We start from the raw sequence: 57671 nt of genomic DNA, 5'->3' as shown, positions 1-57671 counted from the left end.
GTTAACCCTTAAACGTGAAGGCGCTGAGAATACAGTTTCAACAGTCGTAACTCCGGTGACTACGTCACAAGATTTCCGTTTACGCTATCAAGATTGGGTTGTCGGCAATGCCACCAAAGTTGCCCAGGCTGATGACAACATCGGGTATTTTCACCTATACGCGATGGGTGAAAACGACATTTCTACCTTTGCACGTGAGTTTTATGCTCAATACCAAAAACACGGCTTGATCATCGACGTACGTCGTAACCGAGGTGGTAATGTCGATGCTTGGATATTAGAAAAACTCCTCAAACGCAGTTGGTCATTTTGGCAAACCCCTAACGGTGAAAAAAATACCAACATGCAACAAGACTTCCGTGGCCACATTGTAGTGTTAGCTGACGAATTCACCTACTCAGATGGAGAAACATTCACAGCGGGTATCAAAGCGTTAGACCTAGGTACCGTTATCGGTAAACAAACCGCAGGTGCTGGGGTTTGGTTATCGGGTCGCAATCGAGTGGTCGACAACGGTATTGCTCGTGTTGCAGAGTTCCCGGTTTATGCGATGGACGGCCGTTGGATCACCGAAGGTACAGGTATCAAACCGGATATTCGGGTCGATAACTTACCATTCGAAACATTCCAAGGTCGAGACGCACAATTAGAGCGTGCCATCAAATACTTGCAAGAAAAGCTCAAAGACGAGCCGATCCCAAGTTATCAAGGTTTGCCATTGCCGAACGACACGTCAGTGGCCGATGACATTATTAGAGACTAAAAACTACGACCAAAGGCTAAACGAACTTAGTCTTTGCGTTCTAAAATTTACGTTCTAAAACTAAAAGCCAGCCTCGCGCTGGCTTTTCTATTTTATCGAACGGTTTTGTATATTTATTGCGATTTTCTTTCGACTTCTCTTGCCTATAATCATTAACAAATCAGTGTCATTTGGCACACACAAATCCAGTTTGGAGAAGATTATGATCACAGTAAGAAGATCCCAAGAGCGCGGTGTCGCCAATTTCGGTTGGCTAAACAGCCGCCACACCTTTTCATTCGGCAGTTATTATGACCCTGAGCACATGGGCGTCTCAACTTTACGAGTCATAAATGATGACATCGTTGATCCCGGTGCCGGCTTTGCCACACACGGCCATCGAGATATGGAGATCATCAGTTTGGTCCTAGAGGGCGCGATTGAGCACAAAGACAGCGAAGGAAACATTCAAACCTTACCAGCTGGCGAGTTTCAATTAATGTCAGCCGGCAGCGGCATCATGCACAGCGAGTACAATGCGTCTCAACAAGACCCACTGCGCTTTTTGCAAATTTGGGTTCTGCCTAATGTCAAAGGCCAAAAACCGGGTTATCAGCAAAAAGACTTTGGTCAGCAATCTGGCATCACTCCAATTGCAACACCTGATGGCACTGACGGCACCTTACACATAAAGTCTGACACACGATTGTCTCAGCTTATTTTAGAGCCAGGCACTGAGGTAGACTTTAATCTTGATAAAGGACGCAAGGGTTATGTTCACAATGTCTCTAGTGAGTTGCAGGTAACGACAAAGGGCGACCTTCAAAGCCTGTCAGCTGGTGACGGTGCAACTATTGATGCAAAAACCAATGAACTTACCGATAAAAACACGATTAACTTCAAGAACACTGGCTTTGAAAAAGTGATGGCCCTAATATTTGATTTGCCAGCTTAGCCAACCGAATTGAGTGCTAGGGTGATGATCCAATACCCTAGCGCTGTCGATGCGATTGACAACACCATCCCCACCAGTGCCATCACACCATCTCGCTCCAAAAAGCCAAGGGCAAATGCCAACATACTCAGCACAGGCAACAAGCCCGTAAAAGGCAGAGGCACCAGCAGTATCAAGGCTTGAACCACGATAAACAAGCCCAAAACAAACGTCATCGGAGCCGCTGTCATAAAGGCCCAGCGCGGTCTGACAAACGCCTCTAACTTCCGTATGGTCGGTATGGTTTTGTTCACGACCTTGGTTAACTTATCAACGTCTAGTTTTAGCTCGTTAACACGCCCGATAAACTTGGGAGTTTTAAACCCTAAGGCCAACTGAGTACCAAGTACAATGATCACAAGTCCCGCCACAATGGCAATACCAGGGATCAAGCTTAACAAAGCCAAAAAGAACAAAACGCCCCCAAAAGAACGGCGGCGCAATCGATACAACAAAATCCCAACAGCGACCTTTTCACTACTTAGCCCGGCAACAATCCGAGCTAGTAGCTTTGAGGTTTTTTCGTGAGGCTGTGCAGGTGAAAGATCGGGTACTACTTGATTCATCGAGTCCGTCACTAAATCCGCATATCGCGCAAAACTTCAATACGCTTTTCTAAAGGCGGATGGCTCGCAAATAAGGCATGAATGCGACCGGCATTAATGGCAAGAGCAGCCATTTCATCAGGCATTTTTGGCGACTCGTGACTGTTTTGTAAACGCTGTAGCGCCGCGATCATTTTGTGTTTACCAACCAACTGTGCGGCGCCAGCATCGGCTCTAAACTCGCGATAACGAGAAAAGCCCATAACTAGCATCATCGCCAAGAAACCCAAGATGATCTCAGCAACCATAGACACGATCCAAAATGCCGGGCCATGTCCACGCTCTACTTTAAATACGGCACGGTCGACTATGTGACCGATAACGCGTGACAAAAACACCACAAAGGTATTCACCACACCTTGCATTAGCGCCATCGTGATCATGTCGCCGTTAGCAACGTGACTGACTTCGTGGGCAAGAACGGCTTCAACTTCGTCATCAGTCATCTGTTGCATCAAGCCAGTACTCACAGCCACTAATGCGCTATTTCGGTTCATCCCTGTAGCAAACGCATTAGGTGCAGCCGAATCAAAAATTCCCACTTCTGGCATACCTATGCCGACTTGGCGTGCTTGACGTTCGACGGTTTGCAGTAACCAGCGCTCAGTTTGATTGCGCGGTGAATCGATGACATACACGCCCATGGTTTTTTTGGCCAAAAACTTCGACATCGCTAACGAAATAAACGACCCCGTAAAACCAATGACCAGTGAATACACCAACAGAGCTTGCAGGTCCAAATCGACGCCATTTTGCGCCAACAAACCATCAATACCCAACAAACTAAATGTGATACCCAACAGTGCAACAATGGCAATGTTGGTTCCTAAAAACAACGCTATTCGCAACATTTTGACTCTCCTAACAACCCAAATAAACTTGCAGATTAACGATCCTAAACCGGATCATGCGTGCGAGTTAGCGACTTTCAAGGGCTTGGCAAAATATAAAATCGCCGCCCCTAATACCGCGCTCGATAACGAGCCAACCAACATACCTAAACGATCAATTCGCGCATAACCTATGCCCACTTCCGCAAAGGCCAAACCGCCAATAAACAAACTCATGGTAAAACCAATACCACACAAACAAGCCACGCCCAGCATTTGTGTCCAAGTAACCCCCGCCAGTGGCTGACACAACTTAGCTTTGATTGCCAACCAAGTACAAAGCATTACACCAACGGGTTTACCGACTAATAAACCAAGGGCGATACCCAAAGGAATCGGCTCTAAAATTCGAGTGACGTTTAAGCCTTCAAAAGATATACCGCCGTTAACAAAGGCAAATAAAGGCACAATGGCCAAGGTCACCCAAGGATGTACTGAGTGTAATACTTCATCTGAAGGCGATGGCGCATTAGGGGTCTTACCAACCGCAGGGATCAAAAGCGCCGTGATGACGCCCGCTAATGTCGCGTGAACACCAGATTTGAGTACACAAACCCACATAGCGATACCGAGTAGCACGTAAATACCAAGGTTTTTGATACCAATTCGATTGCACACCACCATAATGGTGACAAACAAACCACCTAACAACAAAGACATCATCGACAAATTAGAAGTGTAAAAAAGCGCAATAATGATGATCGCCATCAAATCATCCAAGATAGCCAAAGTCATCAAAAACACTTTTAACACCACAGGCACACGACTGCCTAAAATCGTCAATACACCCAACGCAAAAGCAATGTCCGTTGCCGTCGGAATAGCCCAGCCCGCAACAGCATCGGCAGTCGCGCCGTTAAAATACAAATAAATCGCCGCAGGAACCGCAACGCCGCCAAGTGCCCCCGCTAGAGGCAACACGACTCGCTTGCGATCTTTAAACTCACCAAATAGCCATTCCTTTTTTAGCTCCAAACCAATCATGAAGAAAAAGATCGCCATCAAGCCATCGTTGACCCACAAAAATAGCGGTTTTTCGACGCCTATCTCACCCACTTTGACGACACCTTTAATATTCAAAAATGCGTCGTACCAAGCAGCTAGCCCAGAGTTTTTAATGATCATTGCGGCAACAACCGCCACGACTAACAGCAAGCCACCTATGGCCGCTAGGTTTATATTATTGTCACCATGTGCTTCTAAATTTGAAGGTGTGTGTTGAGTTGCCAAATCTTTCTCCAAGAAATCGTTCTCCCATGTTGTCGCTAAACCATTGTTAAAGGCACAACATAAAGAGCTATTTGTAGTCTGCAACAGGCCTATTCGTCAATAAAATTGTTATCTTTTAAAACAATTGTTTGGCCTATTTTCATCGTTATAAAATCCGAACTCGACACCTGTTTTTGATGTAAGGCTTCAGCCAAATCTTCAATCGGTCTAATCGGTGTTTCCGCGGTCAAGGGGAAGGTCCCCCAGTGCATGCCAATTGCTTTTTTAGCACCTATGTCTTGATAAATTTGAACCGCTTCATTGGGATTGACGTGTTGAGGTCCCATAAAGTCACGCGGTTCGTACGCTCCGATCGGAATTAATGCCAAATTTATGGGTTGTGCCAAGCGTGCACCTATTTGATTAAAGTCGAATTGGTTGTAACCCGTATCGCCAGCAAACCAAATCGTTTGGTCGTTCACAGTGATGGCCCAGCTTGCCCACAAGGTTTTATTGCGGTCAAACAAGCCTCGAGCAGACCAATGTTGAGAAGGCAGCGCCTGCACTTTTATTCCATTAATGGTTTGCTCCTGCCACCAATCAAACTCAGTTATTTTGTTAGCGTCAATTCCAACATCCTCAAACCAAGCCCCCAATTTTAATGGCACTAGGTAGCGAGTTTTGTTTCCCAGTAAAGCAATACTCGCCTCGTCTAAATGATCATAGTGGTTGTGAGAAATCACCACCGCGTCAATTTGCGGTAATGCAGTATGCAAAACCGAATAATCCATCGCGTGTGGCACGTAACGCTCAGGTCCAGCAAAACTTACTGGGGAAGCGCGATCAGAAAACATAGGGTCAGTCAAAATCACCTTATCTTCAATGCGAATAACAAAGGTCGAGTGGCCCAGCCATGTCACTTCTATTGAATCGGTTATAGGCCCTTCTACAAACGTTTTAAATGGTTGAACTGGCACTGTATCTGCCAGTGAAGCATGATCGGCCCAAACCATATCGCCAAAAAAGCGAACCTTCAAAAACTTAAAAAAGCTCTTATCTATGGCACCTAAATGCGGATTTTTAAAACCATCTCCGTCGTAATGCGCCGGCTGTAATTCACTGTTCTGCCCGTTCGTTGTACACGCTGTCATAGCAAGTGCACCGAGGATCACAACCAAACACGCCACTGCTAAGCCTATTTTTATCGCTTTCAAGCGCTACTCCTTATTGTGATTGGGGCCCAAAAGTTTAACTATCCACACTAAAAGCATGATGATAACCGCCACCAAAGGTGACGCGAGGATCGCCAACATCAACCAAAAACGACGATTTAACCCTAAGTAGCGGGCTAAGTGATAAACCACAAAAACGCCCAACACATACAATAAAATAATCAGCGGCATACTCATCTCCTGCTCGATGAACTCAATGGTTAATATACAGCATGCCATTGACTTAGCGAGCCAAATAGTAAAAAGTAAACACTGCAGTTAAAAAAGGAATGAACATGGAAAAATTTAGAGAATACAAAGTCATCCACGTTGTTGAAGGTGGTTGCGGCACATTATTGCTAGGTTCTAGTGGTCTACCACTTAAAAAGCTTGAGTCGGTACTAAACCGCGAAGCGGCAGACGGTTGGAACGTTGTGTTTCAGGTTATCGAAAACAAACGTTTTTGGTTATTCTGGACCCGCGAGTCTGTCATTGTCACTCTTGGTAGATAGTAAACGACCTTGGTCAAATCACCTATCTTAGCCGCCATTCGCTGGTATCAGCGTCGAGGCGGCTCACGTCACTTTTTTAATTTAGAATGTAACTTTGAGCCCACATGCTCCGAATACACCCATCAAGCCATAAGCCAATATGGCACGATCAAAGGCATTAAACTCGGGCTTAATCGAATCAAACGATGTAATGATCCTGATTGCGTCGACAAAATTCACGATCCGCTGCTCTAGGAGACTAATATGTTATCTATGGACGAGTTAAAACAAGAAGAAGACGCAATTCGCAAAGAGATCACCGCCCTTCCCGATGCCAAGCGCAAAGAGTACTACCGCTTGGAAGACAAGCGGATCAAAGACCCTGACACTTATGCCGTACTCAACTACTTCTTTTTAGCAGGGCTACACCATTTTTATTTGGGCAACGAGCTTAAAGGCATTTTAAATGCCATGGCGATGTTAATCGGAATTATATTATTTGGCATGTTTGGCTGGGTGCTGATTTTGATTGTACTGATCATTGAATTGCCGCAATTATTCCGCAGTCAGACGATTGTCCAAGCTCATAACAACAAAGTCATGCGCGAAACCCTCAACGAAGTAAAATTTGGTCGATCTCAGTAACGGCCAAAAAGATTTAGCTTATTAAAATAGAGTGCTCATAAATGCTGTCTCGACTCACCGAAAAACAACGCCAATGGGCTCTCATTATTTTCTTTTCTGTAGTGACGTTAGCCGTTTTGGGTTATCGCCTGTATCACAGTTTTTTACCAACAGCCTCGACCTATATCGCCGACAAAATCCCTAAAGAAATTTATCAATCGATAGGTCAATCAGCCCTAGAACAACTCGACGAAACCGAGTTTAGTGACAGCGAACTTGACGTCACGACGCAAGACGCCATCCGTACGGACTTTAATCAGCTAATTAACGAGCTTAACCTAGATCCTGACCGCTTCACCTTGCACATGCGACACTGGGAAGGTCAAATGAACGCCTTTGCGTTAATGGATGGCTCCATTGTTATTACCGATGCATTGGTAAACAATCTAAACGCCGTACTTGACTCAAACGCACCGCACGATTCAGAGCAAGCCCTGAACACACAAGCAATACGCGCTGTTCTCCTTCACGAAATTGGCCATATCGAACACAACCACCTTATGGAGCACACGATTCGAGTGTCGTTGTTTTATATCAGTGCATCCTTGATATTTGGCGATATTAGCGTTGTAAGCCAAATCTTGCTGGAAGGTTCTACCATGGGGCTTAACATTGCCTATTCGCGTGATCTCGAAGTAGAAGCAGACCAATACGCCGCCGACCAACTCACCAAGCTTTATGGTAGTCCAGCCGCGCTGATCCAGGCATTAACCGTGTTGTATCAAGAATCAGAACAAGAAAATAAATCTGAGCCAGACTTGCACTGGCTCAGTACCCATCCAAACCTAGAAGCAAGGTTGGAAGGCATTAAGTAACTACTACTCAGCGTAATTAATGCCTAAGCGTAATCAATCCTCAGCCGCAGCAGGGGAAGCTGTACTTCCGGCTAAAATACCGCCATCGACATTAAGCTCTATGCCTGTCACATATTTCGCCTCATCCGATGCCAAATACAAGGCCGCATAGGCCACATCTTCAGGGCTACCCATATGGCCAATGGGAATACCACTTTCGATATTTTTAATCGCGGCCTCTGGCGAATCCCCTAACATTGCATCCCAAAGCGGCGTCATAATCGCGCCCGGATGAATAGAGTTACAACGGATAGGATAGCGGTTTTGGGCACAGTATAAGGCCACGCTTTTGCTGTGATTGCGAATAGCCGCTTTGCTCGACGCGTAGGCTGCAGCACCAGGAATACCGACAATTCCAGAACGTGATGACAAATTAACTATGCTCGCAGAGGCTGACGCCTTCATCAATTTAATCCCCATACGACAACCAAAGGCCACCCCATCCAAATTGACATGATGCACAGTGTGCCAACTTTGAGTATTAAAATGCTCGGGATCAAATGGCCCCTCGGTTTCCAAAAAACCAGTGATGCCGGCGTTGTTTACCAGCACATCAAGGCGACCGTATTTATCTGCAATGTACGTTTCAATGCGGTCCCAGTCAGACTCATTGGCGACATCTAAACTCTGGTACTCTGCATTAGGGATATTCAACTTAGCGGTTAGGGCTTCACCGAGTGCATCGTCAATGTCGGTAAGGATGACAGTGGCGCCTTCTTTGACAAACAACTCTGCGATAGCTGCGCCAATTCCCTTTGCCGCCCCTGTTACTAGGGCGATTTTGTTTAATAATCGAGGCATGGTGGTGCTCCTTTTAGATTGAACCCTATTTTTTAACTCATTATCTGTATTTCAGTTTAGCAGTAACTACACATTGATTGTAAAGTTATAGATACAGTAAAAATGCAAAATCTTGCGCTTTTATAAGACGTAATTTAACCACAATTAGAGTTATTACTTTAAAATGTACGCGTCGAAATAATCTGAGTTCACAATGAAAAAAATCGCGTTTCAATGGTATGCAATTTTAGAAGGCTGCTTCTTAGTTGCATTGGGTATTTTCTTTTTACAGTCTTCTGAGCTACTGGTTGGTGGTACTGCGGGTGTGTCTGCCCTACTAAACCGCCATTTCGAACTTACCTTTGGCACCTGGTTTTTCATCGTAAACTTGCCGTTTTTCTACTTGGCAATCAAACAAATGGGCCGAACCTTTACGGTTCGTAGTTTCTTTTGTATTGGTCTGGTGTCGTTATTATCCGACGCTTTAACCTTATTGATCGTGCTCGATACCATTCCAACTTGGTTAGCGGCATTTATTGGCGGTGGCCTAATCGGCATCGGATTATTGTTGTTATTTAGACACAATACCTCTCTAGGTGGCGTAAACATCCTAGCTTTGTACCTAGAAAAACGCTTCAACATCCACTCAGGTAAAGTCATTTTGGCACTCGACTGCGTCGTTTTAGCCGCAGCATTACACAGCTACCCAATCGAAAAAGTCGCCTACTCACTCGTCGGCTTCATCGTCCTAAGCTCAGTACTCGGCCGCTACCACAAAAAAGCACCAGTGGAACAACACAGCCCACAACCAGAGCGCGGACGCTCTAAGTTCAGTCGCTTGAAGTGGTCGTTTAAGAAGTCTTAGTGGTTTTGGTTGGGGATTGTATTGATAGAAGAGAGGGCACGATGTGCCCTTTTTTGTTATTCATAAAAAGCTCTGCTCAGCCATAATGCATTTCTCTGTGGCAATTGGGGCAAAGTGCAATACAGTTTTCTACCGTATCGTCTCCTCCATTTGCCAACGTTTTCCGATGGTGGACTTCTAAATAGGGCGAGCCATCTTTTTTTCTTTTGAAAGGTGCGGTTCGGTTGCAGTTCCCACAGACACCATTTGCATTCTTTAAAACTATGGCTGTGACATAAGGGTTTCTTTTAAAAACACTCACTATCGTGTTAATAGAGGCTGGTTTGTTTGGGTATGATTTGGATTTTTCAACTAACGTTGCTGACTCTAACTCAAATGCTTTTTTTAGCTCATCATTAAACTCATTATGCATTTCTTCAATTGAAGACAGTCCTTTAACCTTGGACGAATTAAATGCCTGTGGCGAATATTCAACAATTTCCAAATCGTCTGCAATGTTCTCTGCAAGACGGTAAACTGAGCGTCCAATTATTCGCTTTGGTCTTACAATCAACCTACCGACTAAATGCTCATATTCAGTTAACTCTTCCGTATCGTACACCCATTTACAATCACCATAAAAAGGCTGACCTGGTTTGTTTTCATTGATACCCGTTACTTTGAACATTCCAGCAAATAAATAGCTTGTCTTATTTTCTAACCCAATGAGTGAGATTATGTATTGTTTCTGAAAGTTTCGTTGACTTTGATACCTTTGATCTTCTTCAAATTCACCAGCCAACAGTAAGTTAATTCCGCGCTGATCATCACCAGCATCGTTATAAAAATGAATCTTACAATCGGATAAATTTTCACGAATTAATCCTTTAAACTCCATGATTAAACTTCCTATTTTTTAATTTTCTCTACTTTACCGCGTCACTTTCCCAAAATAATCCTCAGCATCTTGTTCCATCTGTTTTCTGGCTTTTTCTAGGTCGTCGTTGGTGAGCTTTTGCCAAAGAGTTTCATCAAATCCGACGATGCTTAGTTCGTCGCTTTGGTAAACAAAACACTTGCGTTCAAACTTTTCGAATGGGAATTGCAGCATGCTTTTTTGTACTTCTTTTGGTGAGTTTAAAAACTCCCGATCGTTATATTGACTGCTCTTTGATTCGACACGTTCTTGCTTGTCTAAAAGCCGTAAATAGTATTCTCTATATTTGTCGACGAGTAGGTCGATTGCGATTTCACCGCGTTCGTTGCAATGATTAAGCAGTGACAATAGAAATACGATTTTGTAGGAACGTGTGTAATCTCGTTCCTCTAAAAATTCGAAAAAGTCGTCTCTGCGAGTCTCTTTGGTTCGGAGTTTTAGTTTCTTTTGTTGGCGGACTTCTTCGACTATATGTGGTTCAAAATAGTTAAGGATCTTTTTGCCGAATTCTAATGTTTTACTTGGCTTAAGATCGTCTTTTTTGAGCCACTGTCTCAAGGTTCCTGTTGAAACAAATAGCTCTCTCGCTAACTGCTCTTCGTTGAGTAAATGGCCAAATTCTTTTTCAAAATTAAAGATATTAATAGGTTCTATTCGACGCTCTTTTTCAAATAGTCCATCAAGGATAAGTAGCTCGGTTTGGCGTGATGTCTTGGGCTCGACTAGGTTTCCAAAAGGCTGATATTGATTTAACCCAAACAGTCCATGGACACTCCATGGCTGCCCCAAGTTCGCACCATAGCTGTCTACTACATCAATGACATAAAGCGCCTCTTTATCTTTGTGGTTTCGAGTCCCGCGACCTAACTGCTGTGTGTACAACACTTTACTCATTGTCGGTCGAGCCATAACCACGATGGAGGTTTGAGGCGCGTCCCAACCTTCGTTTAATAAGTCACAAGCACAAATAAATCGTACTTTTCCTTGTGTATATAACTCGATACCTTCTCGGTTTTTACCATCAACCGCGACGGCTGAGAGTCCGTTGTTGTTTAGCATTTTAGCCATGCGTTTAGTGTGTTTAACATCAACACAAAAAATCACGCCTTGCATTAAACGGCCATTGAGTTCTTGACCAAAATATTCGTTTAAAACGTCAGTAATTAATTGGTCACGAGAAGGCGTTATTACGGTTTTGTTGAGATCACTTTTAACGAAGTCCTTGCCTAAAAATCGAACCTTTGAGAAGTCTATATTACTCTCTAACCGAAAGGCTCGAATGGGTGGAATTAGGCCGTCTTTGATTGCTTGTTCTAGTGTTAAATCAACTTCGTACTCGCCAAATATCTGCTCTAGCTTTTGTTGATCGGTTCGGTCAGGGGTTGCAGTTAAGCCAAGTAACGTTTGAGGTTGAAAATATTCTAATAGACGCTTTAAGCCTATTGCACCGGCTCGGTGAGCTTCATCAACCAAAATATATTCAAAGTCTGTCGTCCTCTGAGTTTTGAAATTGCGAATCGCGTAAGCAGAAGTAACCACGGTGACCTGTGCGTTTGAGTCAAACTGGGTGGTAAGTACTAAGCCTGAGAATGCCGCTTCAAGCCTTTGGATAAGCTGGTCTCTTAAATTGACCGTCGGTAGAATCGCCAAAACTGAAAGCGCTGGATTTACTGAGAGCTGCTGCGCAAGGTCTTCAATGAACACTTCGGTTTTACCCGTACCTGTGGGAAGCACAACTAAAAAGGTGTTGTCACCTCGTGCTCTACCCTCTTTTATTTTATTAACCGCGTCCGTTTGGTGTGGGTAATGCTCAAAGTTAACTTGGCGTTCAATTTTAAAATTAGGGGCTCTTTGGAAGTCTTCTGGATTGCCAAAGTACAGTAAAAATTGCTCTTTTAACTTTACTGAATCACGCATACCTCTGTCAGACCAACGAAACACTAATGTGCCGTCGGCAACCAGTGAGTTTTGTTTAAACAGTTGAGAGCGATATTGTTTTTCGCTAATAAATCGAGGGTGATGGTAGCGTTCGCCATTGAGTTCGACAGCGATGTCTCGCTCTTTAGTTGTTAACACAAAATCAACGTAACGGCGCGTTCCGCTGAGATCGATGTAATTAGCTTCTGGTTTAAGCGCATGAAAGGATTGCTCACCAAACACATCGGCAAAAAATACCGAAAAATTAAATTCAGGTGGTGTGGGGTCAGTATGTGTATTATCGCGTTCTGCCCCATATACACTGACTTCTAAATCTCTACTTTGGCTGGTAATAGCATCGTATGTAATACCTGCAGCAAGCCTTTTTTCGATGCTCAACTCAGCGTCGATATGTGACAAGAACGTCAGTAAATCAACTGATAATTGTTCAAGTTGTTCATCAGCAAAACAGACAAATCGTAGAAGACCGCAATGTTTATGCATTAAATAGTTTTGATGACTGGTGTAATCAACATACTCAAATGTGTCAGACGCTATTTCATCCTCTGAGCAATCGATAAAAATAGCAGGTCGACCTTCAATAACAGAAGTAAAAAGTAAACCTAGCTTTGAGTGTTGATGTAAGTCTGACTTAGTGTCATGAAACTGATAGCCAAAGCTACGCAATAAAACCACTAACTTTGTCTGTAACTCGATAGCTGCAGAACTATAAAATTGCGCTAAATCTTCTACTTCGCTTATTTCAGTAGGATTAACCCGATATGCACCAGTGGCTTCTTTTATTTTTCTATCCATGAATAATTACCTTAACAATCTTCCTTTTTAATTCGCCATTAAAAGCAATTAACGCTTTATGAAGATGGCATTCAGCCACTTTTCATCTTGGCGATCGGGGCGATTGTCGGCTGAAATCCAACGCTCTTTTAGTTCGAAGTTAGAAAAACCATCAAATAAATCAGCAAGTAGTGCTTCGTTCATATCTGTGAATGAACGGCCGTTATGAATGCGTTCTTCTGTTCCATATTTAAAGCTGACATAGAGCGCACCGCCACTGGCAAGGTGTCGCTCTATATTGTTGATGGCTTGTGGTAAAGCACTTCGAGGAACATGCAGTAAAGACGCACAGCACCAAATACCCTGCGCTTTTTTATTTATTTTAAATGAATCAAAAGTAGTGACATCAACGTTTTGTCCCAAGTACTCAGTCGCTTTTTTAGCTAAAGTTGGTGAAGCATCAAAGGCGTACACCTCAAAACCTTGGTTTAAATAGAATTTTGCATCTCTGCCACTGCCACAACCTGCATCGACGACAAGACCTTTGGTGTCGGTCCCTTGGCAATTTAGATACGGTAAAAATCGATCATAAATATCACCCATTTCGACACTTACCGTCGAATCAAAAAACTGCTCCGCATTGTCATCGTAAAATTGGTTTTGGCTGGTCACGTTTGTACCTTTGATAGTTAAAGCAAACCTAACATATCAAAAAGAACAGGTATTATCTTTACTGATCATAAAGTCAGGTCGTTTTTGCGTACATTTAAGCTGTTACATGTAACAACTCTCACTCATAACAGCCAGGCTTCCTCGGGCACACATTGCCTCGGCTACAAATAAGCTTGGCGCTGCGTTCTAGGCTGCGCTCGACCCAGTTGATGTTGAGGACTTTGGCGACGCTGATGAGGTCTTTTTTGATGTTGCGCAAGGCGCTGATGTCGTCGGTGGACAACTTTTTGGGTGTGGTTTGGGTGGTGAATATAGGTTCGTTGACTTGGGTTTTAGTGATATTAGTAGTCATGTTCCTTGTCATAGGCACTTCACCGCCGTTGTCGGCGCAGATAGCTTGCAGCTCGGCGGCAATGGCGCTAGCGTCTCGGCCCTGCGCCTGTAGTGCTGGATTTAAGTCGATACCGGCACAAATTACATGTGGGTTGCCCGCAAGGTCGTGGACTTTTTTGGACTCACAACAATAAATTCGAGACTCGCCGTTGACGTTCATGATCGAAAGTTGCGAGGACGTGCCTTCGATTTCTAAATCCGTACGGTCAAACATTTGGAATACGGCCCAGTGATGACATGGGTCATCCACTTGGCGCATATTGCCCCAAGGTAATGGAATGCCATTGCCTCGATAGACGGCTTTAAGCTTGCCCGGTGTATAGGCATCAAAGTAGTGCCAATGGCTATAAGGCGACACCGCGGTCATTCGGCGCATGGCCACGGACTCTGACACATCCGCTGCCGCCGCAACACTGACTTCATAACCATGACGGTCTAACAATTGCCTAAATGGCACTTTGGGACACAATAACGCACCAGCAAAAAAGCTCGACTCAAAGTCTTGCCAAGCATTTAGAATATCTTGCGCGTTGACGGCGGAGTTACTGCTTTGGTTTTTAGTGCTGGCATTTTTACTGCTTTGTCTCTGTAGTTCTTCGTATTTAACCCCACCTACATTGATGCCGGTCGACGACATGCCACCAGCAATGCCACCATTGTCGGTAAGGGTTTGGCTGCCGCTGTGCAAAATAGAGCGACCAATGTATACGGCAAGCTCGTATTTGAGTCGTCTTGGGAAGTTTTTGAGGCAACGGTTGAGGTACAACACATTTGGCGCTTCGAAATATGACGAAGTGACGTTTTTGGTCGTTACACCAAGCTCATCAATGATCTCGGCTGGCGTTTCGTCAAACCATTTAATGCTGATGCCTTGTTGCTTCACGATAATGAGCAGCTCTTCTACCGAGAGCGGCATGCGTTTTAGGCCAACTTCTTCTGCGGCGCGTTCGAGATCGGGAAAATGATTTTGATGGTGTTCTTGGTGTGCACGAATAAGTAAGTGAGCAAAGTCACGTCCTGAGGTACCCGTTTGATTAAGCAGCTCTGGAATGGCGATTTGTAAAATATCATTGCTGAACAAAAAGCTCGGCTCTAATGGCATTCCGCTAATGCCGCCGCGATTGCCTTTGTTGGGCGTGATCATGTCTTTTTCGGCGGCAACGTCATCCAAAAACCAATCCACGTCTTTTTGAAACACATCAGCAATGACGCTCAGCATTTCGACACTAGGGACGCGTTTGCCTCGTTCAATCATCGACAGATACGACACGGATGGCGCGTACTCTGGGTCAATGCGAACACATCGTGTCGACAAGTCGTCCATCGTGAGGTTGTTGCGTTTGCGCAAGTTGCGAATTTTGGTGCCCAAAAAATGTGACTTTCGGATTAAGCTCTTATTTGCCTTCATTTGCTTTTAACGTGCGTCCTTTATTCGACTCTTGACCTAGATCTGAGCCTAAACCAGTTTGTTGTGTAATTCACTGTGTAAAATTCGATTTTGTAAAATTTACAGTGTGAAATTCTTTTTGTGAAATTATTTGTTCAAAATTTATATAGTCAATTCACGGTATAGGCAAATCAACAAAACGGCAGGACACTATCATGAGCACACCGAAATTAGACACAATAAATCGCAGCACATCGACCCAAGCAAGTTTATTGGCGCAATCGGCAGAGCAAAACGCAGCCTCTGCGGAGACCATGAGTGAAGTCGTTAGTATGTTTGCAGAGTTAGACGAACAAACTCACCTTCACGTTATAAACTATTCAAAACAGTTTTTGGACTCGGTGTTTCCGTTGGAGCACGGTTCGCACAAAGACGTGAAGAGTTATGTTGTTTATTACCGCCACTTATTAGCGTTTTTGGAAGACGGTACGCAAGCGGGCTTGGCACATCCAGAGCAATTTGTTGCGCTAAGTGGCCACAAAGAAAACCCAAGCTCTATCGTCCTAAAAACCAATGGCTATCACGTTGAGATCTTGTTTAATCCTTGTGGTGAGCACGGCCGTCGTGACAAAGCCAACATTGATGACATTCAGGTCGAAACCTTTGAAGACAAGCAAAAAGCAAGCGAAGCGCAGTCTCTAGAACACGCGATGACAAATCGCCGTTGGTTTAGCCTACTTAAAAAAGAGCGTCACTTTAAGTTGGATGCTAATGGTCAACCTAAGTACGCGTGTTTAAACGTGGCAAAAGAATTTACTAACAAAGATGGCGAAGACTATCAGTTAAATTAACCGAGCAGTGAGAAGGCCAGGTCGCTAAACCTATTCCTGAGACGCGCTGGTTTCTGTCAGAGCCCGGTGAGAGAATATAAGTCTGAATAACTCTATTCTCCACTCTACTTCCTGACGGAACTAGTGTTAAGGTCACCCATGGGAGGGGTGATATAACCCAATGAGACGATGCATTGGGTTATGGGTTTAGCGAACTGGCTTTTTTATTTTTAGTTGGACTTAAAGGTACTTTTCTAAGAAATCTACGTAGGCTTGTGAGGCCGCAATCCTATTGGCTTTTTTTCTAAAGCCATGACCTTCATCATCAAACAGTAAATATTCGACATCTACGTTGTTTTTTCTCATTGCCTCGACCATCTCATCACTTTCTATTTGTAAAACTCGAGGGTCATTAGCACCTTGAACCACTAGAACAGGGCTCTTTATCTTGTCTGCGTGGAACAATGGCGAGATGCGATAAAGTCGCTCTTCGTCGGTTGCAGGGTCACCAATTTCGTCGTACAAACGTCGCTTAGCCGCTTCCCACCAAGGTGGAATGCTTTTGACGGTGCGGACCCAGTTGGTCACGCCAAAAATGTTGATCCCTGCAGCAAACTCATCTGTGAAGGCCATACCTGCCATAGTTAAATAGCCGCCGTAACTACCGCCAATCAGGGCGATTTTGTCTTGGTCGACCCAATCAAGAGTCTTTAGGTATTTTTTGGCGGCGACGATGTCACCTAAATCGGCTTCGCCGTGCTTGCGATCATCAGCGTGAAAGAAGGTTTTACCATACCCAGATGAACCTCGGTTATTCACGGCAAAGGCCGCATAACCATGATTAATCAAGTGCTGTCGCATTGCCGAATATCCTTTGCGCGACTGCCCTCCTGGACCGCCGTGTATCATGATCAATACTGGGACTTTGTTGCGAGATGACGCTTGTTTTGGTTTGTACAACAAACCCGGCACAACCATACCATCGTAAGACTCAAACCGCACGACGTCACTGGCAACCATGAACTGCTCATCAATTTTTGGTGACAAGGTATCGGTTAGCCTTTTTGGGCTTGCGCTTCCGACTTGGTAAACGTAGATATTGGTTGGGGATGTATCAGAGCGCAATGCAAAGCTAACCATTGACTCGTCATCTGAAAAACTAACACTACTGATATTGCCATCGGGCAGATTGGGGATTAAGAACTCGATCCCTTTTGAATTGGTGATGGTGACTTTGGTCTCTGCATCCTCGTTGATGCCCATAACGGAATAACGACCGCTCTCTGATTGGTACAGGTACATTACATCCCAATCATAATTGCCAAGAGAAGTTACCTTACCTGACTTTAAGTCATAGCTCATCGGTTGGGCGAATTCGCTATTCTGATCAGACGTGAAATACAGGGTTGTAGAGTCGGGAGAAAACGACTTAGGCGACATCACGGAGCGCTGATTTTCACCAAGGTTTATCACGTTTTGGGTTGTTAAACTCATCAGTAAAATATCGGTATCAAAATTGTTGTTTTCACGAACGGCGGTTAACCACTTACCGTCTTTACTGATAAAGGTTGGATAAATACCAATACTATTCTCAAACAGCATTGAGCTGCTGTAGTCCTTGGTTGAATACTTATAGACGTCAAAGTATTTGGGATCGCGTTTGTTCATTGCCACATAAAAGTGTGTTTTGTCGCCGCTCCACCCCATGAACATCGCCTTTAATTTTCCGGGTGTAATGTCAATTAACTGTCCATCAAGTTCTCTCACATAAATGTGGTTGAGCTCATTACCACCTTCATCTGCGGTCGCAATTATGCGGTCGTCTTTGGGAAACCAACTTATTCCAGAAATCGCATTAGTGGTTGATTGCGTTAGCTGTGTTGGCTCACTGCCATCAATAGGATAGCGATAAACATTGTACACTCCACTTGCATCTGAAGTGACAAGAAGTGCATCTGCAGTGTGGTTTATGTCGGTGCCGCCGACCGATGTCGTTTCATAAAAAGTGGCTGCATCGTATTGAGGGATTATGTTTGATACTTGAGGTTCCTTTGAACTGCCACACCCTACCAAGTGAAATAGAGTAGTTATCAAGACTACGGTAATGAAATGTCTCATTTTATTTCCTTTTCCTTTTTCCTATAAGGGAGCCTTACCGCTGGCTCATGTCATCGTGTTACCTCGTTAACAATAATGGTACAAAACTAATATTTGGGCAATGTCCCAAAAAAAAGCCCAAGCATGTGGGAGACACAAAAAGCTTGGGCGAAAACCGTATTAAGACGGAATATGAATGAAAATCGTTAAATCACTCTGTTTTTACAAACTCACTTTTTTACAGCGCGTATTTCACGCTGAACTGCACATAATTTGAATCGGCATCTTGTTCTGCCATTTCAAAATTACCCACTTCGACACCAGCACTTAGTTTTGGTGTCAAATTATCAAAGTAGTTGATACCCCAGTGACTGCGGTCAACATCGGTAATATCCGTGGTGATATTGCCGTAGAACACGCTCGAACGCGAAGTGTCGTTCCAGAAGTGACGATACGCAACCATATAGCTGGTGGACTCTTCTGCTTCTTCACCTACGATGTCTTGGGCAGCGACAACACCAACATAACGGCCAGTATTACCAGTATGGAATTGGAATCGGAAGTCGTCTTTGCCTGTGGTTTTAACCTTACCGGCAATCGATAAACCTACGCCACTTTCGCTTTCGCCGCTGACTGTAGTCAGGCTTCGAAACAAACCTGCAACCGACACATTACCCCAGTCAGCACTGTGGGTGTATTTAGCAACAAAATCTGGTGCAGTATCTTGGCTGGCATCTCCCCCAAATGACTCTGGGTTTTCTATCGAAAACTGCCAAGCGCCTCGGGTGTATCGAATTTGGTTGTTACGAACAAACGCTTCACCCACCATAGGTCCTGCAAAATCAGCGGTTTCGGCTAATGCTGAAGTGTTCATAAACGTGGTCCAAGTTTGACCAACTAGGACGTCTTTGTATTTGATAAACGCGTGTCTAAGGCGAGGGTTGGACGAGTTAGAAATGATTTCGTTACCACCACCGCCGTAGAAGTCCATTTCGACAAACGCCGTTACGTCGCCGTTTTTGTATGTTGTATTGATTCGGGATTCGTTGGCAAACATTTTAAATTGCGACTGCGATTCTGGTAATACAGAGCCCGAGCCAATCCAAAAGTCGCGATACGCAATATTACCATCGACATAACGACCATCAATTTTGATATAACCACCAAACTTGATTGATTGACTGTCGTCCAGTTTGATTTCGTAAGCTGAACTTGTTGCTGACATTGACATGGCGCTCACCGTCGCCAATGCGATTGCTGAACGACGTAGCCATTTGCTTTGTTTATTTTCGCTTGGACTGTTTGGTGCCAAGACCTCTTTTGACGCTTGCATAATGCTCCCCTTTCGTATTTTTTTGCATTAACACCGGCGCCTGAGTCTATTGTTGTTGTGATGACCGTATCGCCTGATTAACTATTTTTTACTGTCCCAGTATGTTTACACGATTAAGCAACGACAATTAGCCTTTGGTCTATTCGACTATAGTCTAATACCCATTCACACCTCTATATTTACACTAACCAACAATAATAATACGAAGGTAAAGGTGAGAGTTATGAACGCAAAATGTTATGCCGTATCGGACTTTGAGCATCAACATCAAGGCGCCCTTAGTTTTGAACAATATCAGGCTATGTATAAAGAGTCGGTTGAAAACCCAGATGCATTTTGGGCTGAACATGGAAAGCGTATCGATTGGATAAAGCCATTTACTAAGGTCAAAAACACATCTTTTAATAAAGACGATTTGCATATCAAATGGTTTGAAGATGGTACCTTAAATGTCAGCGCTAACTGTATCGACCGTCATCTTGCCGAACACGCCGACCAGACGGCGATTATTTGGGAAGGTGATTCTCCAGATCAACAGCAGCATGTTTCTTATCAACAGCTTCATGATGAAGTCTGTAAGTTAGCAAACGGCCTCAAGAAACTCGGCGTCCAAAAAGGCGACCGAGTGATTATTTATATGCCGATGGTACCGCAAGCAGCTTATGCGATGTTGGCGTGTGCGCGAATTGGTGCAGTCCACTCGGTGGTATTTGCGGGCTTTTCTCCTCATGCCATTGCCGACCGTATTATTGACTGCCAAGCATCGGTTGTGATCACTGCAGATGTGAACCGTCGTGGTGGCAAAGCGTTACCACTTAAACACAATGTTGACGAAGCGTTAGCGCGTGACGATGTGACCACAATCAAACATTGCGTGGTATTTAACAATGATGACAAACAATTAGACTTACCGAGTAGCCAAGTTTGGTGGCACGAGTTAACCAAAGACTGTGCGCCTGTTTGTGCTCCAGAAGAAATGAACGCAGAAGATCCATTGTTTATTCTTTACACCTCAGGCTCAACCGGAAAACCAAAAGGCTTGGTTCATACCTCAGGTGGTTATTTGGTATGGGCATCTATGACCCATCAGAAAATATTTAACTACTCACCTGGCGAAATCTATTGGTGTGCGGCTGATGTTGGTTGGATCACAGGTCATACGTATATTGTTTATGGACCACTTGCCAACCGTGCAACAACGGTCATGTTTGAAGGTGTGCCGACTTACCCTGACGAGCGTCGCATTGGTCAAATCATTGATAAACATCAGGTCAGCATCTTGTACACGGCGCCAACCGCGATTCGAGCTTTGATGGCCAAAGGTGAACTTGCCGCTCAAGATTCGACTCGTGATTCTCTACGTGTATTAGGGACCGTTGGTGAGCCAATTAACCCTGAGGCATGGCAGTGGTATTACGAAAAAGTAGGTAAAACTAAGTGCCAAATTATTGATACTTGGTGGCAAACCGAAACGGGCGGAGCCATGATCACACCGCTTGCGGGGACTACTCCGCTTAAACCGGGCTCGGCAACATTACCATTTTTCTCAGTGCAGCCGGCACTGGTCGACAGCGATGGCAAAGAGTTAGCAGGTGAAGCTGAAGGAAACTTGGTGCTAAAAGGTTCTTGGCCAGGACAAGCTCGCAGTATTTACGGCAATCACCAACGTTTTATCGAAACGTATTTTTCTGCATATGAAAATGTTTACTTTACCGGTGACGGCTGTAAGCGCGATGCCGATGGTTTTTATTGGATCACCGGCCGTGTTGATGATGTTCTTAACGTCTCAGGTCACCGCTTAGGTACAGCAGAAATTGAAAGCTCTCTTGTTGCTCATGAAATGATTGCAGAGGCAGCCGTGGTCGGTTACCCACATGACATTAAAGGCCAAGGCATTTATGTTTATGTGACTCCAATTGCTGGTACCGAAGTATCTGAAGAGCTAACTAAGTCAGTTAGAGATTGGGTTCGTAAAGATTTAAGCCCGATTGCAACTCCAGATATGATCCAATGGGCACCGGGATTACCTAAAACGCGTTCGGGTAAAATCATGCGCCGAATACTTCGCAAAGTTGCGGCTAATGAGTACGACCAATTAGGTGATACATCTACCTTGGCTGACCCGAGTGTGGTTGACAACCTGATTGAAAACCGCCTAAATAGGTAACCCCATTTAGGAACCTAGATTAGGAAAAAACAGGGATATGGCACAGTTTTTAATTGCCGATGATCACCCGTTGTTTCGCGAGGCGCTGACCGGCGCCTTGCAACTTAACTTCAGTGATTTAACCATCGAAGAAGCCGACTCGTTAGAGTCGACTATTCAGCAGATCGAACAACACCCAAACCTAGACTTGGTCTTGTTGGACTTGCACATGCCTGGCAGTGGTGATCTTTATGGGATCATTCGTATTCGCGAGGACTTTCCTGACTTGCCTGTGGCAGTTATTTCTGGCTCAGAAGACATTGATGTAATTTCAAAAGTAATGGGCTACGGGGCGATGGGCTTTATTCCTAAATCCACTCGAAGCCAAGATATCGCCACGGCTATCAACACCATTTTAGAAGGTGACAATTGGTTGCCAGAAGGTATGGCCAATAAACTAAATCAATTGTCCAATGAAGACATCGACTTAGCGAACCGAGTTGCCGAGCTAACCCCAGCTCAATACAAGGTTTTAGTGCTTCTGCACGAAGGTTTATTGAACAAACAAATCGCCTTCGAGCTCAATGTCACCGAAGCCACAATCAAAGCACACATAACCGCCATTTTCCGCAAACTCGGAATTAATAGCCGAACCCAAGCCGTGCTACTGGCTGAAAAACTACAACTAGACAGCTAATCCTATCTAAGCTGCCTTTTTGGTAATAATGCTCTTGAGCCATGCTTTTAGAGGCGCAGGCTTAAGAGGTTTAGCCATATAACGCACCCCCATAGCATCACACTGAGCTTTGAGCTCTTCGTCTTGAATTGCCGTGACTAATGCGGCAGGAATGTTCACTTGCCAATGGCTTCGGATAGACTGTATTAGTTCGAGCCCAGTGATATGGGACGGGTGTAATTGATAGTCGACCAATAATACATCAGGTCGTCGCTTGCCTTGTTGCATTGGGTTTGATGCCAAGTAAGTGCTCACATCTTCAACGCTATTAAAACAACTGACCTGACACTGCCACTTTTCAAGTAAGGCGGTAGATGCGTCTAAATTTTCGATTTCATCATCAATACAAAAGATATTAAGCTGGTTAAAACCACCAGATTCGGCTTTTGCAAACTCACTGGGTTGTTGTATCAAGCTTTCAGCGCCTTTTAGGACCGTCACCCCAAAACACGAACCACGACCAGCAATAGACTTCATCTTTATTGGACAATTGAGTTGCTCACTCATTCGCTCAACGACACTTAAACCTAACCCTAAGCCTTTAATACTGCCGGTGTGTGTGCGATAAAAATCATTGAATATAAGCTTGTGCTCGCCTTGTGAGATGCCTTCTCCGGTATCCCACACTTCGATGCGAATGCCTTGTCCCGCTTTGCGAATTGCCAACAGGATCTTGCCTTTTTGTGTGTATTTGACGGCATTTGATAAAAAGTTTTGTAAGATCCTGCGCAAATACGTGGCATCACAATAGACCACCTGATCTTTCCAGTTTTGAATAAAGCGAATGCCTTTAGCTTCACATTGCACGGCGATTTCGTTGCACAAAGGCGTTAATAAAGTACTGAGTTTAAAATGACTGAAGGTTGGTGTTAATGCGCCTTGTTCAAGCTTGGATATTTCCAAAAGCGTCGACAGCAAGTCTTCCATTGAGTTAAGCGACTGTTCGACTTTGCCGAGTGTTGACTTGTTTTTTTCACCTAATTCGTTGTCGTTGAGGGAAGATAGATATAAACGCGCCGCATTTAAAGGCTGAAGCACATCATGACTGGCCAAGGCCAAAAACCGAGTCTTTGAGGCATTGGCCTGTTCGGCTTCTTGCTTAGCCAATTTAAGGGCTTCGGTGATCTCGCTGATCTCGTTTACACGACGCTGAATCGTGTCGGCCAAATTGATGTTGGCGTCCTTTAATGCTCGCTCGGTTTCGATATAGGTAGTGATGTCATTAAAACTGGTCACAAAGCCACCATTTGGTAATGGGTTACCTACCATTTCAATCACCCGACCATCACCACGGCGGCGAATAAAGGTGTGGCTTTGACTGGTTTTTAAATGAGATAAGCGCTTTGCGACAAGCTCGTCAACTTCACCGTGTCCGCACTCACCACGCTCGGCATTAAAGCGGATCAGCTCACTGATGGGCTTACCGACTTGCACCATGCCTTCTGGGTAGTTAAATAGCTCTAAGTAGCGTTTGTTCCAAGCAACAAGGTTGAGGTCACGGTCGACTACACTGACCCCTTGGTTGAGGTTTTCTAACGAGCTAAATAAAATCGCCTGGTTGTTTTTTAACGCTTGAGTGGTGTCATCAAAAAAGTTAACCACATCTTCTACATCTAGCTGCTTTCCTGATAAAACAATATTGACCAAGGACTGCGCTGAGGATGCACCCAATACACCACCTAACATACGCTCACAATAGGTGACAAAATCGTGGGTGAGTTCGTCTTCATCCCCGAGCTCTTGACCACATTCGGCCTCATAGTCCAAAAACAGCTGTTCGCAACGCGCATCCCCTAAAAAGGTCATAAGTAAGTCTTTAAGATCTTTTACTTTAGCTTGGCTATTGACCAGCTTTTGGCCAGAAATAGACATTTTGAGATTGGGATGCACAAAGGCAGTAGCTTGGATCTTGTCGATCAGTCGCTCCCGCGCAATCACAGAAAAACCATAATACGCCAAGGTGTTAGCAAACAATGAAATCATCACTCCATGACTGATAATTTGGCTGTTATTGGCGACGTCCGCGTTAGAGGCGAGAGGTAACAACAAAAACATCAACCAAGTTAAAAAGCCAAATAATAAGCCTGCATACACACCATTCGCGTGGCCTTTACGCCAATATAAAGCGCCGATAATGGCGGGTAATAACTGAATAATTAACGAAAACGCAATAAGGCCAATATTGTGTAACGAATGTTGTTTAGCGGATACGTAATAGTAAGCAAAGGACAAAAACAAAATCGCACCTATGGTTACCTGACGCAGTTGGACAATGCGATGTTGATATTCGCCACGGGCTAAGATGGTTTGACGTTGGCGCTTGAGTAATAAAGGCAAAAATACGTCATTGGTGATCATGGTGCTCAAGGTTAGCGTGGCGACAATGATCATCGCACTCGCTGCCGATATTCCACCGATAAAGACCAATAACGTGGCCCACTGAGAGTCTAAAAAGATAGGCAATTGCATGGTGTAAATTTCTTTGTCGACCGTACCCTCTAGGAATGCCACACCAGCAAGCGAAATGGGGATGATCGCCACAACAAAAATCAGTAAGTACAGTGGAAACAACCAACGTGCAACCGACAAGTTTCGTTCGTTTGAGTTGTCCACTACCATGACATGGAACTGACGGGGCAAACACAAAAACGCGGCTGCTGCCATAAAGGTCTGTACCAGGAAATCTCGAGTAAAGAAGGTCGACAAACTCCACACAGGCTCTGCCAATAAGGCTTGACTGGCACCTTGGCCATTGCTTATGAGAGGCAATTCAGGCTCGGTTGAAACCAGCGTAAACCCGTGATCGATACCCCAAATTAACAAGTACACCGCGATTGTCGCCGAAACCACCAGCCCCACCATTTTAAACAATGACTCAAAAGCGATGGCAAAGATCAAACCGGAGCGATATTCGGTTACGTCGGCTTTTCTCGCTCCGTACAAAATCGCAAAAAACGCAATAAACAAGGTCGCCAAAAATGCCGACGTTGATGGGTTGTTGCTCATGTTACTGCCGACCATACTGGTACTGACAACAGATTCAAAAGAGAACGCCCCAAAACTCGCGTTAATCGCTTTGAGTTGAAGTGCAATATAAGGAATGGTCGCTAATGTCGCGATGACAGTAACAATCAGCGCGGTCTGTTGTCGTTTGCCATATCGTGATGAAATAAAGTCAGCAATCGACGTTACGTTTTGTTTTTTACTGACACTCACCAACTTTTGTAATATTGGAAAACCAAATACAAACAGCAAGATAGGCCCTAGTAAAATAGATAAAAACTGCCAACCGTCAGTCGATGCGGTACCGACTGCGCCAAAATACGTCCAACTTGTGCAGTAAATACCTAAAGCTAAGCTGTACGTAATTGGATGACGCGTTACCTTTTGCGCAAGTGCACTGCCTCTGTCCCCCCAACGAGCGACAAAAAACATCGAGCTGACGTACACGATTGAGGCAATAATGATGGCAAACGTCATGTTACTTCCTTGCTATAAAATCAATAAACACCGAATTAATCACTATACGCTACACTAACACGTCGCCTAACACCAAAGGCTCAGCCTGCAAACTTTGTAATTGTGAAACCAAAACGAGATATAATTCGGCAGTGGCAATCGCATCAGCCAAAGCGTTGTGGGCAAAGTGACTGGGCAAACCAAACCGCGAACGCAAATTAGCGAGCGTTAGGTCCTCAGCTTGATAAGAAATGTGCTTAGCCTTGAACCACTTAATCGCCATTGTCAAGGTGTCGATCATCGGTACTTCTAGCTTTATCTTGTAAAGAGACTGACAAGCTAAGCGTAAAAACGAACGCTCCATCGGGTGATAGTGCACCAACATGACTTTGCCTTTTAACGCTAAAAACAAACGGTCCAATGCCATTTCAATAGCTGCGCCACGCGCCGCTTCTGAATCCGTTATTTGATGAACACAAACATTTTTAGGGTCCAGTTGCGTATCAACCGAAATCACTTGTTCAAAACTGCGTTGTAATATGACTTCTTGTCCCTCAATAGCGACGGCACCGATGCTCAATAACTTATCTTGTTTAGGATCAAACCCTGTGGTTTCAAAGTCGGTTGAGAGCACGTTAAGCTCGGTTAATGGTGTGTCTAAAGCGGGAGTTTCGGTTGTCAGTAGCGCTCGAAGTGAGCCAGACCACTGCCCGGAATGATTGTCTGAAAAGCGGTAACCTTGACCAGGTTGAAAATAGCCACTTTGACCTTGTAGATCAGAAATAAGATGTTGGATCGCGTTTAACATTGTATTTGCCATTGCTTAATACACTACTTGTCGAGCGTCTTGGAGTTGCTTGATGACTTTGAACACGTCTTTAAGATGTTTGCGTTCTAGTCTGGAGATGTCTTTTGGCGCGATAAAGTTTGATGGTGCAAGACCTGCGTTCACTTGCTGAAGTTGGTGTTCTAATCGCAACTGGAACACAAACTCGAAAGCAGCAATGAGACTCTTGCCTGCACTTTTACTGAGGACTTTAGTACCGGTACACGCGTGAAGCCGGTCAAGTGTTGAGACTGCATCACTACCTAAGCTCAACGCATAAATACGAGCTAACGCCACGATTTGTGCAATGGCATTGTGTTTAAGGTCAAGTTTTGACTTATTTTCACCAGAAGAAATTAAAATAAAGTCTCTAAAAAAGCCCAACGGTGGCCGTTGCGAAACCGCATTGCGACTCAGGTGAGCCAAAAATAACGTACTGCGCTGAGTTTTATGTAAAAACTCGGTCTTTAGCGTATTTAGCAGCTTGGTACTGCCGTAAATCGTATCCAAGTCAAAAAAGATATCACAATGCATTAATGCCTTGGGTTTGGGCTGCTCAATCCAGTTACTAAAATAGTCGTGCCACACGCCGACTGGCTGACACCATTTAGGGTTACTGGCCATCACATCACCAGGACAATACACAAAACCACAAGCATTTAAGCCATCACACACATATTGGCTAAGCTGATAAAAATAGTCCTGTGCTGAAGCGGCATTGGTTAATTGGCTGTCGTCATAAATCAGTGCGTTGTCTTGATCAGCGCCGACAAATTGCTCATTTCTGGCCAAAGACCCGGCACACAGCCAAGCATAATCACAAGGAGCAGGACCAAATTCTTGCTCAGCAAATTGCAGTAAACGCACTGATATTGCTCGCACAATGGCACTAATACTCTTGGCAATCACCACTGCACTCATGCCTAACTTGGTCAGATTAAATTGTAAATTAGGTAATAATTGTGCTGTTGCAATCAATGCGTCAAGGGATTGGGCTTTTTTAATTCGGCCACTTAAGTGCAAGGGGTTATGCCCTTCGCGCAGCATCAAGTCGGTAAGAGTTAACATTCCCCAGCGTTGTTCACTGCGCACCACAGGTAAATGGTGAATGCCCTTTTCTATCATGATCATCAAGGCTTCAAAACAGCTGGCCTTAGCATCAATTGTGGTCATGTTTTTGGTCATGATGTCTTTGCCAACCTGATCAAAGGGCAGGCCTTGGGCGACGCATCGGCTGCGGATGTCACGGTCAGTCACAATGCCACTGGGTAAACCCGCTTCGTTAGTTAACAACAAACTCGAGTGACCAAGCTCTGTCATCTTTTGAGCTATCTGTTGAATAGTGTGATCATGAGGCAGAGTGGCAATCGGAAACTCAGCACAATCCTCTACTCTCATTGTGTGTAAAAACGACGTCGCCGTACGCTGTATTTCTGACTCTGACATAAGGCTACGAAGTTGTTCACCTGGGTGCTCAAACCAAAACGCAATTATGCTCGAATTATCTTTTAATAAACTCGTTAGCTGAGGTACAGGCCAGTAGTACAGTAGTGCATCTTCGGTAACGGTAAATGCCTCGCCTTGCTCTGCCGCAACACCGAACGATTCCCCTTCTGCAAAGTGCTCGTCGTTTTTTTTGACGTTGCCTTTTTTGACGACATAAATGCGCTCGTCCACCAGCGAATTTCCTTTCGCGAAATAACTGATCCGCATGCCACTCATCACTTGTTCCAATTGATCACTGGACAGAGTGTCAAAAGGAGGAAGGCTGTGAACGAATTGGCTGTGTTCGGTCAATTCGGCATTCATTGTTTACCCTCCTTTTTAAGTACGCTGTAAGACTGTCTAAAATACGCCATCCGGCAGAGATTCCTAGTCCTATTAGACCAAAGTCTAATGAAGGTCATTTAGAGGGTGATTTGACGTGTATCTTTTCGTTACAAAGCATAAACACTGGCCTTCAAGGTAGCTTCACCCCCACCCTTCAATATCCTCTACCACTACACCTGATGGCCTTAGACTAAAGTTTAATACCTGCACAAAAGCCACCTTGCTAGTTTATCGACAGTCATTTGTATATCGATTGAATTGATAGCAGTCGCGAATTGGGCCAGTTGATGTACAAATTTTACTCATGCTAACAAAAATAATTTTGGAGCGCGTCGTGGAAAATGTGGAAAGTAAAGCATCATACTGGCAGGAAAACCTGCGTTTGATATTTATCTGCCTCGCCATATGGTTTGTCGTGTCATATGGATTTGGGGTGTTATTAGTAGAACCTCTCAACGAAATTCGTTTAGGCGGTTACAAGTTAGGCTTTTGGTTTGCTCAACAGGGATCGATTTATACCTTTGTTGGTTTGATCTTCTGGTATACCTCGCAAATGAACAAGCTCGATAAAAAATACAATGTGGAGGACGAATAATGGATGAGTTAAAACTCTATACTTACATCGCCGTATTCGGCTCTTTTGCGTTGTACTTTGCCATTGCATGGTGGGCCCGAGCAGGCTCAACCAGTGACTTTTATGTCGCAGGTGGTGGTGTAACACCCGTACAAAACGGTATGGCCATTGGCGCAGACTGGATGAGTGCGGCATCGTTTATCTCGATGGCGGGTTTGATTGCCTTTTTGGGTTACGGTGGCTCTGTCTTTTTGATGGGGTGGACCGGTGGTTACGTGTTATTGGCCATGCTACTAGCACCATATATGCGTAAACACGGTAAGTTTACGGTACCTGAGTTTATTGCCGATCGTTACTATTCAAAAACAGCCCGTATTGTTGCGGTTGTATGTTTGATTGTTGCGTCTCTGACTTACATCATTGGTCAGATGAAGGGCGTGGGCGTGGCGTTTTCTCGCTTCTTAGAAGTTGATTATGACTTTGGTTTGTACATTGGTATGGCGGTTGTTTGGGTTTATGCGGTTCTTGGTGGTATGAAAGGCATCACGTATACGCAAATCGCTCAATACTGTGTACTTATCTTCGCATACACCATTCCGGCTGTATTCATCTCGTTGCAACTTACTGGTAACCCAATCCCGCAATTAGGCTTAGGCAGTACCTTAGCCGATGGTAGTGGCGTATACCTACTCGACAAGCTAGATATGGTAGTGACGGACTTAGGCTTTAAGGAATACACAACAGATAACATTGGCGGTACGGTTAATATGTTCGCTTACACCTTGTCTCTAATGATAGGTACAGCGGGTTTACCTCACGTTATCATGCGATTCTTTACGGTTCCTAGTGTAAAAGCGGCTCGTTCTTCTGCGGGTTACGCGTTGATCTTCATCGCTATTTTATACACTGTAGCGCCAGCAGTAGGTGCGATGGCACGTCTTAACCTAATGAACACAATTGAACCAGTAGCCGGTCAGCACCTTGAATATGCTGAACGTCCACAGTGGTTCAAAGATTGGGAAAAGACAGGCCTACTTCAGTTTGAAGACAAAAATGGCGACGGTAAGATCCAATACACCGCAAACGCTGAAACCAATGAAATGGTTAAAGTTGACCGCGACATCATGGTTTTAGCTAACCCTGCTATCGCAAACCTGCCAAACTGGGTGATTGCGTTAGTTGCAGCAGGTGGTATTGCCGCCGCGTTATCAACTGCGGCCGGATTATTACTCGCGATATCCTCCTCAGTGTCTCATGACTTGATGAAAGGGGTACTGACACCAGATATTAGTGAGAAAAACGAGCTCTTTGCCGGACGGGTGGTCATGACCATCTCAGTACTGGTGGCGGGCTATCTCGGTCTCAATCCGCCCGGGTTTGCCGCCGGAACCGTGGCACTTGCCTTTGGTCTAGCTGCATCGAGCTTATTCCCAGCACTTATGATGGGTATCTTCTCGAAAACAATGAGTGGTAAGGCAGCGGTTGCCGGTATGTGTGCAGGTCTTGGTGTAACTATGCTTTACGTATTCCAGCACAAAGGCATCATGTTCATTCCAGGTACGTCATTCTTAGGTGGCCTTGAAGAAAACTGGTTCTTTGGAATTTCGCCAAATGCCTTTGGTGCAGTTGGTGCACTGGTTAACTTTACGGTTGCGTTTGTTATGTTAAAAGTAACAGGTCCAGCACCTAAAGAAATCCAAGAGCTTGTTGAAAACTTTAGAACGCCGCACGGTGGTACAACTGCCGCTCACGCCCACTAAAGAAAACAGCTGACAACGAATACCCAGTCGTGCTTTGATAGGCATGACTGGGTTTTGTTTTTGGTTTCACTTTTATAAAAAACAGGGAGTTTTATGAACAAACACACAAAAACGGCTTTATTCGTTGCCCCTTTTTTACTCGTTGGCGGTTATATTCTTTCCGACATGTACCTAGAAAGCCAAGCCCATAAAAACAAAGTGATAGAGTTGTCTCAATCCGGTGTCTGCGACGTATTTAGAAAGTCCTGTATTTTGGAATCAGGTGAGTTGAAGCTCAATGTGTACCAAGAGCAAAATGAAACCGTTATTAACTCCACCTTCCAACTCGATAACATCACGTTATTTGTAGTACCAAGCGAAGCCTCAAATTCGCCCGTTATCTACGAGCTTAAAATGGACAGCAATCCTTTTTACTGGCGAGCCGAGACAAATTTGAATGAGCTTTTGGATGAGGTGGGTAAAGACCAAGGCACAACGCTTCGGGTCATTGCGCAAATTAAAGGCGGGCACTACATCAGCGAGTTTTATGCACAGCGCTATTAAGCGCCCGAACATCTTTAATCTTGTAAAACCAAGTCGATTTCGACCAAGATTTTTTCTATTTGATCGACCAGTTCCGTTACTTTTTTGCCATTCAACGCATCAGGATGAGGATTGGAAAATTGACCAATATCATTGTCAAAATATTGTCCGTTTGCGTTTGCAAACGATTCAGATAACGATGCTTTTAAGACAATTTCAGTCCCGATATTAATAGGTTTACCCTCGATGCCGTAAGCCTCTTTTACCATGGTTGTGCCAAGTAATGAGCCTGGATTTAAAGCGATAAATGTAGGCCCACTATCGCCATATTCTCCAGACAAATAATGCGTCCACATTATCAACGCAAGCTTGCTCTGGGCATAGGCCTCATTGTCGAGTAGCTTTTTGCGCCCAGAAAGCGCAGAGAGTGATACTGGAGCTTGTGCAGCAGAGGATAAGTTAATGACTCTCGAATCACTATCCATTTGAGAAATAAGGCTCTTTGTCAATAAGTACGGCGCAATTGTGTTAACTACAAACCGAGTATCAAGTAAGTCCAACGTCATTGGCTCTTTAACTTTGAATACGCCTGCGTTATTTACCAGTACATCAATACGGCCCAGTTTTCTAATCTTGGAATCGATGATTTCTGTCAAACTTCTTAAGTCCGACAGGTCAGCACATACAGTAGAGATTTCGGCTTGGGTGTAGCGGGTTTGTAGCTCTTTGTGGTGCTTTTCTAATTTCTGTTTGCTTCTGCCCAACATAATGACATGATGACCAAGCTCGGCAAACTTTGCAGCCGCCCCTAAGCCAATGCCATCAGTGGCGCCCGTAATTAGAATTGTTTTTGCCATTGGTGTTTCCTACTTTTTCCTTATAGAACAGCACGCAATCGACAACTAATTTCGTGCCAACAATTTATTAACCGATAGTTTAGTCCAGTGATTGAGATTTTGTTAATGAATTTTTTTATAACCTCTTATTAAATAAAATATTTTTCCAAATCAGGTCCTGTGTATATAAAGGTGACAACAGGCTTGTTAACCCTTTGACAAATTGTGATTTTTGTAATTAAAAAGGCATATCAAACTACGATATGCCTTTGAGGTTTTTTAGAAGGAGCTAAGTTAAGTTTAATCTTCAGGCAATGAATTTTTTAGAATAACGTCGTACATGTCTTCGCGACGGTCTTTGAGGTTTCGTACTGTGCCTTCGCTGTGTAAAATTTTTAGTTTATCCATATCTAAGTCACTAAATAACAACATTTCTGTATTTGGTGTTGCTTCATTCAGTGTTGCATCGTGAGGAAATGGAAAGTCAGACGGAGTTAATACGGCTGACTGAGCGTATTGTACATCAAGGCTTTCTACCTCCGGTAAGTTGCCGACTGAACCTGCGATTACGACATAACACTCGTTTTCTATGGCTCGTGCTTGAGCACAATGACGAACCCTTAGGTAACTGTTTTTGGTGTCGGTCCAAAACGGCACAAACAGAATATCCAATCCCTGTTTGGCTTGAATACGAGTTAGTTCAGGAAACTCAACGTCATAACAAATCTGGATGCCCACTCGCCCTGCATCCGTTTCAAATACTGCGATGCGATCGCCTCCTTGAATGACCCAGTCGTTTTGTTCATGTGGGGTAATGTGGATTTTGCGCTGTTCGTCTATTTTGCCGCTGCGATGACACAAGTAAGTCACATTGTAGATATTGTCGTTTTCGGCCAGTGGCATTGAACCCGTAATGATATTGGCGTTGTATTCCACAGCCATTCTCGACATGGCTTCTTTGAAAGTGTCTGTGTACTCGGCTAAGAAGCGAATGGCTTCAGTTTGGTTGGTTTGTGGGCCGAGTCCCATCAAAGGCGCGTTAAAAAACTCCGGAAACAGAATAAAATCACATTGGTAGTCGGACACGGTATCAACAAAGTATTCCACTTGTTTGAGCAGCTCTTCGACTGATTCAACGCAGCGCATTTGCCACTGTACAGCACCAACCCGAACCACAGATTTGGTCGACTCGAGCACCGTATCAGTAGGCTCGTACATTATGTTGTTCCACTCTAGCAATGTCGCGTAGCCTACCGACTCTTGATCCTCTGGCAGGTATTTTTTGAGGAGACGTTTGACCTGAAAGTCATTTGATAACTGAAACGATAAAATCGGGTCGTATATTTCTTTTTTGTCGACTTTTTCAATGTACTCGGTCGGCGACAGTGTATCTCGATAATTGTGATACTGGGGGATCCTGCCGCCAGCCAAAATTGCTCTTAAGTTGTATTGGCGGCATAACTCTTTTCTGGCGTCGTATAAACGGCGCCCCAAACGCATTCCTCTGTGACTTGCGGCAATCACAACATCTAGACCATACATAGCATCGCCATTTTCATCGCTATACACACGGTCATGACCATCAACAATATCTTCATAGGTATGCGGGTTAGAAAAACGACCGTAATCCACTTGCACACTTAATGCGATACCGACAATTTTGCCATCATCGACAATTCCAAGTTGTCCTTCTGGAAACTGATCAATCAATCGATAAATCGTGTGACTCGGCCATGCCCCGCCCAAGCCGGGATAAGCTTCATCCATTAGTTCTTTGATTTGAGGGTATTGCGCTTTAGTGAGGTTACAAATTTCAATTAACGTGGTTTCGGTGGACATGCCTACTCCTGTAATAAGGCAAATTAAACTGGTTTTATACTAGTTTATTCTTTGCTCAGTACCAGTTTTTCAATAGTAACTGCTTAAATTGTGTCTATTTTTTTTACAGGAAGTACAGTCAATTAATTATTTTCCCAACAAATTCAATAAGATAGCTAATGGCATTTTACTTGCTTGGGGTGAAGCTTTAAATCAATAACAAAATCAACCACCTACTAATAAAGGGACTTATAAAACATGAAGCTGTTTAAAAACCTTCTTGTTACTGTATTGCTGGCATTTACAGTAACTAAACAAGCTCAAGCTGATGTCATTTTGTACGGCATGGGCGGTGAATCACAATTGGGTGATATTGCTACTCCTAAAGTCGATGACGGCTCTAGTAATGAGTTACAGCTACCATTTACACTGAGCTGGGGCGGTAGTTCTGCAAGCACATTTTTTGTAAACACCAACGGTAATATTACTTTTGGTAGTGGGTTTACACGCTTTAGTGCGACCTCATTTGACAACGTACCATTCCCAATCATCGCACCTTTTTGGGGTGATGTAGACATTTCCTGTGATACCTGTGGCGACATTTACGTTGGTAGTCCTGAAGAAGGCGTTGTTGCCGTTACTTGGGATCGCGTTGCTGAATACGGTAATACAGAAAACTCGGCACGAAATACGTTTCAGGCTGTATTGATTGATCGCTCAGGTGACACCGGAGTCAATGGGGACTTTGATGTTGAGTTTCGTTATCAAAATTTAGAATGGTCAGACAATGCAAACGCAGGCTTTGGTCTTGGTAATGGTGCTCCGCCGATTGATGAGTGTGAAGTGATAGAAGACTGTTCTGATTTTCCACCGATTGATGATTGTGAGGTTAGTGACTGCGAAGGCTTTCCTCCTTGTGAAATTGAATCTGTTTGCGAATTTCTCCCAATTCCACAAAGCACTCAATTGAGCTCACTGAGCCTTGAACAAGATATTCTCGAAGCCCCAACTTATTACAGCCTGCCAGGATCGCTTACTGAAGAAGTATTGGAACTTGCAAATACGTCAAATTCTGGTGAAGAAGGTGTGTGGACTTTCTCTTTTAGAGATGGTCAATATGCAAGTGAAGGCCAAGCCCCTATCTCTTTAGATAATGTTGATTACATTCCAGAAGTTGGCGAGACCCCTGACAATCCAAGATTACCAGATGGTACAACTGAAGAAGGCGGTTGGGAGTTTGACTTTGAAATCGACTTTGGCGAGATTGTATTTATCGATCCAGATGTAGCTGTCGGTTATGACTACGTTGTCAATAGCGGCCCTAACTTTGCGTCAGTGATCTTACCTTCTGGTTTTGATGCTCGTTACGAGCTGTGGCTAATGGGTGCTAACGGATGGGAATTTGCTGACAACCTTGTTGCAGAAGTAGAGTACTTCTTTGGTCAAGGCGGTGTTTCTATGTTCCGTATCTTGGGCATTGATACTTCAAATATGATTGACCCAACTGACGCTCAAGCGTTCGTAACAGGTCTTTCGTTTGTGGCGGCTGGTACAATCGATATGTCGCAAACGCCAATTACTGAGTTTGTTGCTGACCCTGCCGTTGATGTTAATGAACCAAACGCGTTGATTTTACTATCGTTAGGCTTGGGCTTTTTGGCGTTTCGTCGCCGTAAAGCATAAAACAATTAACTAATCGACTGAGCTAACGCAATGATTCAACTCTGACTTTGTTGCGACTGGAGCAACCTTGGTTAGAGTTGGCAATTAGCCTTTCCAAAGCCCCAAAAGTAAATTACTTTTGGGGCTTTTGCTATTGTAAATCTCTGCTAACATAAGTTTCACTTTTTTAAATGGACTTTTAAACGGACTTTATAAATGACACGTCAAATTAAAGCTTTTACCTACTCCTTCTTTTTGGGACTAATAGCCCTAAGCCAATCTGTTACGGCTGAATCACAACCGCTAGCTTCTAACGATAAGTCCATTCACGGTTCTTGGAGTTACGAATGCAACAAAAACATGTGTTTTATCAGTCAAATGATCATGGCAAAACAAAAAGGTAAGATTGGTATTGCAGGCGGTGTAAATATCGCAATTGCGTCAAAACAGCGTCCAATTATGACCCTTAGGTTCAATAAGGATGCGCATGTTCCTGCGGGTATTGGCATAAAAGTTGATGCAAACCCTGCCATTCGAACAAAAATACTCAACTGTGATGCCAAAGTATGTGAAACTAACCTAATTATGGATGCTAAGATGCTCGATGAAATGCAAAATGGCCATGGCCTACAAGTTGTATTTTTGAATAACATCAGTGGCAAACAAGTGACCTTACCGTTTTCTTTAAGCGGCTTTTCAGAAGCCTACGGTAAGCTTTCTCAACAACAATCATAAAAAGTATTGAGGTCATCATGAAAACTTCTTTAAAGCACATTGCACTAAGTGCTATCGCAGCTAGCCTTATCACCGCTTGTTCTAAAGCACCAGAATCGTCGTCAAATGAAGTCGAGCCATCACAGTCTAGCTCAGTGGTTACCTCTGACGTAGATAACAAAAAATTAGAACTGACGGTTGAACGCTCGAGATTAGACATTTACCACCCTGTCGAGTTAAAGGCTGATTTGTCGCATTTATCAAACAACCAAAAGAAGATGCTGTCATTACTGATTGATGCATCTAAAGAAATGGATAAGCTGTTTTGGATGCAAGCTTTTGGTGAGCCAAAGAACAAATTTTTGCAACGTATTGATGATGACAAAACCCGAGCTTTTGCTGAAATTAACTACGGACCTTGGGACCGTTTAAATGGTGACAAACCATTTTTAACGACATATGACGAGAAGTTTTTGGGTGCTGAGTTTTACCCGCATGACATGACAAAAGAAGAGTTTGAAGCACTAGAGTTAGAAGGTAAAACAGGCCTTTATTCAGTGTTAGAACGCCGTAAAGACGGGTCAATTCGCTTGGTGCCATATCACAGTAAATACCAAGGTGAAGTGAAGCGCGCAGCCGCTCTTATGATCCAAGCTGCGTCTTATGCAGACAACGAAGAATTTAAAGATTACTTATTAAAACGCGCCGACGCACTAGTTACAGACAACTACCAGCCAAGTGATTTTGCATGGATGGACATGAAGACCAACCCGATTGATATCGTGATTGGTGCTATCGAAACGTACGAAGATCAGTTATTTGGTTACCGCGCAGCGTATGAGTCATACGTATTGGTCAAGGACATGGCGTGGAGTGAGCGTTTGGCAAAATACGCAGCGTATTTACCTGAACTACAAACCAACATGCCAGTTCCGGCTGAGTACAAACAAGAAATGCCTGGTTCTGACGCTGATTTGAACGCCTATGACGTAATTTATTATGCCGGTCACTCAAATGCAGGCGGCAAAACCATTGCGATTAACCTGCCAAATGATGAAGAAGTTCAGCTGAAAAAAGGCACTCGCCGCTTACAACTCAAAAACGCTATGCGCGCCAAGTTTGATCACATTTTGGTGCCAATCGCAGAAGAGCTAATTGCACCAGAACAACGCGAAAACATTACGTTTAATGCCTTTTTTGCTAATACTATGTTCCACGAAGTTGCTCATGGTTTAGGCATTAAAAATACCATTAATGACAAAGGTACCGTTCGCCAAGCTTTAAAAGAACACGCTTCTGCACTTGAAGAAGGTAAAGCGGATATTTTGGGCTTGTACATGATCCGCCAGTTACTCGAAAACGGCGCTATGACCGAAGGTAAACTTGAAGATTACTACACGACGTTCTTAGCTGGGATTTTCCGCTCTGTGCGTTTTGGTGCATCAAGTGCACACGGCAAGGCAAACATGGTTCGCTTTAATTATTTTAAAGAGCAAGGTGCCTTTAACCGTGGTGAAGACGGTTTCTATCGTGTCGATATGGACAAAATGAACAAGGCCGTAGATGGTTTAACCAATGTCATCTTAAAACTTCAAGGTGACGGTGACTACGCAGGCGTCGACCAACTTGTTGCAGAAAAAGGTCTTATTAAAGCAGACTTAGCAGCAGACCTAGCTAAATTAACCAAAGCTAATATCCCAGTTGATATTACTTTTAAACAGGGTAAAGAAGTTTTGGGTTTACCTGATGTATCACCGCGTGATACCGAACAATAACCAACAATAATAACAACATATAGGTTTTATTCATGGAACAATCTCAAACTCCAAGTAACGAACCAGTACAAGAGGACTCTCGCTTACAGCGCATACTCAACAAAGTTGAGATATGGGGTAACAAGCTACCAGATCCAGCGGTACTGTTTATTCTTTTACTCGCTATTGTCTGGGCGCTTTCTTGGGCGCTGTCAGGGATCGACTTTAACGTAGTCGACCCTCGTACTGGTGACGCGTTACAAATTAATAATCAGTTCTCTGGTAGTTCACTCACTCAGCTCACCTCTACAATGGTGAACAACTTCTCGCACTTCCACCCTGTTGGTGTAGTACTCGTTGCGATGTTAGGTATTGGTGTTGCTGAATACTCGGGCTTTATCAATGCAGGTTTACGGGCTTTGTTGTCTGTGACTAAAACTTGGTTGTTAACCCCGATGATCATTCTTATCGGGATCATCAGCCACTCAGCGGTTGATGCCGGTTACGTGTTAGTAATCCCTCTTGGTGGTGTTATCTTTTATGCTGCAGGTCGTCATCCTCTAGCAGGTATTGCAGCGGCGTTTGCCGGTGTCTCTGGTGGTTTCTCAGCGAACTTTTTACCATCTGCTCTAGACCCTATGCTGCAAGGTATCTCACAAGTAGGTGCGCAAATATTAGATCCATCAGTTGTATTAAACCCGCTTAACAACATTTTCTTCACTGGTGCTTCAACATTAGTAATTGTGTTTTTGGGTTGGTTCATCACTGATAAAGTGGTCGAGCCTAAGTTACAAAGCAACAAGCTTGATGGCGATTTGTCAGACTTACCGAGTATGGAGCCACTATCAGATGCAGAGCGTTCTGCGCTTCGTTGGGCGCTGTTCTCAATTGTCGCAAGTATCGTCTTCTTGATAGGTACAGCATCACTTGAGGGCTCGCCATGGGCTGATTCAGAAGGGTCGTTAACCTCTGGCGCTGCGCCAATTATGAAGTCAATTGTCCCTCTTATCTTTTTGATGTTTTTAATTCCGGGCCTAGTTTATGGTGCGGTAATCGGTAGCATCCGCAATTCAAAGCAATTTGTTGAAGGTATGAGTAAAGCCATGCAAGGCATGGGTTATTACCTTGTTATCATGTTCTTTATCGCGCAATTCATCTATGCATTTGGTCAATCAAACCTAGGTGTATTACTGGCCGTTAAAGGAGCTGAGTTCTTAAAAGAAATGGCTCTGCCAGGGGGTGTGACGATAACTGGTATTATTCTTTTGACTGGTTTAATCAACTTATTTGTCGGCTCTGCATCTGCAAAATGGGCGTTATTAGCACCTATTTTCGTTCCGATGTTGATGCAATTAGGTATTTCTCCTGACTTAGCTCAAGCGGCATATCGTATTGGTGACTCTAGTACCAATATTATTACGCCATTAATGCCATACTTCCCGTTAGTCGTTGTATTTTGTCAACGCTACGTAACTAACACAGGTATTGGTACTCTAACGTCAATGATGTTGCCGTTCTCGGTGAGCTTCTTAATCGTTTGGACCTTGTTCTTGATGGTGTACTGGACTATCGGTATTCCATTAGGAATCCAAGCAACCTACGAGTACGTAGCACCGTAATTTTCTTTTATGAAATGAATATTCAAAAAAGGGTAAAACAGGTGTTTTACCCTTTTTATTTATAACTTGCGTTTAAGTATCAATTACTTAACTATTAGCGAAAGATATTCCCAGCCCAACGCGTTAGACCAGCGGCAACACTGCCAAAGTGATCACCAATCACCACTGGAATATCACCAAACTGTTGCTTCAAGTGACCGTTAATCACAGGTGATTTGGCCGTACCACCGGTCACAAAAATAACCTCCGGCTGACAGCCCGCCTGCTCAACGGCTTCATGCATCAACTCAACGATGTGGTTAAGTTGGTGTTGGTTGGCCTCTGCCATTAATTCTCTTGAAATATCCTGTTGTAAGCCTTGATCCAAATAACTCAAATCAACCGCGAGTTGTTGATGATCGGTCAACTGAATTTTACCTTGTTCAGCACTATTAACTAATTGATAACTCAGCTTCTCTCGATAGGTTTTGAGCAGTCGTTCAACCAGCTCAGGTGACTTAGCATCGCGTTTGAGCTGCTGTAAAAAACGACCATTTTCAGCACTGTAAAAATCCGATTGAGCGTTGACGTCATTTATTGCAACAGCTTGGAAATAGCTACTTACAGGCATAGGTTTGCCTGAATCCAACTCACTCGTCATCCCTAAATTTGGCATGATGCCCTTGAGCGCCAGCTGAATGTCAAAATCGTTACCACCAATGCGTTTACCACTGTGACCAAGCAATGAGTCTTGTCGCTCTACTTTAGATACATATTCAGGACCCATTAACAGCATAGAGCAGTCCGTCGTACCACCGCCGATATCCACCACTAGCACTCGGGTTTCTTGAGTTAAAGTGGCTTCGTATTCAAATCCTGCGGCAACTGGCTCGTATTGAAATTCAATGTCTTTATAACCAACGTGTTTGGCTGCGTTAGTCAGCACATCTATAGCTTGCTTGTTAGACTGTTCAGCGTTTCGGCCTTGGAAATTGATTGGTCGACCTATCACTACTTGGTCTACTGAGCGTCCTAAATCCGCTTCAACATGGTTTTTTACATGGGCCATCATGGCCGCAACAATGTGCTCAAAAAAGCCTATTTGTGCGGGTAATAAACCATTGGTACCTAAGAATGATTTTGGTGATTTGATATAGTAACCTTCGCTCGGATCATCAAGGTAACGCTCTAGGGCAAAGCGACCAAACGAGAGGTGCTCTGGTATTCCGTCATAACGCAAATCTTCAAGGGCCTCTTGGCCTTTAGATAACAAAAATCCACGTTTGTTTTTAAACTCTGTGCGAAAAGGCTCATTGATATTTTTGTGGAGCCAATTAACGATTACATCGCGATCAGGTGCGTACAGCGACGATGCCATGTACGTACCATGGTCACCTAAGGTGATGGCTCTCGGCTGCCCGTCAGTCATTATGCCGACTGCACAATTTGACGTTCCGTAGTCAAAACCTATCATTTGATTTACACCTCTTTACTTCATGGAAAACCCGCTATTTTAGCCTACTGCCACTGACCTTTCGAACTCAACTTGGCCATATTTAAGCTGGTTAAGGCTGATTGCTGTAAATTCCTGCAACTTCTTTGTTTATTTTTTGGCCTCACTTCAGTAAGTTAGTAACGAATGGTAAGAACTGGATTTTAACAAGTTGAGGGAAAAATGAAGTTATTGAAAATAGTCTTGTTCAACAATGCTGACTCTTGTGCTTCAAAAGCAATATCAAGTCATCTGTTTGGGGCTTTTTGTATTTTGGTTGCCACCTGTGGTTCAGCTCCGCTTAGCGCTTCGACTATTCAACAAAACAGCTTCAAGTCAAAGTCTCCCTCTACTTACCAATCTTTAACCGATGAACATCAAAGACAAGATCCCTATTTAAAGATCTTACCGATGCGCAAACGCGCAGCTGTGGTTGATGAACTCCTTCGTGACAAACTCGATAACACTCTGCCTAGATTAATGCGCCGCACTGGCATCGACCTTTGGGTACTCACCTCGAGGGAATACAATGAAGATCCTGTGTTGCGAACCATGCTACCGTCTTCTTGGATCAATGCTCGACGTCAAACCATTTTAGTTTTATACGACAACGGCACAACCGTTGAGCGTTATGCCATAGCGCGATATGCGGTAGGTGACCTATTTCAAAAAGCATGGGATAAAGAAGCCAACCCTGATCAATGGCAAGCCTTGGTTGCCCTCATAAAATCAAAACAGCCAAAGCGAATTGGTATCAACCAAAGCACTCACTTTGCACTCGCCGATGGCATAACCGCGACAGAACAAGCTTTGTTGTTTAAGGCACTGCCTGATGACCTGTCAGATAAAGTAGTCAGCGCAGAAAAACTCGCTATTGCCTGGCTAGAAACACGCACAGAAAAAGAAATGCCTCACTATCGGCACTTGACCCAAGTCGGCCACAAAATGATTGCTACAGCCTTTTCTAACAAAGTCGTCAAACCGGGTGTGACAACCACGGATGATGTAGTTTGGTGGTTACGGGAAGAAAGTCGACGTTTAAAAATGACCAACTGGTTTCACCCGACTGTTTCAATTCAGCGCAGTGACAAAACTGACTTTGATCAACTCAAAGCTTTTAGCGATCGCCCAAAAGGACAAGTCATCATGCCAGGTGATTTGTTACACGTTGATTTTGGATTGACTTATTTGCGCCTTAATTCAGATCAACAGCAACATGCATATGTACTTAGACCCGGTGAAACAGAAGTCCCTGACTATTTAATTAAAGCACTCGCCAATGGCAATCGAGTACAAGACATTTTTACTGCCGAGTTTCAACTTGGCAGAACCGGCAATCAAATTCTCTCAATCGCTCGAAAAAAAGCCATAAACGAAGGTCTAAAACCGACCATTTACACTCATCCAATTGGTTACCATGGTCATGCGGCGGGACCAACGATAGGAATGTGGGATAACCAAGGCGACACACCAGTTCGGGGCGACTACCCACTGTTTTCAGATACCGCATACTCGATCGAACTCAATGCAGCAACCTATGTTGAAGAATGGGGCAAGGAAATTCGCATCATGCTGGAAGAGGAAGCATTTTTTGATGGTAAATCAGTAACCTACCTAGATGGTAGACAAACTGCGTTACATACCATTTATTCAAAATAAACCAAACAAATACAGATTTGAGACTACACTTTAACAAGTATTACGTATTGATCATTATGGAATTTTAACGATGGCGAAAGCAAACCCACCAGCAAAAAGTAACGACCCAGTAACGAATCAAGATAATGAGGCCGACACACAAGCTGACGCCCAAACTGAACTTCAACAACTTAGGCAAATTGTATTTGGTGCAGCCGAGGACAAGCTTAAACGCCAGATCAGTCAGCTTAAGTCAGATTTAGAATCGGCGCTGAAAAGCAAAGAGTCAAAAATTTCCGAACAAATTACTCAACTTTCTAAGCACATGGACGAACAATTTTCCAACCTGACCGCAAAAGTAAACGAAGTCGATAATCGTCACTTGGACAATAATACAGAGCAGCATAAAGCGCTTAAAAACTTAAGTTCTGAATTAGAAATGCAGTCGGCTAATTCACAAGATGAACTAAAAGAATTAGAAAGCTATGTTGAGCGTGAAAATCAGGCACTTTCGTCCAGCTTTAACGAACAATTAGAGCAATTAAAAGCCTACCTCGAAGATGTTTCAAAAGAACTCAGTACGTCCAAAACGGACCGTAAAACCTTGGCTAAACTCTTGGCTGCAATGGCGACCAATTTGGAAGATGACCAACTGTAATGGAAAAGCCGTCGTCGCCAGTCGAGTCACAAGATTCTGACCAACAAGAGTTGGCACAACTCAGATCGATTATATTGGGCAGAGACAATGTCCATATCAAATCAGTGCTGAGAGAAGATGCCAGACACCTTGTTAGTGAAGTCATCACTGAGGCTATTTTCGATCGCCAAAAAAACGATGCCTCTCTCAATAACGTGCTACAGCCATTGGTCGAAGAATCAGTACAAAAATCAGTTACCCACCACAGCGACAAAATGGTCAGTAGCCTGTATCCCTTGATGGGTAACTTGGTCCGTAAATATGTCACTGCGTTTTTGGCCGACTTCATCGAACGAACCAATCAACTGATAGAAAACAGCCTGACCATTCAGAGTGTTAAGTGGCGTTTTGAAGCAAAACGTGCAGGAATGGATTACGCTCAATACGTTGCGTCACAAACTTTCGTCTACCGAGTAGAACACGTATTCCTAATCCATGGCGAAACCGGCTTATTACTCAACTCTGTGGCTCATAACAACAATCTAAAAAGTGATGCAGATATCATCTCATCAATGCTTACTGCCATTAATGACTTTGTGGGTGATTCTTTTTTGGATTCGGGAGACGGTCAACGTGAACAGTTGCAGTCAGTATCCACCGACAACTTTAATTTGTTAATAAAACCCGGTCCTAAAGCGATTATTGTTGCTGCGGTTATTGGTCATCCTCCACAACAGCTCAGCGACCAACTGCAGCTTACTCTGGAACAAATCCATAGTTTGTACACGGATCCACTTTCTGACTTTGAGGGTGATAATGAGCCATTTGCCAACACCGAATCAGCGCTGCGTGAATGTTTATTGTCACAGCAAAAATTAGAAAAACAGCAAAACAAAAAGATACCTTGGTATGGTTTGTTGATATCTGCCGCTATTGTCCTTTTGTTGGTTTTTCTTTCTTATCGACAGTGGTTGGCCAGCGAACTCAACGAGCGAATCCAAAAGATCAGTGAACAGCCTGGCATTATCTTAACCAATGTCGACACACCTAATAACTCAGAAGCCACAATAACATTACTACGTGATCCCAGTGCGATTTCGGTCAGCCAATGGCTTGAGGATCAAAACATCCCACTTGAACAACTGACTGTCATCGAAAAACCGTATCAATCACTTGAATCCGAAATCAAGCTCAAAAAAGCGCAAAGCGTTTTGGCGCAATATCCAGAGTTAACTTTAGAGCAAGAGCAAGAGCAAGAGCAAGACGCATTGATCATCAATGGCCAAGTGTCTCAAGCGGAGCGAGTAGAAATAAGCAGTCTACTCACGGCTATCGGCTTTGATATCTATGCCGATGTTAAGTTTGCTGTTCCGGACGAGCAAAGTGTCATTGCAACGAGTAGTGACCCTAAAGTTTTGGCTATGAAGTACCAAGATTTAGTCAGTCAAATCAGCGCTGCTCAGTTCAATTTTGAGGTTAATAGCTCACAATTGACTGCTGGTATGCGACTCCAGTTACAGCTTATCGCAGATAAGATCACGGCGATGGATCAACTCGCGAGCTCTTTAAAGTACGAGTTCGGTTTACTTATTATCGGTGCCTCGGATGGTTCGGGCAGTAGCCAACAAAATGAGCAGCTAAGCGAACGGCGAGCTAAGCGCGTTGCTGACTATCTGCAAACCTTAGGTATAAATCCCAACAAACTGTATATCAAAGGCCTAGGCCAGATAAATTTAGATAAAGTAAGTGAAGACTCACGCACTGTTTTACTCAATGTAGTAACAACTCAAAAATAACAACTGAAACAACAGGTCAAACAAGGTCTTTCATCCATAGAAAGAGAATAGACAAACCCCTACAAATAACAGTAAGGTAGTATAAATGTAGCGTTAACGCTTAACGGAAAATACAGGCTACACTTAGACTATCAATATGCGGTACAGATCACAGACATTTGAGAAAAGGGCAAATGTATTAGCTAGGCAAAGCACATAGTTATGAGGGATACCATTTGATTCAGAAAAAGATTTGCCTATTGGGTGCCTCGAGTGTAGGCAAGACAAGTCTTATTAGGCAATTTGTCGATGGAATTTTTAGCGATCGCTATTTGACGACGATCGGCGTCAAAGTTGACAAAAAGCTAGTTGAGATCGACGGTCAAAAGGTTCAATTTATTCTTTGGGACATCGAAGGAAATGACCGTTACAACCTCTTCCAAGAAAGGTACTTAAGAGGGGCAGCGGCTTACATCATAGTCGTAGACCAAACTCGTATGTCATCTCTATTAGACGGAATGAGTATTCAAGCGCTTGCCAGTAAAACGGTTGACTGCCCTTCTGTACTCGCTATCAATAAAAGTGACTTAACAAGTAATCTCCAACTCAGTGAAGCAGATTTAGAATCACACAAGTCACAGTTTGATTTTTGCATTAACACTAGTGCTAAAACGGGTGATAACGTTGAGAAAATGTTCTCTGATTTAGCAAAGCATTTTCTAGGAGCTAAGTAATGACGGCTTTGCTCAATGACTTTTTAAAGGCCATGGATCAAATTGTACTAGAGGCGGCTGATATCCAGACCGACCAAATGCGACTAGTACAGGGTGAAAACAAATGGTCCACCCAGTTATTTCCAGAACTTCGTACCTCGGTGATGTTAACCATTGATGAGCGAATTCCTTTTTTGCAGGACTTTTTGTACGATGCCCGTTTGTTATGGTCCGGAGAGCACAATAAAAAATTAAAATCAGGCCTCTGGACTGAAGACTTACCCGATGGCACTGAGTTGCACTTAGAAGCGACGGCAATAAAACAGAACAGCCACAACTTTTTATTGATCAAAAATGAGTCCGAAGAGTTTCAATTTAGGCAAAACACCCTGCAAGCGGCCCGAGAAATACTCCTTTCAAATGACCGTTTGGTAGAACAAAACGAATATTTACACAATCGATTGCTCAATATTCTCAAAGATCCCCTCGACAATAATCAAATCCAAAACACCTTAAGCAAAGTAATAGAAAACGCAGAATTCGGGGTATTTATTACTGACCCTGACATGAATCAAATTGTCGAAAATAGCGCCGCCACAAAGATTTTTGAACAACCAACAAGTCCATCTTCCAAACCTAAGCCACCTTTAGAAACCATCATCACCTTGTTAGATAACCAGTTACCCGAATACGAGCGTATCCTAACAACAAAATCCAATTGGGACGGTGAACTCTGTTGGATGGCACCACCGACCACACTAAAATGGTTAAAAATTTCAATTTATCCGGTCAAAAACGATTTAAATCAGGTTCGACATTGGATTTTATTTGTAAATGATATCAGCAATGTAAAGCACTTGGTTCAGCGCAATGAACAGCTTGCACTCCAAGACATGCTCACCGAATTGCCCAATCGCTACTCGTTTTGGCAAACGTTAGAGCAAGAAATAGCGAAGCAATCTTCGTTTTATTTAATCTATGTTGATATCAATGAGTTTAGAAAACACAACGAATTTTATGGCCACGACGAGGGTGACCGATTACTCAAAGAAATCGGTCAACGCATTCAAAATAGTATTAAGCACTATGACTTTGTAGCCCGGATTGGCGGAGATCAATTTGCCATAATATTGACCGACATGTCCGAACAACTTCAGTGTGAGAGAGTATTGCGTCGCGTAATAAACAATTTAAGCGCGCCATTTACATCAAATACCGGACAAAACTTCAATATTACCGTCAGTGTAGGGGCTGTTAACTTTCCTAGAGATGCGCAATCTGTGCCTGAGCTTATGCGGTTTGTTGACCTCAGTGCCCATACCAATAAAAACAAAAGACAAATGTGGGTGCAGTTTTATACCGATGAGATGAAAGCAGCGTCTCATCGTGAAATTGAGTTAGAGAACGAATTACGTCTCGCGATCATGAATGGTGAATTTGAGTTGTACTTTCAACCCATTATTGATCTAGCAACCGATACGATAGTGAAAGCTGAAGCATTAATTCGATGGAACCATCCAGAAAAAGGCGTAATAAACCCTGATGTTTTCATTCCTATTGCAGAAAAAAGTGAACTCATCATCACTTTGGGAAAATGGGTTATATCGCGAGCTTGCCAAGTAGCAAGGCAACTCTGCGATCTCAAACATTGCATCAAAATTTCAATGAACTTGTCTCCCTCACAAGTTTATGACGAAGACTTGTACAATTATTTGTGCAGTTGTGTCACTAAGTATGAAGTGGATCCACAAAAGCTCGAAATTGAAGTGACCGAAGGGGTGTTAGTCGAGAGCTATACTAATACTGACCTACTGTTAAATAAAATACGTGATTATGGTCTGACCGTTTCAGTGGATGACTTTGGCACCGGCTACAGCTCCTTGTCGTATTTAAAAAAGCTCCCTATCGATTATCTCAAGATAGACCGTTCCTTTGTCCAAGACGTTGCCACCGATGACAATGACAAAGCCATAGTCAAAGCGGTTATTGGTATGGCCCACAACTTAAACCTCAAAGTCATAGCTGAAGGTGTCGAAACGAACGAACAATTAAACTTCTTGGTCGATAACCATTGTAACTCTGTGCAAGGTTACTTGTTTTCTAAACCAGTAAAATTAGAAAGTTTTATCGACTTGTTAAACGATTACACAACTACAAAAGAATAAAAAAGGTTAACCAATGAAAAAATCCCTCCTTACCGTAGCTTTGGGCTCGCTGGTTTTGGCCCAGTCTGCAATTGCAGACACACTGATTCACGCGGGTAAATTGATCCCTGCTAATTCTGACAAAGTGATGTCAAAGGTGACCGTCATCATAGATGGCAATAGAATCAAAGAGATTAAAAACGGTTTTCAAAAGCCAACTAAATCAGACACTCTCATTGATTTAACCGACTCCACGGTTATGCCTGGCCTAATGGATATGCATACTCATGTCACCAACGAACACTCGGGCATGGCAAGTTACTTGGAAGGTTTTAAATTAAATGAAGCCGATTATGCACTAAAAGGCGTTGTATACGCGCAACGAACCCTAGACGCCGGCTTTACCACCGTTCGTAACTTAGGAGATGCGTACAATAGCTCGGTTGCCTTAAGAAACGCTATCAACAAAGGCATGATCCGTGGACCACGTATTTATACGGCAGCCAAATCCATTGCGACAACAGGTGGTCATGCTGACCCAACTAACGGTCGAGCCGCAAATATTACCGGTGACCCAGGTCCTAAAGAAGGCGTTATCAATGGTGTTGCAGAAGCGCGTAAAGCCGTTCGTCAGCGTTATAAAGATGGTGCTGATTTAATTAAAATTACTGCCACAGGTGGCGTTTTAAGTGTTGCCAAAAGTGGCCAAAACCCGCAGTTTATGAATGACGAGCTTGAAGCTATCGTGCAGACTGCAAAGGACTACGGCATGACCGTTGCGGTACACGCGCACGGTAAAGAAGGCATGAAACGAGCGATTAAAGCAGGGGTAACGTCCATCGAACATGGCACCTACATGGATGAAGAAATCTTTGGTTTAATGAGAAAACACGGTACTTATTATGTACCCACTGTCATGGCCGGTAACTGGGTGGCAGAAAAAGCCAAAATAAATGGTTTTTTCCCTGAGCTTGTAAGACCTAAAGCAGCCAAAATTGGCCCACTTATCCAACAAACCTTTGCCAACGCCTACAAAGCAGGCGTCAAAATTGCCTTTGGTACTGACTCAGGTGTGTCTGCTCATGGTGACAATGGGCTAGAGTTCAAACTAATGGTTGATGCTGGAATGAAGCCAATTGATGCGATTCGCAGTGCGACCTATAACAGTGCGGATTTACTCAATGTTCTCGACGACCTTGGTACAGTAGAAAAAGGTAAACTAGCAGATTTAGTTGCGGTCAAAGGTGACCCGCTCAAAAACATCTCATTAATGCAAAACATTACGTTTGTAATGAAAGACGGTAAAGTAGAGAAACAACTTTAAAGCCACCGTTTAATCTCATTTACGACGGTCTCACAACGTGCGGCCGTCGGCTTATTGTTTTTTGTCACTAAATAGAGTGACTCTGTCACGTCAACAGGTAATGAGATTGCCTTTATATTCGAATTTTTATTGTTTTTCATATAAGTATCTACCGCATACTCAGGTAATACCGTAATCCCTAAGCCTGCAGCAACCGGCTCCAAAATCAATGTAATCTGATTGGAAAAGCCAGATTCGCGAAACTGATCAATACTCTTAAACTCAGAGTAGTTTTGACTCAATAATAACGAAGCGTGATGGGCTCCATCCGGATGATTAATAAATCCACAGCTTTGCAGTGACGGCCAACCTCTTATGGTCATATCTTTAGGCGTAACGAGTACCAACCTTTCGGCCCCAATGTATTGCGACGTAATTCCCGCTTGAGTAACTTGTTGTGTGACGATACCTAAGTCGATTTTACCTTCATTTGTATCGCTTATGATCTCCTCATTTGGCGCAAACCTAAGGTCTATAGTCAACTCAGGATGTGCCTGTTGTAACTTTAGTAGATGACCGTAAAGCTTTAACCCTACACTTCCTGGAGTCTTGATTTTAACCTTACCTTTATAGGGTTCATCTTGCTTTATAACCTCTGATAATTGCTCTGCCTGTTGCAGCAAAACAAGACCTTGATCATAAAGTCTCTGACCTGCATCAGTCAGATAAAATGTCTTACCTTCTCTGATTAATAGTTTTTGCTCACATTGCTGTTCGAGTTTTTGAATATGTTGGCTAACGCCGGATTGGGTCATAAAAAGTTGTTCAGCTGTACGGGTAAAATGGTGAGTTTCTACTAGCTGGCAAAAGGTCTTTAACCACTGCATATTGAGCATTACTACTCTCCGACAAATAATTACATTTTATTATCACTTCAAGCATAAATGATAATTTTTGTTAATTAAATATACCTTTTAAACTTCTCAAAAGTCATAAGAGAGCACGTTTGCTTTTTTATGTTGTATTAACTCTCTATTGTTAAAACTTAGGAGTCGACAATGGCTAACGTATATCCGAGAACATTCTCTCATATTGGGATTTCAGTCCCTGACCTTGAGGCCGCAGTTAAATTTTATACTGAAGTACTTGGCTGGTATCAAATAATGAAGCCCACTGATATTGAGGAAGACGGCTCTGCCATCGCTGAAATGTGCACTGACGTGTTTGGTGAGGGATGGGGAAGCTTCCGTATTGCTCATTTATCAACAGGTGATCGTGTGGGTGTTGAGTTATTTCAGTTTAAAAACCAACAAAACCCTGAAGACAATTTTGAATATTGGAAAACTGGCGTATTTCACTTTTGTGTTCAAGACCCAGATGTCGAAGGGCTAGCTGAAAAGATTGTCGCTGCTGGAGGTAAAAAACGCTTGGAAAAGCCACGTTATTATTACCCCGGTGAAAAGCCTTATCGAATGATTTATATGGAAGACCCATTTGGAAATATACTAGAAATTTACAGCCATAGTTACGAGCTGATTTACAGCGCTGGTGCTTATTAGTTTACTGACCTCCTGTAGCTTAACTGTAAGTAAGCCACGAGCACGACAACAAAGAGCTCGTGGCTTTGTAATTTAAATAAAATTATAAATTACGATAGGTAATCGCCTGATTATCCGCTCGTACAGCTTGACCAAACGAGAACTCGTACATACACGCATCATCCGTGTAATCCATAAAGTTACTGATAGGATCTAAACCAGCGGCATTTTTGCCTTTAGTGCAGCTATCTCGACCAACAGGGCAACCGTATGCCGGACTTTTCTCTGCAGGTGTATCTGCCACGTAGTCGCCGCTGCCGCTACAACCACCTTGGAAAGTGTGATACAAGCCAAGCCAATGACCGACTTCATGAGTACCCGTATCGCCTTGGTTGTATGGCGCCGCAGAACCACCTGGTAATGAATCAACTAAAACAACAACACCATCGTTTAATGGATTTGAAGCATAATCAGAGGGGAACGTCGCCCAACCTAACAAGCCATCACCCGCCTTAATAGTGTAAAAGTTTAAATCAGATGCATCGCCCTGACGCAATGCGCTTTTCATTTGCGCTTCTGCTTGAGAGCCATAACCCGCTGTATACCAAGCGTTATTAGCAACAGTTTGAGTCGATACCAAGTTAAAAGTAAACGGGGTGTTTTGATAAGCATCGTTTAACACGTTCATTTGAGCGTTAATATCCTGGCTGCTTAATGCACCATTACCACTGGTATCTGTAATTACATGAAAATACACGTCAATTACCACTGAACCAGCCGCACGAGGTTGATCACTGCCACCGCCATCACCGCCGCCAGGCTTTCCGCGTTTGGCTGTGCGCAATTGTTTAAAGTGAGCTTCTTTTAATTCCGCTTCTCTTGCCGAAGGGTGCGGCGTACCACAGCGCAATAACTTAGAATTGTGATTGGCTTTTTCATACGCTTTTTCGTTTGCTGCAAAGCTTGGATTTGATGATAACGCGAGCACCGACGCTGCGAGGGATAAAATGAATTTAACAGAGTTATTCATAGGATTTACCTTGTATGTTTTTATTTTTTGTTACGCGGACAAACAAGGGAATTCCAAAACTCAATCGCGCTTCAATCCATTAAAGCTGAGGGAGACCCCTCTTTATATCTGCGCATTTATTTTTATTAGCCAGTTCGACGCAATTAACAAACTGGCTAAAAAACAGACTAGTAAAACCTAACCCTATTAGCAAATATTTTATATTTTTTAGTTATTTAGGGTACGATTTTAGTGAACTATATAGACTTCACTCGCTCTGAAAAAGCGGCTTTTACGTCCTCAGCACCAGGCATATTAAGACCTTCAGCGTACAAGAACTCAAGATCCGTGATACCTAGCAGAGCAAAAATATCCTTCACATGTTGAGTTTGAGAGTCTTTGTCTGTTCCTTGGTAAATACCACCTCGAGCTGCGGCGATGTAAACCTTTTTATTTTCCAATAAACCTTGAGGCCCAGTTTCTGTGTACTTAAAAGTCGTTCCGGCACGGGCAACACGATCAACCCAGGCTTTAAACACACTAGGGATACCAAAGTTGTACATTGGTAAGCCAATGACAACCATATCTGCGTCGATTAACTCTTGAATTAATTCATCTGATAATTTCGCCAGTTGGGCTTGCTGATCTGTGCGTTCTGTTTCATCCGTCATCCATGCACCCAACTCTTCTTGGGTTAAGTGAGGTAATGCATCTTTTGCTAAATCTCGCTCTACTACTGATAAGTCAAACTTTCCAGTCAAATGCGTTACGATTTCTGACGCTAATTGATTTGAGTTTCCTTCTGTACCATTTAAAGAAGAATTTAAAACGAGTAACTTTTTCATCTCACACCTCTTGTTCGATTATTTGGATGCCCTTTTTCTATTAACTGATTAATACGATAAGTGGCTAATGTGGGATTAAGCATATATTCCAATTTAATTAATTAAAATTGCAAATAATCAGGAATATCTTTCGATTTAATAGAAGTGTACTTGGCTATTCAGCCTTCTTTAAAGAGTCAATAAATGCTTCGATGGGTACTGGTCGGCCTAAATAAAAGCCCTGAAAACTGGTCACTCCCATTCGTTGCAACATGTCCATTTGCTCTTGCGTTTCAATTCCTTCTGCGACAGTTTCAACCCCTAACTCATTACAAATTGAGATAATGCCTTGCAACAATAATTGTGCTTTGTAGTCCGACTCAAGGTCGGTAACAAATGCTCGATCGATTTTTATCACGTCAAAATCGAGCTTTCTTATATAACTTAGTGATGAATAACCAGTGCCGAAGTCATCCATCGCCATTTTATACCCCATCTTTCGCAACTCATTGATAATATTACCCGCACGAATTTCATCTCCGAGAAACGATGACTCCGTGACTTCTAGTTCAAACCGATTGGGGTACAACCCACTTGCTGCGATTTTCTCTTGTAATACCGTTACGAAGTCCGGATGCATTAAGTGCAAAGGTGAAATGTTTACAGCAACTCTTAAGTTGTAACCAAATTCATCCAATATTTGGACAAATCGAATGGCGTTATCAATCGCTAAATTACCAAGCTCGAACGCCAAACCATTTTCTTCCGCTAATGGGATAAACACCGCAGGCGACACAAACCCATGAATAGGCGAGTTCCAACGACACAAAAGCTCCGCACCAGACGGCGAGTCAGTCTGATCAAATTGACCTTGTAAATGAAAATCTAAACTATTGTTGTCGATTGCTTTTTTAAGTTCGGCCAAAAGAGATATCTTTTCTTGTGCTTGTTTTTCGACCGACTCATCGTAAAAAACATAGGCGCTTTTACCTAGTGATTTAGCCTGATACATGGCGGCATCTGCAGCTCGTATTAAACTTTGATGATCATCGGCATTGTCGGGGAACAAGGCAATTCCAATACTCGCAGATACGGCCACGGGTAATTGCATTTCTTTACCGATTCGTTTCATGCCATTAATAACATCACGGCAAAAAGTAATAATTTGTTGCTCGTCGGTGGTTTCGGTTGCGACGATAAATTCGTCGCCGCCCCAACGAGCTGTAATTGAATGCCCTAGACAGTCATCTCCTAATAAAGATGAGACGGCAACGAGCAATTCATCGCCCTTTTCATGACTCATGGTGTCGTTAACAGCTTTGAATCCATCGAGATCGATAAACAACACAGAGTATCTCTCTGGTGCGACATTGGGGTCTGATAGCTTTTGCTGAAATGCATTGCGATTTAATAGACCCGTTAGCGAGTCATACATGGCCATTTGTTGTAAGTGTTTTTCAGCGTTTTTTCGCTCCGTCATGTCCCGTACAACGGCCACTAAATAAGAACTGCTTCCCTCCTCAAACATAAATTTAGAGTAGGTAACCTCAACCGGAGTGATTTGGCCACTTACCGTTCTTACTTCGCTTTCTTCACTTACCCTTTCATGGAATTTGAGCTCTTGAATATGCTCCTCGGATAATTTTATATAGTCATTAAAGTCAAGATTTGACTTGTTAACCTTTTCGCCGATCAATTGATAAAAAGCAGCGTTTGCTTCGATGATTTTTTTATCCCGTTGTAGGATGAGCATCGCATCGCGAGAACTTGAGAATGCAGATGCCATTAACCTTGAAGAACGCTCAGCGTTTCGAAGTTCGGTAATGTCTTTGGAGGTTCCCAATAGACGTCTTGGCAGACCTTCTGGTGATTCTTCGACAACCCGGCCTCGCAATCGAATCCATTTGTATTCTCCCTCTCTGAGGGCGCGAAACGTTATATCTAAATTTTCAGAGCAGCCATCCAAGTGAAGACGCCACTGGAGCCGATAGTTCTCAAAGTCATCTGGGTGAATCGTGGCAAAAAATTCATCTAGTGTGTAGGTAAAATCCACTGTTGAATCAGAAAAGCGATTAAAGCGTCGAACCACAAAATTACCCGACTCTACATGCCACTCCCAAATTGATTCATTACTCGCCCACAAAGCTAATTCAAGCTTGCGTTGTGCTTGCTTAACTGCTACTTGGGATTCATACAATGAGCGGCTTTTCTCAAGCAATATTTGCTCTGACTCTTTTCGAGCATTTCTTTCTCTTAGTAGCGCTTTTTTTAAGTACTCAGCATCCGAATTTGTCATTAATCTAATTTCTTCACTTCAATAATGGATGAACTACCTGGTTCTGGCTCAATATGGATCGATACTTGTTCCCCAAAGTATTCTGCACCTCCTGCAATCAGCCCTTCTGCCAATGGCTCCAGCCGATTGGTCGATGTATATAACAGCTTGATGTAACTATCTGTTTCTTCTATTGTTTCAAATGTTGGCAGGTCTGCTTCTGGGTACAGCTTTTTGACCTCTACATGAATGTGTGAGTCCAGCGTCGACAAAATTTGAATGACTGAGGTTTTACCAGCCACAGCATGAGGGTGCCCCTCTGCTAATAGCTTGAATAAGTAGTGACCAAACTTTCGAACTAAGTCAGGAATAGGCACCCCTGTGTGAACAGACAACCGCGTTACTATTGCCACAATTTCTGCAGGTTCATAATACCCCACAGAGGTGTAACTTCCGTTACTAGAAGTGTTAGCTTCGTCTAGCACTCTTTCAGTGAGTTCTAAGCCGACCTCTTTTTCCATCATTTCTATTAAGTTAGTAAAAATTACGCCGAGCATCGGACCCTCCACCAGCTTCAACTACTTAAAGTGTAGACGGAAATTTTTTTTTTTATTTTTTGATCTACATGCAGCAAACAACTGTATAAAAACCGTACACAAGCATACAAACCCAGGCTGCGTTATCCATAGAGAATTGCCTACAACCCGAGGCAAAAAGACATGTTGGCAGCACCTTTACCCGTCGATGAAGAAAAAAGAATAAATCTACTCCATAAGCTGCATGTGTTGGATACGGGTCAAGATAGATTTCTACAGTCTCTCATGGCTCTAGTAAAAGACTCGTTTGGAGTAGAAACCGCACTCATTTCCCTAGTTGATACCAATCGACAGTGGTTTAAAGCCAAAATTGGCCTTGAGGCCAACTCAACAGGCAGGGACATTTCTTTTTGTGGTCATGCCATTCTAAACGACTCCATTTTTGAAATTAGTGATGCGCGAGATGATGATCGCTTCAAAGATAACCCTCTTGTGACAGAAGCTCCTTTTATTCGCTTTTATGCAGGTTATCCACTACTAAACGATGCTGAATTAATCAATGAACAAAACGCTGTAAAGCGTTCTGCCATTGGCACTCAAAAACACTCCAGCGCAATTGGCACTCTATGCGTTATTAGCTCAACACCTAAAGTTTTAACCGAAAAAGAACGCAATATGCTTTCACATTTTGGCCATATAGCGAATGGCTACCTAGTTGAGAAATATGCCCACTTTTTTTCGACACCGTCCCACTCATTTCAACAAGCTTTAGCCAATTGTCATGACCAGCTTATTGCTGTGTTAGACGAATCTGGCCAGCTTTGTTTTGCAAATAAAAGATTCAAAACATTACTTCTCAACACAGAAACGCCATTTAAAGCTAAGCTAAATGGCTTACCGTTAATCGACTCCGAATCTCATACTCTAAACGCACCTACAGAACAAGATTGTATTTACACTTTAGAAACTTGTGACGGTCAATCTAAGTACGTAAATATCAGTTACACGTCGTTTCAAAGAACAGATAACTCAAGCTACGTTTTGATGGCAATCAAGGATATAACCGATATACAGAGAAATTTGGACTTGTTGAGAAAAAGTAATGAAGAATTAGACAATTTTACCTATATCGCTTCACACGATCTTAAATCACCTCTCAATGCGATCGGAAAACTAGCAGGTTGGATTAAAGAAGACATTGGAGACAACCTTAATGAAGCCGCTGAAAAACACCTAAATTTACTGACTCAAAGAAGTAACCGAATGATGGCGTTGTTAGACGATCTATTAGAGTACTCAAGAGTAGGTAGAGTTAATTACAAACCAAGCCAAACGTCGTTGTTAAGTATATTTGAACGCATTGTAAACACCGTCGATATTGAAGGGTCTATTACATGTAATCCTGTTGACATGCCAATGACCATAGAAGCAATTCCTTTTGCGACTGTAATGCGTAATTTAATTCAAAATTCAGCTAAACATTGTGATAAACCAACTTGCCTAGTCCATATAGATGTCAAACAAATAGAAAACATTTATCAGATTACCATCACAGATAACGGGCCTGGTATTCCGGAACATTTAATTCCAAAAGCATTACAGGTTTTTCAGACCTTACGACCAAGGGATCAGGTAGAAGGTACAGGGATTGGGTTGAGTTTAGTTGAAAAAATTGTCCAACTGCACGCAGGTGAGCTCTCTCTCAGCAATAATCCAGAAGGCGGTTTGGTCGTTCAATTTACCTGGCCTATCAAACAAATAGAGCCACACAGCTAGGAATTAATCATGAATATATTGAACAACGTATTTCAACCCACGAATATATACCTTTTAGAAGACGATGAGATAGATGCTATGTCTATCATCAGAGCATTCGACCGCTATTCT

Annotated in this window: 49 protein-coding genes (2 of these 49 running past the window's edge); 26 read left to right on the top strand and 23 right to left on the bottom strand. The window is 43.3% G+C overall.

The features are described 5' to 3' along the window. A protein-coding gene (locus J1N51_RS11320) for a S41 family peptidase (protein WP_208831374.1) crosses the window boundary here: on the top strand, nucleotides 1-763 show its final stretch. Its footprint begins 2705 nt before the window's first position; 763 of the gene's 3468 nt are visible here — the last part of the coding sequence; the start codon falls outside the window, past its left edge; it ends in the stop codon at nucleotides 761-763. A 202-nt stretch (nucleotides 764-965) separates the two neighbouring features. Then, nucleotides 966-1697 carry a pirin family protein gene (locus tag J1N51_RS11315; protein ID WP_208831373.1) on the top strand — a complete coding sequence of 244 codons (732 nt, stop codon included), beginning with the start codon at nucleotides 966-968 and terminating at the stop codon, nucleotides 1695-1697. Here the strand turns inward: J1N51_RS11315 and J1N51_RS11310 are convergent. The 5 genes from J1N51_RS11310 to J1N51_RS11290 all read right to left on the bottom strand — a co-directional run bounded on the left by J1N51_RS11310 (nucleotide 1694) and on the right by J1N51_RS11290 (nucleotide 5843). After that, nucleotides 1694-2302: an exopolysaccharide biosynthesis protein gene (locus J1N51_RS11310; protein WP_208831372.1), complete on the bottom strand. Its 609-nt coding sequence runs from the start codon at nucleotides 2300-2302 to the stop codon at nucleotides 1694-1696. The two genes, J1N51_RS11315 and J1N51_RS11310, sit on opposite strands and share 4 nt — an antisense overlap. Before the next feature lie 11 nt (nucleotides 2303-2313). After that, entirely contained in the window at nucleotides 2314-3192 is an 879-nt protein-coding gene (gene htpX / locus J1N51_RS11305) for a protease HtpX (RefSeq protein WP_208831371.1), read from the bottom strand. 54 nt (nucleotides 3193-3246) lie between these two features. Continuing rightward, on the bottom strand, nucleotides 3247-4461 hold the full coding sequence (nhaA, locus tag J1N51_RS11300) for a Na+/H+ antiporter NhaA (protein ID WP_208831370.1): 1215 nt from the start codon (nucleotides 4459-4461) through the stop codon (nucleotides 3247-3249). An 89-nt stretch (nucleotides 4462-4550) separates the two neighbouring features. Continuing rightward, nucleotides 4551-5654: an MBL fold metallo-hydrolase gene (locus J1N51_RS11295; RefSeq protein ID WP_208831369.1), complete on the bottom strand. Its 1104-nt coding sequence runs from the start codon at nucleotides 5652-5654 to the stop codon at nucleotides 4551-4553. Between the two features lie 3 nt (nucleotides 5655-5657). Further along, nucleotides 5658-5843, bottom strand: coding sequence for a hypothetical protein (locus J1N51_RS11290; RefSeq protein WP_208831368.1), 186 nt, complete (start codon nucleotides 5841-5843; stop codon nucleotides 5658-5660). Nucleotides 5844-5947: 104 nt separating this feature from the next. On the opposite strand from J1N51_RS11290, the gene J1N51_RS11285 reads away from it, so the two are divergent. The 4 genes from J1N51_RS11285 to J1N51_RS11270 are packed head-to-tail and all read left to right on the top strand — an operon-like array spanning nucleotide 5948 to nucleotide 7641. Continuing rightward, nucleotides 5948-6163 carry a DUF4177 domain-containing protein gene (locus J1N51_RS11285; protein WP_208831367.1) on the top strand — a complete coding sequence of 72 codons (216 nt, stop codon included), beginning with the start codon at nucleotides 5948-5950 and terminating at the stop codon, nucleotides 6161-6163. Between the two features lie 9 nt (nucleotides 6164-6172). Continuing rightward, complete coding sequence (gene yidD / locus J1N51_RS11280) at nucleotides 6173-6397, top strand: membrane protein insertion efficiency factor YidD (protein WP_208831366.1); 225 nt, start codon at nucleotides 6173-6175, stop codon at nucleotides 6395-6397. A gap of 9 nt (nucleotides 6398-6406) precedes the next feature. Further along, nucleotides 6407-6787 (top strand): TM2 domain-containing protein, encoded by a 381-nt coding sequence (locus J1N51_RS11275; protein ID WP_332874929.1) that lies wholly within the window; start codon nucleotides 6407-6409, stop codon nucleotides 6785-6787. A 41-nt stretch (nucleotides 6788-6828) separates the two neighbouring features. Then, the gene (locus J1N51_RS11270) at nucleotides 6829-7641 is read left to right on the top strand and encodes a M48 family metallopeptidase (RefSeq protein ID WP_208831365.1); all 813 of its coding nucleotides are present in this window, start codon (nucleotides 6829-6831) and stop codon (nucleotides 7639-7641) included. 33 nt (nucleotides 7642-7674) lie between these two features. Here J1N51_RS11270 and J1N51_RS11265 read toward each other — a convergent pair whose 3' ends face one another. Beyond that, nucleotides 7675-8481, bottom strand: a complete 807-nt coding sequence (locus J1N51_RS11265; protein ID WP_208831364.1) for an SDR family oxidoreductase — start codon at nucleotides 8479-8481, stop codon at nucleotides 7675-7677. 193 nt (nucleotides 8482-8674) lie between these two features. Between J1N51_RS11265 and J1N51_RS11260 the strand changes: the two genes are divergently transcribed. Further along, nucleotides 8675-9325 (top strand): YitT family protein, encoded by a 651-nt coding sequence (locus J1N51_RS11260; RefSeq protein ID WP_208831363.1) that lies wholly within the window; start codon nucleotides 8675-8677, stop codon nucleotides 9323-9325. Between the two features lie 76 nt (nucleotides 9326-9401). Here J1N51_RS11260 and J1N51_RS11255 read toward each other — a convergent pair whose 3' ends face one another. The 4 genes from J1N51_RS11255 to J1N51_RS11240 form a co-directional block, all read right to left on the bottom strand. Beyond that, nucleotides 9402-10202, bottom strand: a complete 801-nt coding sequence (locus tag J1N51_RS11255; protein WP_232842794.1) for an HNH endonuclease — start codon at nucleotides 10200-10202, stop codon at nucleotides 9402-9404. Nucleotides 10203-10235: 33 nt separating this feature from the next. Continuing rightward, the gene (locus tag J1N51_RS11250; protein WP_208831362.1) at nucleotides 10236-12974 is read right to left on the bottom strand and encodes a DEAD/DEAH box helicase; all 2739 of its coding nucleotides are present in this window, start codon (nucleotides 12972-12974) and stop codon (nucleotides 10236-10238) included. Nucleotides 12975-13022: 48 nt separating this feature from the next. Continuing rightward, nucleotides 13023-13625, bottom strand: coding sequence for a class I SAM-dependent methyltransferase (locus J1N51_RS11245; RefSeq protein ID WP_232842793.1), 603 nt, complete (start codon nucleotides 13623-13625; stop codon nucleotides 13023-13025). Between the two features lie 118 nt (nucleotides 13626-13743). After that, nucleotides 13744-15426, bottom strand: a complete 1683-nt coding sequence (locus J1N51_RS11240; protein WP_232842792.1) for a DUF3612 domain-containing protein — start codon at nucleotides 15424-15426, stop codon at nucleotides 13744-13746. 194 nt (nucleotides 15427-15620) lie between these two features. Between J1N51_RS11240 and J1N51_RS11235 the strand changes: the two genes are divergently transcribed. Next, nucleotides 15621-16256 carry an aldolase/citrate lyase/malate synthase family protein gene (locus tag J1N51_RS11235; RefSeq protein ID WP_208831361.1) on the top strand — a complete coding sequence of 212 codons (636 nt, stop codon included), beginning with the start codon at nucleotides 15621-15623 and terminating at the stop codon, nucleotides 16254-16256. A 219-nt stretch (nucleotides 16257-16475) separates the two neighbouring features. Here J1N51_RS11235 and J1N51_RS11230 read toward each other — a convergent pair whose 3' ends face one another. Then, on the bottom strand, nucleotides 16476-18353 hold the full coding sequence (locus tag J1N51_RS11230) for a S9 family peptidase (protein ID WP_208831360.1): 1878 nt from the start codon (nucleotides 18351-18353) through the stop codon (nucleotides 16476-16478). A 217-nt stretch (nucleotides 18354-18570) separates the two neighbouring features. Then, the gene (locus J1N51_RS11225; protein ID WP_332874928.1) at nucleotides 18571-19665 is read right to left on the bottom strand and encodes a DcaP family trimeric outer membrane transporter; all 1095 of its coding nucleotides are present in this window, start codon (nucleotides 19663-19665) and stop codon (nucleotides 18571-18573) included. 223 nt (nucleotides 19666-19888) lie between these two features. On the opposite strand from J1N51_RS11225, the gene acs reads away from it, so the two are divergent. Both acs and J1N51_RS11215 read left to right on the top strand, forming a co-directional pair. Then, nucleotides 19889-21832: an acetate--CoA ligase gene (gene acs, locus J1N51_RS11220; RefSeq protein ID WP_208831359.1), complete on the top strand. Its 1944-nt coding sequence runs from the start codon at nucleotides 19889-19891 to the stop codon at nucleotides 21830-21832. A 37-nt stretch (nucleotides 21833-21869) separates the two neighbouring features. Further along, complete coding sequence (locus J1N51_RS11215; protein WP_208831358.1) at nucleotides 21870-22508, top strand: response regulator transcription factor; 639 nt, start codon at nucleotides 21870-21872, stop codon at nucleotides 22506-22508. A gap of 6 nt (nucleotides 22509-22514) precedes the next feature. Here J1N51_RS11215 and J1N51_RS11210 read toward each other — a convergent pair whose 3' ends face one another. From J1N51_RS11210 to J1N51_RS11200, 3 genes are read right to left on the bottom strand one after another with little or no spacing between them, the layout of a single operon-like run. Beyond that, nucleotides 22515-26027 (bottom strand): PAS domain-containing hybrid sensor histidine kinase/response regulator, encoded by a 3513-nt coding sequence (locus J1N51_RS11210; RefSeq protein ID WP_208831357.1) that lies wholly within the window; start codon nucleotides 26025-26027, stop codon nucleotides 22515-22517. 49 nt (nucleotides 26028-26076) lie between these two features. Further along, nucleotides 26077-26814 (bottom strand): exonuclease domain-containing protein, encoded by a 738-nt coding sequence (locus J1N51_RS11205; RefSeq protein WP_208831356.1) that lies wholly within the window; start codon nucleotides 26812-26814, stop codon nucleotides 26077-26079. Nucleotides 26815-26829: 15 nt separating this feature from the next. Further along, complete coding sequence (locus J1N51_RS11200) at nucleotides 26830-28641, bottom strand: putative nucleotidyltransferase substrate binding domain-containing protein (RefSeq protein ID WP_208831355.1); 1812 nt, start codon at nucleotides 28639-28641, stop codon at nucleotides 26830-26832. 364 nt (nucleotides 28642-29005) lie between these two features. Between J1N51_RS11200 and J1N51_RS11195 the strand changes: the two genes are divergently transcribed. The 3 genes from J1N51_RS11195 (at nucleotide 29006) to J1N51_RS11185 (ending at nucleotide 31539) form a co-directional block, all read left to right on the top strand. After that, nucleotides 29006-29257, top strand: a complete 252-nt coding sequence (locus J1N51_RS11195) for a DUF4212 domain-containing protein (protein ID WP_232842903.1) — start codon at nucleotides 29006-29008, stop codon at nucleotides 29255-29257. Beyond that, nucleotides 29257-30996: a sodium:solute symporter family protein gene (locus J1N51_RS11190; protein ID WP_208831353.1), complete on the top strand. Its 1740-nt coding sequence runs from the start codon at nucleotides 29257-29259 to the stop codon at nucleotides 30994-30996. The genes J1N51_RS11195 and J1N51_RS11190 overlap by 1 nt, the downstream gene beginning before the upstream one ends. A gap of 93 nt (nucleotides 30997-31089) precedes the next feature. Next, complete coding sequence (locus J1N51_RS11185; protein ID WP_208831352.1) at nucleotides 31090-31539, top strand: hypothetical protein; 450 nt, start codon at nucleotides 31090-31092, stop codon at nucleotides 31537-31539. A 14-nt stretch (nucleotides 31540-31553) separates the two neighbouring features. Here the strand turns inward: J1N51_RS11185 and J1N51_RS11180 are convergent, their stop codons facing one another. Continuing rightward, nucleotides 31554-32375 (bottom strand): SDR family NAD(P)-dependent oxidoreductase, encoded by an 822-nt coding sequence (locus tag J1N51_RS11180; protein ID WP_208831351.1) that lies wholly within the window; start codon nucleotides 32373-32375, stop codon nucleotides 31554-31556. 279 nt (nucleotides 32376-32654) lie between these two features. Continuing rightward, the gene (locus J1N51_RS11175) at nucleotides 32655-34193 is read right to left on the bottom strand and encodes a bifunctional GNAT family N-acetyltransferase/carbon-nitrogen hydrolase family protein (protein ID WP_208831350.1); all 1539 of its coding nucleotides are present in this window, start codon (nucleotides 34191-34193) and stop codon (nucleotides 32655-32657) included. 237 nt (nucleotides 34194-34430) lie between these two features. Here J1N51_RS11175 and J1N51_RS11170 point away from each other — a divergent pair, with 237 nt between their 5' ends. The 4 genes from J1N51_RS11170 (at nucleotide 34431) to J1N51_RS11155 (ending at nucleotide 39921) form a co-directional block, all read left to right on the top strand. After that, on the top strand, nucleotides 34431-35855 hold the full coding sequence (locus tag J1N51_RS11170; protein ID WP_208831349.1) for a nidogen-like domain-containing protein: 1425 nt from the start codon (nucleotides 34431-34433) through the stop codon (nucleotides 35853-35855). Between the two features lie 195 nt (nucleotides 35856-36050). Continuing rightward, nucleotides 36051-36569: an invasion associated locus B family protein gene (locus tag J1N51_RS11165; RefSeq protein WP_208831348.1), complete on the top strand. Its 519-nt coding sequence runs from the start codon at nucleotides 36051-36053 to the stop codon at nucleotides 36567-36569. Between the two features lie 17 nt (nucleotides 36570-36586). After that, nucleotides 36587-38323, top strand: coding sequence for a dipeptidyl-peptidase 3 family protein (locus J1N51_RS11160; protein ID WP_208831347.1), 1737 nt, complete (start codon nucleotides 36587-36589; stop codon nucleotides 38321-38323). Nucleotides 38324-38355: 32 nt separating this feature from the next. After that, a complete protein-coding gene (locus J1N51_RS11155; protein WP_208831346.1) occupies nucleotides 38356-39921 on the top strand; it encodes an AbgT family transporter in 1566 nt (521 codons plus the stop codon). A 94-nt stretch (nucleotides 39922-40015) separates the two neighbouring features. On the opposite strand, the gene yegD is transcribed toward J1N51_RS11155, so the two are convergent. Next, nucleotides 40016-41374 carry a molecular chaperone gene (gene yegD, locus J1N51_RS11150; RefSeq protein ID WP_208831345.1) on the bottom strand — a complete coding sequence of 453 codons (1359 nt, stop codon included), beginning with the start codon at nucleotides 41372-41374 and terminating at the stop codon, nucleotides 40016-40018. Between the two features lie 201 nt (nucleotides 41375-41575). Between yegD and J1N51_RS11145 the strand changes: the two genes are divergently transcribed. From J1N51_RS11145 to J1N51_RS11120, 6 genes are all read left to right on the top strand, one after another. Next, nucleotides 41576-43051 (top strand): M24 family metallopeptidase, encoded by a 1476-nt coding sequence (locus J1N51_RS11145; RefSeq protein WP_208831344.1) that lies wholly within the window; start codon nucleotides 41576-41578, stop codon nucleotides 43049-43051. A gap of 70 nt (nucleotides 43052-43121) precedes the next feature. Then, nucleotides 43122-43688, top strand: a complete 567-nt coding sequence (locus J1N51_RS11140) for a hypothetical protein (RefSeq protein ID WP_208831343.1) — start codon at nucleotides 43122-43124, stop codon at nucleotides 43686-43688. After that, complete coding sequence (locus tag J1N51_RS11135) at nucleotides 43688-45463, top strand: OmpA family protein (protein WP_208831342.1); 1776 nt, start codon at nucleotides 43688-43690, stop codon at nucleotides 45461-45463. The genes J1N51_RS11140 and J1N51_RS11135 overlap by 1 nt, the downstream gene beginning before the upstream one ends. 215 nt (nucleotides 45464-45678) lie before the next feature. Next, nucleotides 45679-46176, top strand: a complete 498-nt coding sequence (locus J1N51_RS11130) for a Rab family GTPase (RefSeq protein ID WP_208831341.1) — start codon at nucleotides 45679-45681, stop codon at nucleotides 46174-46176. After that, nucleotides 46176-48320 carry a sensor domain-containing protein gene (locus J1N51_RS11125; RefSeq protein ID WP_208831340.1) on the top strand — a complete coding sequence of 715 codons (2145 nt, stop codon included), beginning with the start codon at nucleotides 46176-46178 and terminating at the stop codon, nucleotides 48318-48320. The genes J1N51_RS11130 and J1N51_RS11125 overlap by 1 nt, the downstream gene beginning before the upstream one ends. A 13-nt stretch (nucleotides 48321-48333) precedes the next feature. Next, on the top strand, nucleotides 48334-49623 hold the full coding sequence (locus tag J1N51_RS11120; protein WP_208831339.1) for a metal-dependent hydrolase family protein: 1290 nt from the start codon (nucleotides 48334-48336) through the stop codon (nucleotides 49621-49623). On the opposite strand, the gene J1N51_RS11115 is transcribed toward J1N51_RS11120, so the two are convergent. Then, nucleotides 49620-50498: a LysR family transcriptional regulator gene (locus tag J1N51_RS11115; protein ID WP_208831338.1), complete on the bottom strand. Its 879-nt coding sequence runs from the start codon at nucleotides 50496-50498 to the stop codon at nucleotides 49620-49622. The two genes, J1N51_RS11120 and J1N51_RS11115, sit on opposite strands and share 4 nt — an antisense overlap. 162 nt (nucleotides 50499-50660) lie before the next feature. Between J1N51_RS11115 and J1N51_RS11110 the strand changes: the two genes are divergently transcribed. Further along, complete coding sequence (locus tag J1N51_RS11110) at nucleotides 50661-51161, top strand: lactoylglutathione lyase family protein (protein ID WP_208831337.1); 501 nt, start codon at nucleotides 50661-50663, stop codon at nucleotides 51159-51161. An 82-nt stretch (nucleotides 51162-51243) separates the two neighbouring features. Here the strand turns inward: J1N51_RS11110 and J1N51_RS11105 are convergent, their stop codons facing one another. From J1N51_RS11105 to J1N51_RS11090, 4 genes are all read right to left on the bottom strand, one after another. Further along, a complete protein-coding gene (locus tag J1N51_RS11105; RefSeq protein WP_208831336.1) occupies nucleotides 51244-52170 on the bottom strand; it encodes a zinc metalloprotease in 927 nt (308 codons plus the stop codon). Between the two features lie 236 nt (nucleotides 52171-52406). Further along, nucleotides 52407-52994, bottom strand: coding sequence for an FMN-dependent NADH-azoreductase (locus J1N51_RS11100; protein ID WP_208831335.1), 588 nt, complete (start codon nucleotides 52992-52994; stop codon nucleotides 52407-52409). Nucleotides 52995-53148: 154 nt separating this feature from the next. After that, nucleotides 53149-55269, bottom strand: a complete 2121-nt coding sequence (locus J1N51_RS11095; protein WP_208831334.1) for a putative bifunctional diguanylate cyclase/phosphodiesterase — start codon at nucleotides 55267-55269, stop codon at nucleotides 53149-53151. Next, the gene (locus J1N51_RS11090) at nucleotides 55269-55805 is read right to left on the bottom strand and encodes a heme NO-binding domain-containing protein (protein WP_208831333.1); all 537 of its coding nucleotides are present in this window, start codon (nucleotides 55803-55805) and stop codon (nucleotides 55269-55271) included. Before J1N51_RS11090 ends, J1N51_RS11095 begins: the two co-directional genes overlap by 1 nt. A gap of 162 nt (nucleotides 55806-55967) precedes the next feature. On the opposite strand from J1N51_RS11090, the gene J1N51_RS11085 reads away from it, so the two are divergent. Together J1N51_RS11085 and J1N51_RS11080 are read left to right on the top strand one after the other, a co-directional pair. Beyond that, nucleotides 55968-57560: a GAF domain-containing sensor histidine kinase gene (locus J1N51_RS11085; protein ID WP_208831332.1), complete on the top strand. Its 1593-nt coding sequence runs from the start codon at nucleotides 55968-55970 to the stop codon at nucleotides 57558-57560. Between the two features lie 9 nt (nucleotides 57561-57569). Beyond that, nucleotides 57570-57671 carry the start of a response regulator gene (locus J1N51_RS11080; protein WP_208831331.1) on the top strand. It continues 339 nt past the right edge of the window, so the window shows 102 of its 441 coding nt (coding positions 1-102); it begins with the start codon at nucleotides 57570-57572; the stop codon falls past the right edge of the window.

The organism is Psychrosphaera ytuae, from assembly GCF_017638545.1.
Taxonomy (GTDB): domain Bacteria; phylum Pseudomonadota; class Gammaproteobacteria; order Enterobacterales; family Alteromonadaceae; genus Psychrosphaera; species Psychrosphaera ytuae.
This window is presented reverse-complemented; position numbering and strand designations above follow the sequence as displayed.

Bases quoted from the DNA above. Each gene is read 5' to 3' on its own strand.
- J1N51_RS11315 (WP_208831373.1), top strand. From the start codon at position 966: ATGATCACAGTAAGAAGATCCCAAGAGCGCGGTGTCGCCAATTTCGGT.
- J1N51_RS11310 (WP_208831372.1), bottom strand. From the start codon at position 2,302: ATGAATCAAGTAGTACCCGATCTTTCACCTGCACAGCCTCACGAAAAA.
- htpX (WP_208831371.1), bottom strand. From the start codon at position 3,192: ATGTTGCGAATAGCGTTGTTTTTAGGAACCAACATTGCCATTGTTGCA.
- J1N51_RS11290 (WP_208831368.1), bottom strand. From the start codon at position 5,843: ATGCCGCTGATTATTTTATTGTATGTGTTGGGCGTTTTTGTGGTTTAT.
- J1N51_RS11285 (WP_208831367.1), top strand. From the start codon at position 5,948: ATGGAAAAATTTAGAGAATACAAAGTCATCCACGTTGTTGAAGGTGGT.
- J1N51_RS11275 (WP_332874929.1), top strand. From the start codon at position 6,407: ATGTTATCTATGGACGAGTTAAAACAAGAAGAAGACGCAATTCGCAAA.
- J1N51_RS11270 (WP_208831365.1), top strand. From the start codon at position 6,829: ATGCTGTCTCGACTCACCGAAAAACAACGCCAATGGGCTCTCATTATT.
- J1N51_RS11265 (WP_208831364.1), bottom strand. From the start codon at position 8,481: ATGCCTCGATTATTAAACAAAATCGCCCTAGTAACAGGGGCGGCAAAG.
- J1N51_RS11260 (WP_208831363.1), top strand. From the start codon at position 8,675: ATGAAAAAAATCGCGTTTCAATGGTATGCAATTTTAGAAGGCTGCTTC.
- J1N51_RS11255 (WP_232842794.1), bottom strand. From the start codon at position 10,202: ATGGAGTTTAAAGGATTAATTCGTGAAAATTTATCCGATTGTAAGATT.
- J1N51_RS11250 (WP_208831362.1), bottom strand. From the start codon at position 12,974: ATGGATAGAAAAATAAAAGAAGCCACTGGTGCATATCGGGTTAATCCT.
- J1N51_RS11240 (WP_232842792.1), bottom strand. From the start codon at position 15,426: ATGAAGGCAAATAAGAGCTTAATCCGAAAGTCACATTTTTTGGGCACC.
- J1N51_RS11235 (WP_208831361.1), top strand. From the start codon at position 15,621: ATGAGCACACCGAAATTAGACACAATAAATCGCAGCACATCGACCCAA.
- J1N51_RS11230 (WP_208831360.1), bottom strand. From the start codon at position 18,353: ATGAGACATTTCATTACCGTAGTCTTGATAACTACTCTATTTCACTTG.
- J1N51_RS11225 (WP_332874928.1), bottom strand. From the start codon at position 19,665: ATGCAAGCGTCAAAAGAGGTCTTGGCACCAAACAGTCCAAGCGAAAAT.
- acs (WP_208831359.1), top strand. From the start codon at position 19,889: ATGAACGCAAAATGTTATGCCGTATCGGACTTTGAGCATCAACATCAA.
- J1N51_RS11215 (WP_208831358.1), top strand. From the start codon at position 21,870: ATGGCACAGTTTTTAATTGCCGATGATCACCCGTTGTTTCGCGAGGCG.
- J1N51_RS11210 (WP_208831357.1), bottom strand. From the start codon at position 26,027: ATGACGTTTGCCATCATTATTGCCTCAATCGTGTACGTCAGCTCGATG.
- J1N51_RS11205 (WP_208831356.1), bottom strand. From the start codon at position 26,814: ATGTTAAACGCGATCCAACATCTTATTTCTGATCTACAAGGTCAAAGT.
- J1N51_RS11200 (WP_208831355.1), bottom strand. From the start codon at position 28,641: ATGAATGCCGAATTGACCGAACACAGCCAATTCGTTCACAGCCTTCCT.
- J1N51_RS11190 (WP_208831353.1), top strand. From the start codon at position 29,257: ATGGATGAGTTAAAACTCTATACTTACATCGCCGTATTCGGCTCTTTT.
- J1N51_RS11185 (WP_208831352.1), top strand. From the start codon at position 31,090: ATGAACAAACACACAAAAACGGCTTTATTCGTTGCCCCTTTTTTACTC.
- J1N51_RS11180 (WP_208831351.1), bottom strand. From the start codon at position 32,375: ATGGCAAAAACAATTCTAATTACGGGCGCCACTGATGGCATTGGCTTA.
- J1N51_RS11175 (WP_208831350.1), bottom strand. From the start codon at position 34,193: ATGTCCACCGAAACCACGTTAATTGAAATTTGTAACCTCACTAAAGCG.
- J1N51_RS11170 (WP_208831349.1), top strand. From the start codon at position 34,431: ATGAAGCTGTTTAAAAACCTTCTTGTTACTGTATTGCTGGCATTTACA.
- J1N51_RS11165 (WP_208831348.1), top strand. From the start codon at position 36,051: ATGACACGTCAAATTAAAGCTTTTACCTACTCCTTCTTTTTGGGACTA.
- J1N51_RS11160 (WP_208831347.1), top strand. From the start codon at position 36,587: ATGAAAACTTCTTTAAAGCACATTGCACTAAGTGCTATCGCAGCTAGC.
- J1N51_RS11155 (WP_208831346.1), top strand. From the start codon at position 38,356: ATGGAACAATCTCAAACTCCAAGTAACGAACCAGTACAAGAGGACTCT.
- yegD (WP_208831345.1), bottom strand. From the start codon at position 41,374: ATGATAGGTTTTGACTACGGAACGTCAAATTGTGCAGTCGGCATAATG.
- J1N51_RS11145 (WP_208831344.1), top strand. From the start codon at position 41,576: ATGAAGTTATTGAAAATAGTCTTGTTCAACAATGCTGACTCTTGTGCT.
- J1N51_RS11140 (WP_208831343.1), top strand. From the start codon at position 43,122: ATGGCGAAAGCAAACCCACCAGCAAAAAGTAACGACCCAGTAACGAAT.
- J1N51_RS11135 (WP_208831342.1), top strand. From the start codon at position 43,688: ATGGAAAAGCCGTCGTCGCCAGTCGAGTCACAAGATTCTGACCAACAA.
- J1N51_RS11125 (WP_208831340.1), top strand. From the start codon at position 46,176: ATGACGGCTTTGCTCAATGACTTTTTAAAGGCCATGGATCAAATTGTA.
- J1N51_RS11120 (WP_208831339.1), top strand. From the start codon at position 48,334: ATGAAAAAATCCCTCCTTACCGTAGCTTTGGGCTCGCTGGTTTTGGCC.
- J1N51_RS11115 (WP_208831338.1), bottom strand. From the start codon at position 50,498: ATGCTCAATATGCAGTGGTTAAAGACCTTTTGCCAGCTAGTAGAAACT.
- J1N51_RS11110 (WP_208831337.1), top strand. From the start codon at position 50,661: ATGGCTAACGTATATCCGAGAACATTCTCTCATATTGGGATTTCAGTC.
- J1N51_RS11105 (WP_208831336.1), bottom strand. From the start codon at position 52,170: ATGAATAACTCTGTTAAATTCATTTTATCCCTCGCAGCGTCGGTGCTC.
- J1N51_RS11100 (WP_208831335.1), bottom strand. From the start codon at position 52,994: ATGAAAAAGTTACTCGTTTTAAATTCTTCTTTAAATGGTACAGAAGGA.
- J1N51_RS11095 (WP_208831334.1), bottom strand. From the start codon at position 55,269: ATGACAAATTCGGATGCTGAGTACTTAAAAAAAGCGCTACTAAGAGAA.
- J1N51_RS11090 (WP_208831333.1), bottom strand. From the start codon at position 55,805: ATGCTCGGCGTAATTTTTACTAACTTAATAGAAATGATGGAAAAAGAG.
- J1N51_RS11085 (WP_208831332.1), top strand. From the start codon at position 55,968: ATGTTGGCAGCACCTTTACCCGTCGATGAAGAAAAAAGAATAAATCTA.